General features: G+C 64.8%; 58 protein-coding genes and 1 pseudogene (1 of these 59 cut by a window edge). 23 read left to right on the forward strand and 36 right to left on the reverse strand.

Annotated elements, in window-relative coordinates; translation table 11 throughout:
• From AC2A04_RS04870 to AC2A04_RS04890, 5 genes are all read left to right on the forward strand, one after another.
• Positions 1–28 carry the end of an FGGY-family carbohydrate kinase gene (locus AC2A04_RS04870; RefSeq protein ID WP_484211183.1) on the forward strand. Its footprint begins 1,412 nt before the window's first position, so only the last 28 of its 1,440 coding nucleotides appear in the window; its start codon lies off the left edge, out of view; it ends in the stop codon at positions 26–28.
• The gene (gene lldD / locus AC2A04_RS04875; protein WP_484211184.1) at positions 25–1,170 is read left to right on the forward strand and encodes an FMN-dependent L-lactate dehydrogenase LldD; all 1,146 of its coding nucleotides are present in this window, start codon (positions 25–27) and stop codon (positions 1,168–1,170) included. The genes AC2A04_RS04870 and lldD overlap by 4 nt, the downstream gene beginning before the upstream one ends.
• Positions 1,171–1,192: 22 nt before the next feature.
• Positions 1,193–2,266: an L-rhamnose/proton symporter RhaT gene (gene rhaT, locus AC2A04_RS04880; RefSeq protein ID WP_484211185.1), complete on the forward strand. Its 1,074-nt coding sequence runs from the start codon at positions 1,193–1,195 to the stop codon at positions 2,264–2,266.
• A gap of 64 nt (positions 2,267–2,330) precedes the next feature.
• Complete coding sequence (locus AC2A04_RS04885; RefSeq protein WP_484211186.1) at positions 2,331–3,104, forward strand: DeoR/GlpR family DNA-binding transcription regulator; 774 nt, start codon at positions 2,331–2,333, stop codon at positions 3,102–3,104.
• Between the two features lie 55 nt (positions 3,105–3,159).
• The gene (locus AC2A04_RS04890; protein ID WP_484211187.1) at positions 3,160–3,825 is read left to right on the forward strand and encodes a hypothetical protein; all 666 of its coding nucleotides are present in this window, start codon (positions 3,160–3,162) and stop codon (positions 3,823–3,825) included.
• Positions 3,826–3,830: 5 nt separating this feature from the next.
• On the opposite strand, the gene AC2A04_RS04895 is transcribed toward AC2A04_RS04890, so the two are convergent.
• The 6 genes from AC2A04_RS04895 to AC2A04_RS04920 are packed head-to-tail and all read right to left on the reverse strand — an operon-like array spanning position 3,831 to position 9,445.
• Positions 3,831–4,292 (reverse strand): low molecular weight protein-tyrosine-phosphatase, encoded by a 462-nt coding sequence (locus AC2A04_RS04895; protein ID WP_484211188.1) that lies wholly within the window; start codon positions 4,290–4,292, stop codon positions 3,831–3,833.
• Positions 4,289–5,302, reverse strand: a complete 1,014-nt coding sequence (locus AC2A04_RS04900) for an ACP S-malonyltransferase (protein WP_484211189.1) — start codon at positions 5,300–5,302, stop codon at positions 4,289–4,291. Before AC2A04_RS04900 ends, AC2A04_RS04895 begins: the two co-directional genes overlap by 4 nt.
• Positions 5,295–7,499 carry a dehydrogenase E1 component subunit alpha/beta gene (locus tag AC2A04_RS04905; RefSeq protein WP_484211190.1) on the reverse strand — a complete coding sequence of 735 codons (2,205 nt, stop codon included), beginning with the start codon at positions 7,497–7,499 and terminating at the stop codon, positions 5,295–5,297. The genes AC2A04_RS04900 and AC2A04_RS04905 overlap by 8 nt, the downstream gene beginning before the upstream one ends.
• Before the next feature lie 46 nt (positions 7,500–7,545).
• Complete coding sequence (locus tag AC2A04_RS04910) at positions 7,546–8,442, reverse strand: carbon-nitrogen hydrolase family protein (RefSeq protein ID WP_484211191.1); 897 nt, start codon at positions 8,440–8,442, stop codon at positions 7,546–7,548.
• Positions 8,436–9,023, reverse strand: coding sequence for a GNAT family N-acetyltransferase (locus AC2A04_RS04915; protein ID WP_484211192.1), 588 nt, complete (start codon positions 9,021–9,023; stop codon positions 8,436–8,438). The genes AC2A04_RS04910 and AC2A04_RS04915 overlap by 7 nt, the downstream gene beginning before the upstream one ends.
• The gene (locus AC2A04_RS04920) at positions 9,023–9,445 is read right to left on the reverse strand and encodes a ketosteroid isomerase-related protein (RefSeq protein WP_484211193.1); all 423 of its coding nucleotides are present in this window, start codon (positions 9,443–9,445) and stop codon (positions 9,023–9,025) included. The genes AC2A04_RS04915 and AC2A04_RS04920 overlap by 1 nt, the downstream gene beginning before the upstream one ends.
• A 227-nt stretch (positions 9,446–9,672) precedes the next feature.
• Here AC2A04_RS04920 and purC point away from each other — a divergent pair, with 227 nt between their 5' ends.
• Entirely contained in the window at positions 9,673–10,458 is a 786-nt protein-coding gene (gene purC / locus AC2A04_RS04925) for a phosphoribosylaminoimidazolesuccinocarboxamide synthase (protein ID WP_039332937.1), read from the forward strand.
• Between the two features lie 274 nt (positions 10,459–10,732).
• Positions 10,733–13,174 (forward strand): annotated as a pseudogene (locus AC2A04_RS04930) (M16 family metallopeptidase); the annotation flags it as partial.
• A 259-nt stretch (positions 13,175–13,433) separates the two neighbouring features.
• Here AC2A04_RS04930 and AC2A04_RS04935 read toward each other — a convergent pair.
• Genes AC2A04_RS04935 through AC2A04_RS04950 form a run of 4 tightly spaced genes read right to left on the reverse strand, consistent with a single transcriptional unit; the run spans position 13,434 to position 17,089 of the window.
• A complete protein-coding gene (locus tag AC2A04_RS04935; RefSeq protein ID WP_484211194.1) occupies positions 13,434–14,570 on the reverse strand; it encodes an ABC transporter permease in 1,137 nt (378 codons plus the stop codon).
• A complete protein-coding gene (locus AC2A04_RS04940) occupies positions 14,567–15,493 on the reverse strand; it encodes an ABC transporter ATP-binding protein (protein WP_484211195.1) in 927 nt (308 codons plus the stop codon). Before AC2A04_RS04940 ends, AC2A04_RS04935 begins: the two co-directional genes overlap by 4 nt.
• A 10-nt stretch (positions 15,494–15,503) precedes the next feature.
• The gene (locus tag AC2A04_RS04945; protein WP_484211196.1) at positions 15,504–16,478 is read right to left on the reverse strand and encodes an HlyD family secretion protein; all 975 of its coding nucleotides are present in this window, start codon (positions 16,476–16,478) and stop codon (positions 15,504–15,506) included.
• Positions 16,475–17,089, reverse strand: a complete 615-nt coding sequence (locus AC2A04_RS04950; protein WP_484211197.1) for a TetR/AcrR family transcriptional regulator — start codon at positions 17,087–17,089, stop codon at positions 16,475–16,477. The genes AC2A04_RS04945 and AC2A04_RS04950 overlap by 4 nt, the downstream gene beginning before the upstream one ends.
• A 387-nt stretch (positions 17,090–17,476) precedes the next feature.
• Between AC2A04_RS04950 and purS the strand changes: the two genes are divergently transcribed.
• Together purS and purQ are read left to right on the forward strand one after the other, a co-directional pair.
• Entirely contained in the window at positions 17,477–17,710 is a 234-nt protein-coding gene (gene purS / locus AC2A04_RS04955; RefSeq protein WP_484211198.1) for a phosphoribosylformylglycinamidine synthase subunit PurS, read from the forward strand.
• 15 nt (positions 17,711–17,725) lie between these two features.
• Positions 17,726–18,403: a phosphoribosylformylglycinamidine synthase subunit PurQ gene (purQ, locus tag AC2A04_RS04960; RefSeq protein ID WP_484211199.1), complete on the forward strand. Its 678-nt coding sequence runs from the start codon at positions 17,726–17,728 to the stop codon at positions 18,401–18,403.
• Here purQ and AC2A04_RS04965 read toward each other — a convergent pair.
• The 3 genes from AC2A04_RS04965 to AC2A04_RS04975 all read right to left on the reverse strand — a co-directional run bounded on the left by AC2A04_RS04965 (position 18,400) and on the right by AC2A04_RS04975 (position 22,724).
• Positions 18,400–20,712 (reverse strand): putative bifunctional diguanylate cyclase/phosphodiesterase, encoded by a 2,313-nt coding sequence (locus tag AC2A04_RS04965; protein ID WP_484211200.1) that lies wholly within the window; start codon positions 20,710–20,712, stop codon positions 18,400–18,402. The genes purQ and AC2A04_RS04965 overlap by 4 nt on opposite strands.
• 205 nt (positions 20,713–20,917) lie before the next feature.
• Positions 20,918–21,076, reverse strand: a complete 159-nt coding sequence (locus AC2A04_RS04970) for a hypothetical protein (RefSeq protein ID WP_311507937.1) — start codon at positions 21,074–21,076, stop codon at positions 20,918–20,920.
• Between the two features lie 52 nt (positions 21,077–21,128).
• Positions 21,129–22,724, reverse strand: a complete 1,596-nt coding sequence (locus tag AC2A04_RS04975; protein ID WP_484211201.1) for an isocitrate lyase — start codon at positions 22,722–22,724, stop codon at positions 21,129–21,131.
• 146 nt (positions 22,725–22,870) lie between these two features.
• Here AC2A04_RS04975 and AC2A04_RS04980 point away from each other — a divergent pair, with 146 nt between their 5' ends.
• A complete protein-coding gene (locus AC2A04_RS04980; protein WP_484211202.1) occupies positions 22,871–24,265 on the forward strand; it encodes a helix-turn-helix domain-containing protein in 1,395 nt (464 codons plus the stop codon).
• Here AC2A04_RS04980 and AC2A04_RS04985 read toward each other — a convergent pair.
• The 3 genes from AC2A04_RS04985 to AC2A04_RS04995 are packed head-to-tail and all read right to left on the reverse strand — an operon-like array spanning position 24,246 to position 26,813.
• Positions 24,246–24,407: a DUF2474 domain-containing protein gene (locus tag AC2A04_RS04985; RefSeq protein ID WP_484211203.1), complete on the reverse strand. Its 162-nt coding sequence runs from the start codon at positions 24,405–24,407 to the stop codon at positions 24,246–24,248. The two genes, AC2A04_RS04980 and AC2A04_RS04985, sit on opposite strands and share 20 nt — an antisense overlap.
• Positions 24,394–25,392 carry a cytochrome d ubiquinol oxidase subunit II gene (gene cydB, locus AC2A04_RS04990; RefSeq protein WP_484211204.1) on the reverse strand — a complete coding sequence of 333 codons (999 nt, stop codon included), beginning with the start codon at positions 25,390–25,392 and terminating at the stop codon, positions 24,394–24,396. Before cydB ends, AC2A04_RS04985 begins: the two co-directional genes overlap by 14 nt.
• Positions 25,392–26,813: a cytochrome ubiquinol oxidase subunit I gene (locus AC2A04_RS04995; RefSeq protein WP_484211685.1), complete on the reverse strand. Its 1,422-nt coding sequence runs from the start codon at positions 26,811–26,813 to the stop codon at positions 25,392–25,394. Before AC2A04_RS04995 ends, cydB begins: the two co-directional genes overlap by 1 nt.
• A 261-nt stretch (positions 26,814–27,074) precedes the next feature.
• On the opposite strand from AC2A04_RS04995, the gene AC2A04_RS05000 reads away from it, so the two are divergent.
• From AC2A04_RS05000 to AC2A04_RS05015, 4 genes are read left to right on the forward strand one after another with little or no spacing between them, the layout of a single operon-like run.
• Positions 27,075–27,584, forward strand: coding sequence for a GNAT family N-acetyltransferase (locus AC2A04_RS05000; RefSeq protein WP_484211205.1), 510 nt, complete (start codon positions 27,075–27,077; stop codon positions 27,582–27,584).
• 37 nt (positions 27,585–27,621) lie between these two features.
• Positions 27,622–28,191: a DUF1285 domain-containing protein gene (locus tag AC2A04_RS05005; protein WP_484211686.1), complete on the forward strand. Its 570-nt coding sequence runs from the start codon at positions 27,622–27,624 to the stop codon at positions 28,189–28,191.
• Positions 28,188–28,790: an NUDIX hydrolase gene (locus tag AC2A04_RS05010; RefSeq protein WP_484211206.1), complete on the forward strand. Its 603-nt coding sequence runs from the start codon at positions 28,188–28,190 to the stop codon at positions 28,788–28,790. The genes AC2A04_RS05005 and AC2A04_RS05010 overlap by 4 nt, the downstream gene beginning before the upstream one ends.
• Before the next feature lie 4 nt (positions 28,791–28,794).
• Positions 28,795–29,997, forward strand: coding sequence for a CCA tRNA nucleotidyltransferase (locus AC2A04_RS05015; protein ID WP_484211687.1), 1,203 nt, complete (start codon positions 28,795–28,797; stop codon positions 29,995–29,997).
• Here AC2A04_RS05015 and AC2A04_RS05020 read toward each other — a convergent pair.
• From AC2A04_RS05020 to hisB, 16 genes are all read right to left on the reverse strand, one after another.
• The gene (locus AC2A04_RS05020; protein WP_484211207.1) at positions 29,915–30,802 is read right to left on the reverse strand and encodes a phytanoyl-CoA dioxygenase family protein; all 888 of its coding nucleotides are present in this window, start codon (positions 30,800–30,802) and stop codon (positions 29,915–29,917) included. The two genes, AC2A04_RS05015 and AC2A04_RS05020, sit on opposite strands and share 83 nt — an antisense overlap.
• Before the next feature lies 1 nt (position 30,803).
• Positions 30,804–31,337: a J domain-containing protein gene (locus AC2A04_RS05025; RefSeq protein ID WP_484211208.1), complete on the reverse strand. Its 534-nt coding sequence runs from the start codon at positions 31,335–31,337 to the stop codon at positions 30,804–30,806.
• A 110-nt stretch (positions 31,338–31,447) separates the two neighbouring features.
• Positions 31,448–31,951 (reverse strand): peptidoglycan-associated lipoprotein Pal, encoded by a 504-nt coding sequence (pal, locus tag AC2A04_RS05030; protein WP_484211209.1) that lies wholly within the window; start codon positions 31,949–31,951, stop codon positions 31,448–31,450.
• A 100-nt stretch (positions 31,952–32,051) separates the two neighbouring features.
• Complete coding sequence (gene tolB, locus AC2A04_RS05035) at positions 32,052–33,434, reverse strand: Tol-Pal system beta propeller repeat protein TolB (protein WP_484211210.1); 1,383 nt, start codon at positions 33,432–33,434, stop codon at positions 32,052–32,054.
• Entirely contained in the window at positions 33,431–34,345 is a 915-nt protein-coding gene (locus tag AC2A04_RS05040) for a hypothetical protein (RefSeq protein WP_484211211.1), read from the reverse strand. Before AC2A04_RS05040 ends, tolB begins: the two co-directional genes overlap by 4 nt.
• A 23-nt stretch (positions 34,346–34,368) precedes the next feature.
• The gene (locus tag AC2A04_RS05045) at positions 34,369–34,827 is read right to left on the reverse strand and encodes an ExbD/TolR family protein (protein WP_484211212.1); all 459 of its coding nucleotides are present in this window, start codon (positions 34,825–34,827) and stop codon (positions 34,369–34,371) included.
• A 3-nt stretch (positions 34,828–34,830) separates the two neighbouring features.
• Positions 34,831–35,532 (reverse strand): protein TolQ, encoded by a 702-nt coding sequence (gene tolQ, locus AC2A04_RS05050; RefSeq protein WP_484211213.1) that lies wholly within the window; start codon positions 35,530–35,532, stop codon positions 34,831–34,833.
• Complete coding sequence (locus AC2A04_RS05055; protein ID WP_484211214.1) at positions 35,529–35,993, reverse strand: YbgC/FadM family acyl-CoA thioesterase; 465 nt, start codon at positions 35,991–35,993, stop codon at positions 35,529–35,531. Before AC2A04_RS05055 ends, tolQ begins: the two co-directional genes overlap by 4 nt.
• Before the next feature lie 75 nt (positions 35,994–36,068).
• Positions 36,069–36,446 (reverse strand): histidine triad nucleotide-binding protein, encoded by a 378-nt coding sequence (locus AC2A04_RS05060; protein WP_484211215.1) that lies wholly within the window; start codon positions 36,444–36,446, stop codon positions 36,069–36,071.
• 2 nt (positions 36,447–36,448) lie between these two features.
• Positions 36,449–36,772, reverse strand: a complete 324-nt coding sequence (locus AC2A04_RS05065; protein WP_484211216.1) for a phosphoribosyl-ATP diphosphatase — start codon at positions 36,770–36,772, stop codon at positions 36,449–36,451.
• A 58-nt stretch (positions 36,773–36,830) separates the two neighbouring features.
• Positions 36,831–37,037: a hypothetical protein gene (locus AC2A04_RS05070; protein ID WP_484211217.1), complete on the reverse strand. Its 207-nt coding sequence runs from the start codon at positions 37,035–37,037 to the stop codon at positions 36,831–36,833.
• 74 nt (positions 37,038–37,111) lie between these two features.
• A complete protein-coding gene (hisF, locus tag AC2A04_RS05075) occupies positions 37,112–37,873 on the reverse strand; it encodes an imidazole glycerol phosphate synthase subunit HisF (RefSeq protein WP_484211218.1) in 762 nt (253 codons plus the stop codon).
• Between the two features lie 123 nt (positions 37,874–37,996).
• A complete protein-coding gene (hisA, locus tag AC2A04_RS05080; RefSeq protein ID WP_484211219.1) occupies positions 37,997–38,722 on the reverse strand; it encodes a 1-(5-phosphoribosyl)-5-[(5-phosphoribosylamino)methylideneamino]imidazole-4-carboxamide isomerase in 726 nt (241 codons plus the stop codon).
• A gap of 22 nt (positions 38,723–38,744) precedes the next feature.
• Positions 38,745–39,884: a glycoside hydrolase family 130 protein gene (locus AC2A04_RS05085; RefSeq protein ID WP_484211220.1), complete on the reverse strand. Its 1,140-nt coding sequence runs from the start codon at positions 39,882–39,884 to the stop codon at positions 38,745–38,747.
• Positions 39,885–39,952: 68 nt separating this feature from the next.
• Entirely contained in the window at positions 39,953–40,612 is a 660-nt protein-coding gene (gene hisH / locus AC2A04_RS05090; protein WP_484211221.1) for an imidazole glycerol phosphate synthase subunit HisH, read from the reverse strand.
• The gene (gene hisB, locus AC2A04_RS05095) at positions 40,575–41,168 is read right to left on the reverse strand and encodes an imidazoleglycerol-phosphate dehydratase HisB (protein ID WP_484211222.1); all 594 of its coding nucleotides are present in this window, start codon (positions 41,166–41,168) and stop codon (positions 40,575–40,577) included. The genes hisH and hisB overlap by 38 nt, the downstream gene beginning before the upstream one ends.
• Before the next feature lie 86 nt (positions 41,169–41,254).
• Here hisB and AC2A04_RS05100 point away from each other — a divergent pair, with 86 nt between their 5' ends.
• The 3 genes from AC2A04_RS05100 to gmk are packed head-to-tail and all read left to right on the forward strand — an operon-like array spanning position 41,255 to position 42,885.
• Positions 41,255–41,752: an SspB family protein gene (locus AC2A04_RS05100; RefSeq protein WP_484211223.1), complete on the forward strand. Its 498-nt coding sequence runs from the start codon at positions 41,255–41,257 to the stop codon at positions 41,750–41,752.
• A gap of 37 nt (positions 41,753–41,789) precedes the next feature.
• Positions 41,790–42,182: a hypothetical protein gene (locus tag AC2A04_RS05105; protein ID WP_484211224.1), complete on the forward strand. Its 393-nt coding sequence runs from the start codon at positions 41,790–41,792 to the stop codon at positions 42,180–42,182.
• 52 nt (positions 42,183–42,234) lie between these two features.
• Complete coding sequence (gene gmk / locus AC2A04_RS05110) at positions 42,235–42,885, forward strand: guanylate kinase (protein ID WP_484211225.1); 651 nt, start codon at positions 42,235–42,237, stop codon at positions 42,883–42,885.
• Positions 42,886–42,972: 87 nt separating this feature from the next.
• On the opposite strand, the gene AC2A04_RS05115 is transcribed toward gmk, so the two are convergent.
• The 3 genes from AC2A04_RS05115 to AC2A04_RS05125 all read right to left on the reverse strand — a co-directional run bounded on the left by AC2A04_RS05115 (position 42,973) and on the right by AC2A04_RS05125 (position 46,235).
• Positions 42,973–43,776 carry an SDR family oxidoreductase gene (locus AC2A04_RS05115; RefSeq protein ID WP_484211226.1) on the reverse strand — a complete coding sequence of 268 codons (804 nt, stop codon included), beginning with the start codon at positions 43,774–43,776 and terminating at the stop codon, positions 42,973–42,975.
• A 155-nt stretch (positions 43,777–43,931) separates the two neighbouring features.
• Positions 43,932–45,071, reverse strand: a complete 1,140-nt coding sequence (locus tag AC2A04_RS05120) for an acyl-CoA dehydrogenase family protein (protein WP_484211227.1) — start codon at positions 45,069–45,071, stop codon at positions 43,932–43,934.
• A 3-nt stretch (positions 45,072–45,074) separates the two neighbouring features.
• Entirely contained in the window at positions 45,075–46,235 is a 1,161-nt protein-coding gene (locus AC2A04_RS05125) for an acyl-CoA dehydrogenase family protein (RefSeq protein WP_484211688.1), read from the reverse strand.
• A 183-nt stretch (positions 46,236–46,418) separates the two neighbouring features.
• Here AC2A04_RS05125 and AC2A04_RS05130 point away from each other — a divergent pair, with 183 nt between their 5' ends.
• From AC2A04_RS05130 to AC2A04_RS05155, 6 genes are all read left to right on the forward strand, one after another.
• On the forward strand, positions 46,419–47,267 hold the full coding sequence (locus tag AC2A04_RS05130) for an SDR family NAD(P)-dependent oxidoreductase (protein ID WP_484211228.1): 849 nt from the start codon (positions 46,419–46,421) through the stop codon (positions 47,265–47,267).
• Positions 47,264–48,691: an MFS transporter gene (locus tag AC2A04_RS05135; RefSeq protein ID WP_484211229.1), complete on the forward strand. Its 1,428-nt coding sequence runs from the start codon at positions 47,264–47,266 to the stop codon at positions 48,689–48,691. The genes AC2A04_RS05130 and AC2A04_RS05135 overlap by 4 nt, the downstream gene beginning before the upstream one ends.
• A gap of 112 nt (positions 48,692–48,803) precedes the next feature.
• The gene (locus AC2A04_RS05140) at positions 48,804–50,096 is read left to right on the forward strand and encodes an acyl-CoA dehydrogenase family protein (protein ID WP_484211230.1); all 1,293 of its coding nucleotides are present in this window, start codon (positions 48,804–48,806) and stop codon (positions 50,094–50,096) included.
• A 21-nt stretch (positions 50,097–50,117) separates the two neighbouring features.
• Positions 50,118–51,206 (forward strand): Zn-dependent alcohol dehydrogenase, encoded by a 1,089-nt coding sequence (locus tag AC2A04_RS05145; RefSeq protein WP_484211231.1) that lies wholly within the window; start codon positions 50,118–50,120, stop codon positions 51,204–51,206.
• Positions 51,203–52,279 carry a phosphotransferase family protein gene (locus tag AC2A04_RS05150; protein WP_484211232.1) on the forward strand — a complete coding sequence of 359 codons (1,077 nt, stop codon included), beginning with the start codon at positions 51,203–51,205 and terminating at the stop codon, positions 52,277–52,279. Before AC2A04_RS05145 ends, AC2A04_RS05150 begins: the two co-directional genes overlap by 4 nt.
• Before the next feature lie 9 nt (positions 52,280–52,288).
• The gene (locus tag AC2A04_RS05155) at positions 52,289–52,672 is read left to right on the forward strand and encodes a reverse transcriptase-like protein (protein ID WP_484211233.1); all 384 of its coding nucleotides are present in this window, start codon (positions 52,289–52,291) and stop codon (positions 52,670–52,672) included.
• Positions 52,673–52,737: 65 nt separating this feature from the next.
• Here the strand turns inward: AC2A04_RS05155 and AC2A04_RS05160 are convergent, their stop codons facing one another.
• Positions 52,738–54,111, reverse strand: a complete 1,374-nt coding sequence (locus AC2A04_RS05160) for a class II 3-deoxy-7-phosphoheptulonate synthase (protein ID WP_484211234.1) — start codon at positions 54,109–54,111, stop codon at positions 52,738–52,740.
• Between the last annotated feature and the right edge of the window lie 28 nt (positions 54,112–54,139).

A 54,139-nucleotide genomic window follows, 5' to 3' on the forward strand; every position in this document is an offset into this window, starting at 1 on the left:
GAGTTGCCGTGTGAGTACTGCCGCATGATCGCCGCCTCGATCGCCGATTTCCGTGAACTTGCCCGACGTCGGCTGCCGCACTTCCTGTTCGAGTACATCGACGGCGGCTCCTATGCCGAGACGACGCTCAAGCGGAACGTCGATGACTTGCGCGACATTGCCCTGCGCCAGCGCGTGCTGCGCGATGTCTCCGGGCTCGACCTTTCGACCGAGCTGTTCGGCCAGAAGCTTGCCCTTCCGGTCGCGCTCGCCCCGATCGGCCTTGCCGGAATGAACGCGCGGCGCGGCGAATGCCAGGCCGTGCGCGCCGCCGAGGCAGCAGGCATTCCCTTCACGCTTTCCACCGTCTCGGCCTGCTCGCTGGCCGAAGTCGCCAAGGCCGCAACCCGCCCCTTCTGGTTCCAGCTCTACATGACGCGCGACCGCGGCTTCATGCGCGAACTGTTGCAGGAAGCGGTGGAACTCCAGTGCTCCACCCTGGTGTTCACGGTCGACATGCCCGTGCCCGGAAGCCGCTACCGCGACGTCCATTCGGGTCTTGCGGGAGCCTCAGGGCTTGGCGGCGCGCTTCGCCGCACGCTTCAGGGCGCGATGAAGCCAGCCTGGGCGTGGGACGTCGGCATCAGGGGGCGTCCGCACGGCCTCGGAAACATCGCGCGCAAGCTTGAGGGCAAGACCGGGATCGAGGACTTCTTTGCCTGGATGCGCGGCAATTTCGACAGTTCCATCTCTTGGCGCGATCTCGATTTCATCCGCTCGGAATGGAAAGGTCCTCTTGTCATCAAGGGCCTGCTCGATCCCGAAGACGCGATCGAGGCGGCAAACCTCGGCGCTGACGGCGTTGTCGTCTCGAACCACGGCGGCCGCCAGCTCGACGGCGTGCTGTCGTCCGCCCGCGCCCTGCCCGCCATTGCCGATGCCGTGGGCGACCGGTTGACCGTCCTGGCCGATGGCGGCGTGCGCTCGGGGCTCGATGTCGTGCGCCTGCTTGCGCTGGGCGCCAAGGGCGTGCTGCTCGGCCGGGCCTGGGTTTTTGCGCTTGCCGCGCAGGGTCAGGCCGGTGTCGAACACATGCTGCGCCTGATCGAGGCGGAGATGCGCGTTGCGATGACGCTCACCGGAGTCAGCACCATATCCGGGATCGACCGCTCGATCCTTGCCAACCGATAAGACAAAAAAAGGGACAGGACCGATGGGCGCAAACCCCGCACTGGGCGTAATCTTTCACTGGCTTGGCGGATTTTCCTCAGCCAGTTTCTATGTGCCGTACAAGCGCATCAGGCTGTGGTCGTGGGAAGTGTTCTGGCTCGCCGGAGGCCTGTTCTCATGGGCCATCGCGCCGTGGCTTTTTGCCTCGCTGCGCACCAACGACCTGCTCGGCGTGCTCTCGGCAACGCCATCCGACACGCTGTTATGGTGCTGGTTCTGGGGCGCGATGTGGGGCTTTGGCGGGCTGACTTTCGGCCTGACCATGCGCTACCTCGGCCTCTCGCTCGGCATGGCTGTCGCCTTGGGTCTCACGACCGTGATCGGTACGATGGGCCCGCCCATATTCGACGGCACGCTCGGGCAGATCGCCGCCTCGACCAGCGGCAAGCTGACCCTGCTCGGCATCGTCATCACGCTTGTCGGCATCATAGTCGTGGCCCGCGCCGGCAGCGCGAAGGAAGCCGAACTCGGCGGGGAAAAGTCCGAAGGCGTGGCCGAATTCAATTTGCGCAAGGGCCTGCTGATCGCGGTGTTCTCGGGCATCATGTCGGGCTGCTTTGCCTGGGGCCTTGCCGCAGGCCAGCCGATCCGCGACCTGACGCTGGCCGCCGGTACCGACCCGCTGTCACAGGGCCTGCCGGTGCTGTGCGTCGTGCTTGCAGGCGGCCTCACCACCAATGCATTGTGGTGCGCGTGGCTGATCGTCCGCAATCGCAGCTTCGGCCAGTTCTTCGGCGCGGCGCCGGCCGATGCGCAGGCGGGTGAACGCCCCAACCTCCTTGCCAACTGGCTGCTCGCCGCACTCGGCGGGACGCTGTGGTACGGCCAGTTCTTCTTCTACACGATGGGCGAAAGCCAGATGGGCGAATACGGCTTCTCATCGTGGACGCTCCACATGGCCTCGATCATCCTGTTCTCCACGCTCTGGGGCTTCGCGCTCAAGGAATGGAAGGGCGCCTCGGCCCGCACCCGCACGCTGGTATGGACCGGCATCGGGTTGCTCGTCGGCTCCACCGTCGTGATCGGCCTTGGCAACATGCTGAACGCCGCGGCCTGAAAAAGGTCATCGATTTCGCACATCTGCCGGTGCATAAGCAGGTTCAAGGGGAACCAGAACACCAATGCACGCGGCAGAACGGGAACGGCGGATATTCGAGGCGCTCAAGCCCACCGGGTTCGTCAGCTATCGCGAACTCGAAGCGCAGCTCGACGCCTCGCCCGCCACAATCCGGCGCGACCTGACGCGGCTTGAGGAAAGCGGCCAGATCGTCCGCGTTCACGGCGGTGCCAAGCTGCCCGAGGACGCCGATCCTTCGGGCCCGCACCTGCTGGGTACCCCGTTCGACCAGTCGATCACGCTGAACCTTGTCGCCAAACAGGCCATCGGCAAGGCCGCGGCCGCGCTGTGCACGACCGGTGAGGGCGTGATGATCGATGGCGGCAGCACCACGCTGCAGATGTGCCCGCACCTCGATGGCCTCGGCCTTCAGGTGCTGACGAACTCCCTCCACATCGTCACCGCGCTCCTGCCACAGCCGACCACGCGCATTCTCGTGCCGTCAGGCTCGGTGTTTCGCGAACAGAACATCATCCTTGCCGCCGCGGGCGAGGAATCCATGCCCCGCTTCCACGCCCCCCGCCTGTTCATGGGCGCTGCCGCCGTGGGCCCACAAGGCGTCATGCAGGCAGACGTCGTCCTCGTCGCCGCCGAACGCCGCCTGATCGACCGCGCCGAGGAAGTCATTCTCCTCGTGGACAGCACAAAGTTCCGCACCCAGTCCGGCACGATCGTCTGCGGGTTGGAAGAGATCGACACGATCATCACCGACAGCGGCATTTCGCCCGAGACGGCGCAGGGCCTGAGGGATGCAGGGGTAAAGCTGGTGGTTGTTTGAGGAGCGAGCGAGAACTCACGTTTTCACCAGTAAGGCTGCGGGGCGCGGTTGGGCCTTGCTCATCGACGAAGTACAATATCTCTCCACGGATGAACTGGGTGCTCTGATTGTAGCAATTCATCGGATCAATCAGAAAGCCCTGCCTGTCCTGCTCTTCGGAGCTGGCTTGCCTGCAATTGCTGCTCTTTCAGGCGATGCAAAGTCATACGCTGAAAGACTTTTCATTTTTCCCAAGGTCGATGCCCTTTCAGCCGTCGATGCCGCGAACGCTATTCGTCAGCCTGTCGAGGAAGAAGGCGAGGCAATCGATGAGGGGCTGCTTGGAACTATCGTCGCGTCCACGAAGGGCTATCCCTATTTTCTGCAGGAATGGGGGTACCAGGTCTGGAACGCTGCCCAGCAATCTCCGATCGCGCACGACTGCATGGAAATCGCAGAGAAGGAAGCCCTGAGGCGCCTCGACGAAGGCTTTTTCAAGGTTCGGATCGACCGGCTTACTCCGAAGGAAAAGGAGTATGTCATCGCAATGGCTCGGCTTGGGGCTGGCCCTTACCGGTCATCCGATGTTGCCGAACGATTGGGCGAAAAACTGACCACTCTCGGACCAAGGCGTGCACAGATCATTGCAAAAGGTATGATCTACAGCCCCGCACATGGAGACATTGCCTTTACGGTACCTATGTTCGATGAATACCTGAAACGCCACTGGATCGTCGACTGACCAACCTACAGATACCGCCGCACCAACGCTTCCGCCGCTGCGTCCACATCGGCCCAGGCCTGTTCGAAGTCATCCTCGTCGCCATAGTAGGGGTCGATCACGGCGGTGCCCTTGCGACCAGGGACGAGGTCCATCAGCAGGCGTAGTTCCGCGATATGGCGCGAAGGTTCTATGCGGTGCAGGTCCTTGAGGTTCTGCTGGTCGAGCGCGAAGATGTGGCCGAAGCGGTGAAAGTCCTCCGGCGTCACTGCGCGGGCGCGGTAGCTCGATATGTCCAGTCCGTGGACCAGCGCGGTAGCCTGCGCGCGCGGGTCGGGCGGGCGGCCTGTGTGCCAGTCGCCGGTCCCGGCCGAATCGATGGTCATGGCAACGCCTGCCTCCACCGCGCGTTTGCGCAGCGCCGCCTCGGCAAGAGGCGAACGGCAGATATTTCCAAGACAGACGAACAGAATTGACGGCTGACTCACGGGATCACGATACCTCGCTGGCTGGGTCTCCCCATGCCAATCAGGAACGCATCCTCACCCTGTCGCTCAGAGAATACACTGCGCGACGATATGTCCAGCCATTTCAGTGCGACCAGCACCTGCCCGATCGCGCCGCCTAGCGTCTCGCCAGGGCCGAGCAGCACGATCCGGTCGGGTGCAAACTCGCGGATGCCCACGCTCATCGCGGCGGTGAAGTCGTAAGGCTCAAGAATCTGGTGTCCGAAGGTGTAGTGCCACAGATCCTCCGCAGTGCTCTCGAACCGCCGCCAAACCTTTCCCTGCCCGTCGATCAGCGGCACCTGAGGCTTGCCGAACCAGTCCGCCGGAAATTGCGCGAGCGCCGCATCGCTGCTGGCCTGCATCAGGGGCGTATGGAACGGCCCATGCCCCGCCAGCCGCATCGGCGGCCGCGACAGCGCGGGCAGGTCGCGCTCCAGCGCATCGAGCGCGGCATTCTCGCCCGCCACCACCAGCATCCCGCCCAGCCGGATCGACAGGCGCACGCCATGGCGCGCCATGGCGTCTTCTACGCCACGCAGCAGCGCCGGATCGACCGTCCAGTCCTCGCCCGCCAGGAGCAGAACCGCCTGCCCGCCGGGCAAATGCTTCTGCGAATTTACCCCCATGCCATCGGCAATCGCAAAGCCATGCTCGGGCGAAACTGCCCCTGCGCAGGCAAGCGCTGTGTACCACCCCATCGAATTGCCGGTCACCGCCACCACTTCGAACCGTTCGCGGTCCAGGGCCAGGAAATCGAGCCACGCGCAGGCATGGATCAGCGGCGCGGCATTATCCCCCCGCAACAGCGACGGCGAGAATTTTGCCGCACTGTCCAGCGCGGAAAGCGGCTCCTTGCCCGCTTCCACGCGCATGGCATCGAACCGCGACAGCCACGGCGAGCCGCCATGATGCCGCGCCAGATACCCCAGTTCGGGGGCGTTGTAGGTGCCCCGCCCCGGGCAGACGACGAGGACGGTCTCCTTAGCCACGCACCATCTCCAGCACCTTGGCGACAATCCCGTCGCAGCTCGGAAGGGTATGCGTTGCCGCGCGGGCGAGCGGAATGAAGCTGTCGGTCGCCGCCATGCGCGCAATCGCCTTGTCGGCTGCGCGTTCGGAGAGCAGCGCCATCAGCGCCTCGTTCTGTCCACCAGTGATGCGGCATTCGTCCACTACCAGCACCCGCGAGCATGGTGCCACCGACGCGATCACCGCGTTGTCGTTCACCGGCCCCAGCCAGCGCAGATCGATCACGCGCACGTTCACGCCCTGCTCCGCCAGCAGCTTCTGTGCCTGAAGCGAAAGGTAGAAGCCATTGCCATAGGTGACGATGGCAAGGTCGGTCCCGTCGCCCGTCACCCCGATCTCGCCAAAGCCGATCGCCCCCTCGCCCGGCGGCTGATAGACGCTCGACCACAGCCCATCGCCCGGCTCGTGCAGGTCGCGCGTCATGTAGAGCGCAATCGGCTCAACGAAGACGACCACGCGGCCTTCCTCATGCGCCAGCCGAACGCATTCGCGCAGCATGGCCACCGCATCGCGCCCGTTCGAAGGCACCGCCAGCACCACGCCCGGAATATCGCGAAACACGGCCAGCGAATTGTCGTTGTGGAAGTGCCCGCCGAAGCCCTTCTGGTAAGGCAGCCCCGCGATCCGCACGACCATCGGGTTGGTGAACTGCCCGTTCGAGAAGAACGAAAGCGTCGCCGCCTCGCCCCGGATCTGGTCCTCGGCGTTGTGGACATAGGCAAGGAACTGGATCTCCGGCAGCGGCAGCAGCCCGTTGTGCGCCGCGCCGATCGCCAGCCCGAGAATGGCCTGCTCATCCAGCAGCGTGTTGATCACCCGCGCCGATCCGAACCGCGCATGCAGCTTCTGCGTGGCGGCATAGACTCCGCCCTTGGGACCAACGTCCTCGCCGCAGACCACGGCGTTGGGGTATTGCAGCAGCAGGTCAGCCAGCGCCCAGCTGATGAGCTTGGCCATGTGTTGCGGCTTGTCCATCGCGGCCGCATCATCGGCAAACACCGCCTTGCGCGCGTCCGCCGATGCCAGCGGACGCGCCACGCCTTCGCGCCTTGGCGGCACGATGCTTGCCATTACCGCCGCGGCATCGGGCAGCTTTGGCCGCGCGATCGCGAGTTCCACCTGCCGCCCCAGCGCGGCCTCGATGGCATCGTACTCTGCGCGCACATCGGCGGCGCTCATCACCCCTTCCTCGATCAGCAGCGCCGCGCTTGCCAGCAAAGGATCGCGCTCTTCCTCGGCACGCACCTCGTCCTTGGTGCGGTACGAAAGCTGCACGTCGTTCCCGGCATGGCCGTAGAGCCGCACTGTTTTCATGTGCAGGAAGACCGGCTTGCGCTGGCGCCGCGCCACGGCCTCGGCCTCTTTCACCGCGCGCATCGTGTCGATCAGGTCGGACCCGTCACACGAGATGTAATGCAGACCGGCGCGCGTCGAAAAATTCGCCTCGATCCACCCCGGCGGCGTGCGCGTGGAAATGCCGATGCCGTTGTCTTCGCACAGGAAGATGATCGGCATGGGCGTGCCCTGAAACGCTGCCCAGCACGCGGTATTGATCGCCCCAAGCGCGGTCGAGTGGTTCGCGCTCGCATCGCCGAAGCTGCACAGCACCACGCCATCCTTCGACAGCACGGTATCGCCAAACCCCATCTTGCGCGCGATCCCGATGGAAAACGCGGTGCCCACCGCCTTGGGCACGTGGCTGGCGATCGTCGAAGTCTGCGGCGGAATGAACAGCCGCTTCGATCCCAGCACCTTGTGCCGCCCGCCCGAGATCGGGTCCTCCATGCTCGCGGTGAACGAAAGCAGCATGTCCCACGCCGGGTTTTCGCCCGGAACGCGGTGCGCGCGGTGTATCTGGAATGCAGCATCGCGGTAATGCAGGAACGCCATGTCGTCGGTCCGCAGCACTTCGGCCAGTACCGCATTGCCCTCGTGGCCCGAAGACCCGATGGTATAGAACCCCTCGCCCCGCGCCTGCAGCTTGCGGCTCAACCGGTCGAGCTGCCGCGAAAGCGCCTGCGAGCGGAACAATGCCGCCGCGCGCTCGGGCGCAAGCCCCACATCGTTGAGCCCAAGGTTGGACCGCCTGCGGACTGTCCCCTTTTCCAGCGCGTCAAGGAACTGCCGGTGAACCTGCTCGGCGGCATCAAGCGACATGCGTTTTGGTTTCCCTCGTAACGATCACCGCCTGATAGCCGCGCCCCTAGCGCAAGTCCACGACCTCAACCGCCGGAAGCACCGCGGCGCCGGGCTGCTCCACCCAGTGCCGCGCATTGAGCACGCCGCCATCGGCGCGCAGATCAGCCACGCGCGCGGTGTCGATCCTGGCAAAGACCCACTGCGCTGCGCCCTCCTCGCCCAACGCCAGCACGCCATCTTCGGGCATCCCGCGATCGGGCGGCCCATAGACGGCTGCCGCCCCGCGATTGACGTCCACGGCCGGAGACCACGCCGCCTCGCCCACCGTGGGCGAATGGACCGCGTAGAATTGCCCCTCGAGCGCGCGGGCCTGCGCGCCGATCCGCACGCGCCAATAGCCGTGCAGGGTGTCGGTGCACGACGGCACGAGCAGCACGTCGGCCCCCGCCTCCACGCAGGCGCGCGCCAGAAGCGGGAACTCGCTGTCGTAACAGATGCTTATCGCGATCTTCCCCAGCGCCGTCTCGAACAGGCGCAGGTACTTGCCCGGCGCAATGTCCCATTCCTCGCGCTCGAACCGGGTCATCACCAGCTTGTCCTGCACGCCCTCGCTTCCGTTCGGCGCAAACAGCCGCGCCGCGTTGCGAAAACGTCCGTCCGCATCCTTGCGCGGCGCAGAGGCGGCAAGGATGTGCATGCCCGTCCGCAGAGCCAGATCGGCGTGCAGTGCATCGACTTGCGGCAGCAGCGCCGAAACCGTCTCGATCGAGCCCGCCAGATCACCCATCGTCGCCGGATCGAGGCTTGCCAGTTCCATTGCCCCGTATTCGGGGAAGACTGCAAGCGCCGCGCCGGCCGCTGCCGCCTCGTCCACCCAGCGCGTCAGCTTGGCGGCATAGGCGCCCCACGAGCTGAGCCGATCTATCGGGTACTGCGCGGTAGCGACCGTGAAGCTTACCATTGCTTGAGCCAGTATTGCATCAGGTTGTCCCGCTCCGCCTCATCCCCATGTTCCTTCCACGCCAGCGTCGTGGTCAGTCCCGGCACCACGGCATAGCCCCGCCGCGTCCAGAACGCGTCGAGCGGCGTGTAGCCCTCGGGCCGGGCCGGGTGATCGTCGGCGCGCACCACGGCGGCAAAACACGCCGCGTTGGCTCCGCAGGCCCGCGCCTGCGCCTCGCGCTGATCGAAGAAGGCATGCCCGATCCCGCTCCCGCGATATTCGGGCAACAGCACGCTCTCGCCGAAATAGAACAGCCGCGCCACGTCCAGCCCGCGTGCCTCGAACGGCGCGCGAAACCCGGCCTTCTGGTGCATCATCGGGGCGGCCGTCGCCGCTCCCACGATCCGCGCTCCATCGAACGCTGCCACCAGCACGGCGTCGGGCGCAGCGGCATATTCGGCAAGGTATTCCGCCTCATAGGCCGGATCGCCATCGTAAAGGTACGGATACGCTGCAAAGACCGCGATCCGCAGCGCCGCCAGATCATCGAGCGCCGCCGCAATTTCGCGTCCTGTCAACGGCCTGACAGCGATGCCCATCAGCCGACGACCTGTTTCGTCCAGTCATTCAGATTGTAGTACATCGTCAGCCGCGTGATCTTTCCGCCCTCTAATGCAAGGAAGGCGCCTGCGGGCAGGACGTACGTCTGCCCGGTCGCCTCGGGCAGCCCCTCGTCGGTCGCCAGATATGCCCCGTGCACCACGAACTCGGCCGAAGCGCGGCGTCCGTCCTCGCTCGCCATCAGCACCAGGTCGTCGAGCCGTTCCTTGTAGCAGCGCTCCATGTGGGCAAGGAACTGCGCAAAGGCGGCTTTGCCGGTCACCCGCTCGCCTTGGTTTACGTCGTGCGCCACGTCCTCGCTCAGGCAGTCCAGCATACCCTGCCAATCACCGGCGTTGAATGCCGAGTAATATCGCGCAAGCACGGCGATCGCATCGGTACGGGCAGCAGGACTGGTCATGGGCAAATCTCCTTGTCCCGCCCATGTAACCGGTTGCCTGCACGCGTTCCAGCACTGCCCGTCGCAAGGCAGCGTTGCACCGTTGCATCCAATTGCACTTTTGCGCCCCATCGCCTATGGGCGGCAAGAACGCCCCGGCCGCAGCGATGGAGTCGCCTCCACGTGATGCCGGGGTTTCTTATTCCGGCCGGGTGGCGAATCCCCGGCGCCGTTCAGGAAGCAAGATGATGTCTCGTCGCCGCCAGATCTACGAAGGCAAGGCCAAGATCCTCTACGAAGGCCCCGAACCGGGCACGATCATCCAGTATTTCAAGGATGATGCCACTGCGTTCAACGCGCAGAAGCGCGGGACGATCAACGGCAAGGGCGTGATCAACAACCGCATCAGCGAGTACGTCTTCACGCGCCTCGCCCACATCGGCATCCCCACCCACTTCATCCGCCGCCTCAACATGCGCGAACAGCTGGTGCGCCAGGCAGAGATCATCCCGATCGAAGTGGTCGTGCGCAACATCGCCGCCGGCTCCATCTCCAAGCGCCTCGGCATCGAAGAGGGTGAGCCGCTGCCGCACACCCTGATCGAATACTACTACAAGGACGATGCGCTGGGCGATCCGATGATCGCCGAAGAACACATCGCCTGCTTCGGCTGGGCATCGAACGAGGAAATGCAGGACATCTCCTCGATGGCCATCCGCGTGAACGATTTCCTTTGCGGGATGTTCGCGGCGATCAACATCAGCCTGGTCGATTTCAAGCTCGAATTCGGCCGCATTTGGGACGGCGATTACAGCCGCGTGATCCTGGCTGACGAAATCAGCCCCGACGGCTGCCGCCTGTGGGACATGACCACCGGCGAAAAGCTCGACAAGGACCGCTTCCGCCGCGACCTTGGCGGCGAAGAAGAAGCCTATCAGGAAGTCGCCCGCCGCTTGGGCCTGCTCGAAAACGACGGCGGCCCGAGCGAAGTCTTCGACCTCGGCGCACACCGCAAGCTGCGCGGGAAGAAGTAACCGCTTCAGCCCCCGGCTGAAACACAAGACCCCCTTCGGAAACGGAGGGGGTTTTTGTTTGAACTCATCTCGTCATTGCGTGTTTGTCCCTGTCCGGGCAAACCCCACTGCAATGATCCTGCGCCGCCTGCTTCCCCTCGCCGCTGCCCTGTCTCTCGCCGCCTGCGCCGCGCAGCCTGCGCCAATCGCCAGCGCCCCAAAACCCACCTGGGCGTTCCAGCAGAGCGATCTCCCCGCTGACCCCGCCTTCCGCTACGGCCAGCTGCCCAACGGCATGCGCTTCATCATCCGCCGCAACGCCACGCCCGCGGGCACGGCGCAAGTGCGCATGGATGTCGCCACCGGCTCGCTTGACGAGCGCGAGGCCGAACGCGGCTATGCCCATTTCGTCGAGCACATGGCCTTCAACGGCTCCACCCGCGTGCCCGAAGGCGAGATGATCAGGCTGCTCGAGCGCAACGGCCTGTCGTTCGGCGCGGATACCAACGCGCAGACCTCATTCGAGCAGACGCTCTACATGCTCGACCTGCCCCGCGCGGACCCCAAGCTGCTGGACACCGCGCTGATGCTGATGCGCGAAACCGCCAGCGAACTCACCATCGCGCCCGAAGCGGTCCAGCGCGAACGCGGCGTCGTGCTGTCCGAACTGCGCGACGGCCAAGGCTGGCAGCGCACCAATCTCGAAGACCAGCTCGCGTTTTTCTACCCCTCCGCCACTTATCCCAGGCGCCTGCCGATAGGCACGGCCGAGGCTCTTAACGCCGCCACCGCCGAAACGCTCAAAGCCTTCTGGCAACGCGAGTACGTGCCCGCGAAAACCACGGTGATCGTCGTCGGCGATTTCGATCCCGATGCGGTCGAAACCGCCATCCGCGCCCGCTTCGCCGATTGGCAGGCCCGGCCCGAAACCCCGCGCCCCGATGCGGGCAAGGTCGATCCCAAGCAAAAGGATGCGGTCGACATCCACCTCGATCCCTCGCTGTCCGAACGCGTCACCGCCTCACGCCACGCACGATGGCTCGACGAGCCCGACACCGTGGCCAACCGACGCCGCAACCTGCTGCGCCAGATCGGCTACGGCGTGGTCAACCGCCGGTTCCAGCGCATGAGCCGCGTGATCGACCCGCCGTTTCGCGGCGCGGGCCTTGGCACCAGCGAGGTGTTCAAGATCGGCCGCACCACCAACCTGATCGTCGACACCACCGACGGCGGCTGGCAACGCGGCCTTGCTGCTGCCGCCTCCACCTATGCCCGCGCGATGGCCGATGGCTTCACGCAGAGCGAGATCGACGAACAGCTCGCCAATATCCGCACGGGGATCGAGAACGCCGCCGCCGGGGCCGCAACGCGCCCGCACGGCGCTCTGGTCGGCGCAGCGCTTGCCCTTGTGCGCGACGAGCAGGTCCCGACCACGCCCGAATCCGGCCTTGCCCGCTTCAACCAGTTTGCCCCCACGATCACGCCGCGCACGGTGATGGAAGCGCTCCGTCAGGAGGCGGTGCCGCTCAAGTCCCCGCTCATCCGTTGGCAGGGCCGCACGCCCCCGCAGGGCGGCGAGAAGGCGATCCGCCAGACCTGGGACAAGGCGACCCGCTCCAGCGCCATGGCCAGCGATGCAGGCGGCCTCCCCGCCTTTGCCTACACATCGTTCGGCACGCCGGGCACGATCGCAGCAGACAGCACCGAGCCGCTGTTCGGCATCCGCACCATCCGCTTTGCCAACAACGTGCGCCTCAATCTCAAACGCACCGACCTTGCGCGGGACCGCGTCGAAGTCAGCCTCAATCTCGATGGCGGCGAAATGCTCGACACCCGCTCCAGCCCGCTTGCCACAGAGATGACAGGCGTCCTTGCGCGGGGCGGCCTTGGCAAGCACAGCGAGGACGAACTCCAGACCCTGCTCGCAGGCCGCTCGGTGGCGATGGGCCTTGGATCAAGCGGCGACACCTTCGACAGCAACATTACCACCACGCCGCGCGACCTTGCGCTGCAGTTGCAGCTCATGGCCGCGCTCGTCACCGATCCCGGATATCGGCCGGAAGGCGAGGTTTTGTATCGCCAGAACATCGCCAACTTCTTCGCGCGCCTGCGCTCCAGCCCGGGCGCTGCCCTGTCGAACGCCATCGGCGGCATCCTGTCCGACAACGACCCGCGCTTCACCCTGCAGCCGCAGGCCGCATACGCCGCGCTTGGCTACGACAAGCTCCGCGCCGCCATCGCCGACCGCCTTGCCCACGGCGCCCTTGAAATCGCCATCGTCGGCGACATCGACGAAACCGCCGCCATCGCCGCCGTGGCACAGACCTTCGGCGCATTACCCCCGCGAGAGGCCGATTTCCGGGCATATACCGCCGAGCGCCAGCGTGGCTTCACTGCAAGACGCGGCCTCACCGTCGTCCGCCATACCGGCGAGGCCAATCAGGCCATTGTCCGAATGGTCTGGCCCACGCGCGACGATCGCGATCCGCGCGAGGCAATGGCGCTCGCGCTGCTGGCCGAAGTGGCCCAGATCGAAGTGCTCGATACCGTGCGCGAGCGGCTCGGCAAGGCCTACTCACCCGGCGCATCGAGCAGCCTGAGCCGCGTCTGGCCGGGCTATGGCACTTTCGCCGTCGCGGCCTCGGTCGACCTTGCGGACGTTGCGCCCACGCGCGCCGCGCTGGTCGAGACAATGCGCAGCCTCGCCACCGCCCCGGTCGATGCCGACATCCTGCAACGCGCCCGCGCGCCGATGCTCGAACGCATCGACAATGCGCTCAAGACCAATGGCGGCTGGATGAATCTTGCCGAGCGCGCGCAAACCGAACCCGATCGCCTGACGCGGGCCAGATCCGCCCGCGCGCGCCTCGAAAGCCTGACCGCCGCCGACATTCAGGCCATGGCAGCGCGTTATCTCGGCCCTGAGCAAGCCGTCGAAGTGCTCGTCCTGCCCGAAGGCGCCGCGGCGCCCACCAGATAATGCCCTGCCAGCCCGCTTACCCCACCGTATCCTGATACCGCCGCACCGCCACGGTCCCCAGCACCACCAGCATCAAGGCGAGAACGCCAAGCTGGCCGAGCGCATCGCTCAGGCCCCAGCCCTTGAGCATGATGCCGCGCACCAGCCGGATGTAGTGCGTGGTCGGCAGAATCTCGGCCAGCCACTGCGCCCAGACCGGCATACCCCTGAAGGGAAAGGCAAAACCCGAAAGCAGGATCGATGGCAGCATGTAGAAGAAGCTCATCTGCATCGCCTGCAACTGGCTCGTGGCAATGGTCGAGAGCATGAAGCCCAGCGCAAGGCTGGTCACCATGAAAAGAAGGGTCGAAACCAGGGTCAGCCACACGGCACCTTCGAACGGCACCTGAAACACGATCTGCGCGGCGGCGAGGATCACGCACATCTGGACCAGCCCGATGCCGAGGTAGGGCACGATCTTGCCCACCATCACCTCGAACGGGCGCAGCGGCGTTGCCAGCAGGTTCTCCATCGTCCCCTGCTCCACTTCGCGCGTCACCGAAAGCGCGGTCAGCATCACCATCGTCATGGACAGCACGATCGCCAGCAGCCCCGGCACGGTGTTGTGGCTGGTGATGCCTTCGGGGTTGTAGCTGCGGTGGATCACCAGCTCGACCGGCGAGGCCGCTTGCGCCCGCACCGAAAGCGGCCCGATCAGGTCGTGCGCCAGCGCGCCCTGCACTGCCTGATCGATGGCCGAGAGCGCGTTGCCGGTCGAGGCGGGATCGGTCGAATCCGCAGTTACCAGCAGTTGCGGCCGCTCGCCGCGCACCAGATTGCGTCCGAAGTCTACCGGCACAGTGACCACGAACTGGACCACGCCATCCTTGAGCAACTTCTCCCCTTCGCCCGGCGCGGAGACAACATGCGTCACCCGGAAGTATGTCGTGTTGCGCAAGGCCGAGTCTATGCTGCGCGCAAACTGCGATGCGTCGTTGATCTCGAGCGCCAACGGCAACCCGCGCGGATCGTTGTTGATCGCAAAACCGAAGATCGTGAGCTGAACGATCGGGATCATCAGCATCATGCCGATCGTGCCGGGATCGCGCAGCATCTGGCGCAATTCCTTGAACACCATCGCGGCGATGCGGTGCAGGCTCTCACGCCAGATCATGCTACCACCGCCGAATTGTCTTCGGCCCGGCGCATCAGGTGGATGAACACGTCCTCAAGACTTGGCCTTGCCTCGCGCCATTCAACGCTGTTGAACTCGGCCACGGCGGCCCGAAGCGCGGCGATATCCGGCCCGCAGACATGGATCGAGGTCCCGAATGGCGCGGCCATGGCAACGCCCGGTCGCCCCTCGATCCGCGCGGCCAGCCGGTCGGCCCCCGGTCCTTCGCCCGCCAAGGCCTTGAGACCCGATCCTGCCACGACTTGCGCGATCGTGCCTCTCGCCAGCATCCGGCCATAGGCGATATAGGCAATCTCGTGGCAGCGCTCGGCCTCGTCCATGTAATGGGTCGATACCAGAACGGTCATGCCGCCTTGGGCAAGGTCGTGGATCTGGTCCCAGAACTCGCGCCGCGCCTGCGGATCGACACCTGCCGTCGGCTCGTCAAGCAGCAGGATTTCAGGCTCGTGCAGCACGGCTGCCGCCAGTGCCAGTCGCTGCTTCCAGCCGCCCGAAAGCTTGCCCGCCAGCTGGTCGGACCGGGTCGCAAGGCCAAGCCCTTCAAGCGCCTCGGCCACGCGTTCGCGTCGCCGGTCAAGGCCATGCACGCGCGCGAAGAACTCGAGATTTTCGGCGATCGTCAGATCGGAAAACAGCCCGAACTTCTGCGTCATGTAGCCGACGCGCCCCTTGATTGCCGCGCGATGGTGGCGCAAGTCGAGCCCCAGCACTTCGCCTTCTCCGGCATCGGGAATGAGCAACCCGCAGATCATGCGCAGCGTGGTCGTCTTGCCCGATCCATTGGGCCCCAGAAACCCGCAGATCGACCCGCGCCGCACCTGCAGATCCACGTCATCGACAACGGTGCGCCCGCCAAACCGCTTGGTCAGTCCGCGCACGTCGATGACCATGTCGCTGGTCACTGGTCACCGGTCATTGGGGCACAACTGCCACGGGCAGTCCCAAGGGCAATGGCCGATCTCCGGGCAGCGCCGCCTCGACCATGAACACCAGCTTGGCGCGCGCATGCTCGGAATAGATCACCGGCGGCGTGAACTCGGCCCGGGGCGCGATGTAACTGACTTTCGCCTCGTGCCGGCCCGGTCCGCAACCATCGCAGGTAAAGCGTACTTTGGCACCGATGTTCAGGGCCGCCACCCGATCCTGCGGCACGAAGAAGCGCAGCTTTCGCTGATCGTCGGGCAGCACGGCCAGCACCGGCTGGTTGGCCGGCACCCACTCGCCGGGATCGTAGAAGGTCTGCTCGATCACGCCCTTTACCCTGGCGCGCGGTGCGATTTCCTGCCGCCTGCGGTCCTGCGCGCGCTGGGCCGCTTCTGCCGCGCTTACGCTTGCGGTTGCGGCGACCTGCTGTTCGGGCCTGCCTGCCGAGAGCGCTCCGCTGGCGATCTGCGCGCGCGCCTGTCGCACGGCGGCGCTGGCCGAATCACGCGCGGCCCGCGCGGCGTCGAGCTGCGTCCGGCTGGCAAAGCCCTTGCCCGCCAGGGCGGCCATGCGCGCAAAGTCAGCTTCGGCGCGAACGGCCTGAGCCTGTGCCGAAGCCAGCGCTGCGCTTGCTGCGGCCTGTTCGGGCGCACGGTTGCGGCCCTGGCTGAGGTCCGCTGCCTGCGCGCGCGCCGCAGCTGCCTGCGCCGAGAGTTGTGCGGCCTCGGCATCGGCGGTCTGTGGATCGAGCGTGAACAGCGCAGCGCCGGGCGTGACCGCCTGTCCGCGCGAAACCGGTCGCGATGCCAGTGTGCCCGCAACCGGCGCAGCAATCATCAGCCGCTCACCCTCGACATAGCCAAGCCAGCGCTCGCCCTCGTCTGGGGGTGCAAAGAACCAGTAGGCCAGTCCTCCTGCAGCGAGCAGTCCCACCACGACGACCGGCTTCGGCAATGCCTTCATGCCCCGCTCCCCTTGCCCAGACCCGCCAGGATCAACCCGGCATGGTTCTCTGCCATCCATTCGATGTCGAGCGGCTCTGCCCCCACCGGCTCGAACACGTTGCGCCAAAGCGCCGCGAAGATGATTCCACCCGCGACGCTGCGTGCGGCCATCTTCGGGTCGGTACAGGCAAACTCCCCCCGTCCGATGCCGTGGATGATCAGTCGCTCGACCGCGCCGAGCACGCAGATCAGCGCGGTTTCGTGATAGAACCGCGCCAGTTCCGGAAAATTGCGTCCTTCGCCCACGATCAGGCGTGGCAGGAATGCCATCTCGGGGCTCGCCATGCGGGCCATCGCGTTCTTGATGAAGCCCCGCAGCAGCGCGGCCGCAGGTAACTGGCCATAGTCGCTCGGCAGCAGCGTCGGCATGATTTCGGTGATGACGCCAGAGACCAGCGCCCGGAACAGCGCCTCCTTGCTGTCGAAGGCAAGGTAGAGCGCCGCACGGCTGATGCCGACCCGCCGGGCAACGTCTTCCATCCGGCTGGCGGCAAAGCCGCGCTGGGCAAACTCCTCGCGCGCGGCATCGAGGATGCGTTCGCGACGATCGGCGGGAGTGACTCTCGGCATGGATCGATAATAACTGACGCGTGCGTCAAGTAAATCGAAAAAAAGGCGGCGACGATGGCGACCGGTCGCGTGGGGTGCGATGGTGGATCGAGCCGCGCGCTCGTCGCCGCACGGCAGAAAAAGGTATTCTGCGGTCTTGGCAGGATAGACGGACACGCTCGGGTTTGCGTGCCGTTTTCCTACTTACGCATTTGGCGCTATGCCGCCCCGAGGCCGACCACCCGATGCGTTCCCCAAGTGCGACACGGAGGGCGGGTTTTGCTTCCCTGGACAGTGTAAACCTGTGTCAACCTTGCCCGGCCTGCACTCGCGCCTTGCCCTTCGCGCCAAGCGGTTGCATAGGCCCGCGCAAGATTCTCCACTTTCATAAGTCCGAAAGGCCCGTCGATGAAGGTTCGCGTCCTGGTCACCCTCAAGAACGGCGTGCTCGATCCGCAGGGCCGCGCCATCCATCATGCGCTCGAAGGTCTCGGCTTCGAAGGCGTCAATGATGTCCGCGCCGGTCGCGTGATCGAACTCGACGTGGCCGACAGCACCACCGACGAAGCGCTTGACGAGATGTGCCGGAAGCTTCTTGCCAACATGGTGATCGAGAACTTCCGCATCGAAAAGGCTGCCTGAGCAGGAGCGCAAGACATGGCCTTCACCTCCGCCGTCATCACCTTCCCCGGCTCGAACTGCGATCGCGACATGGCCGTGGCGATCGAACAGGTCTGCGGCGGCACCGTCCACCGCGTCTGGCACGGCGATGCCGACCTGCCCGAAGGACTCGATTTCATCGCCCTGCCCGGTGGCTTCTCGTACGGCGACTATCTGCGCTCGGGCGCGATGGCCGCACGTTCGCCGGTGATGCAGGCCGTGGTCCGCGCCGCAGAGCGCGGTGTCACGGTGCTGGGCGTCTGCAACGGCTTCCAGGTCCTGACCGAGGCCGGCCTGCTTCCGGGCGCGTTGATGCGCAATGCCGGCATCCGGTTCGTCTGCCGCGACGTGAAGCTCAAGGTCGAGAACAACCAGTCGCTGTTCACCGCAGGCTACGACGCAGGTCAGCAGATCACGATCCCCGTGGCGCACCATGACGGCAACTACTTCGCAGACGATGCCACGCTCGACCGGATCGAAGGCGAAGGCCGCGTCGCGTTCCGCTATGCCGATGCGGTCAACGGATCGGCTCGTAACATTGCGGGCGTGCTGAACGATCGCGGCAACGTGCTGGGCATGATGCCGCATCCCGAACGCATGATCGAAGCGGCGCATGGCGGCACCGATGGCCGCGCGCTGTTCGAAAGCGTCGTCCGCGGACTGGTCGAAGCCTAACCCGCCGCGCGTTCGCGGAAGCGCGTCTGACCGAACAGGGCCAGCGCGTCGACCGTGTTCATCGGGCGGCCAAAGTAGTAGCCCTGGATTTTCTTGCAGCCGAGCTTGCGGATCATATCCAGCTCCGCCTCGGTCTCCACGCCTTCGGCGGTCGTGGACATCTCGAGGCTGTCGGCCATGGCCACGACCGCACGCACGATGGCGAGGCTCTCCGGGTTGTCCTTGGCCGCGCCCTGCACGAAGCTGCGATCGACCTTGATCGTCGAGAAGCGCATGCGGCGCAGGTAGCCGAGCGAGGAATAACCGGTTCCGAAATCATCCAGCGCCACGCCGCAACCGATCCCCATCAGGTTCTCGAGCGTCATTTGCGCAGTCGTGCCATCGCGCACGAAAATGCTTTCGGTCACTTCGATCTCGAGCCGGTGCGGCGGCAGGCCGGTCGATGCCAGGGCCCCTACGACCGTCTCTGCAAAGTAGGGATCGAGCAGCTGCTCGCCCGAAACGTTGACCGCGATCTTCACGTGCGGCGGCCAGTTCATCGCCTCCTGGCATGCCGTGCGCAGGACCCATTCGCCGATCGGCACGATCAGGCGGGTGTCCTCGGCCAGCGGAATGAACTTCACCGGGCTGACGAAGCCATGCTCCGTACTGTTCCAGCGGATCAGCGCCTCGAAGCTGACGACCTGCTCGCTCATCGCATCGACGACCGGCTGATACATCAGCGAGAATTCGTTGCGCTCCAGCGCGTGGCGCAGCGAGAACTCGAGTTTGCGCCGCTCTTCGGCATGGGCGTGCAGCGAAGGCTCGTAAAGGCAGTGACGTCCACCGCCCTCGTCCTTGGCGCGGTAGAGCGCAAGGTCGGCATTGCGCAGCAGCGTTTCGACGGTGGCCCCATCGCGCGGACCGATGGCCGAGCCGACGCTGGCGCCGACGTAGAGCGTATGGTGATCGACTTCATAGGGCCGTGACAGGGTCGAGATGATTGCCTGCGAAAGCTCGTCGATGCGGGTGACATCGGCAGCATCGCGCATGACCACGCCGAATTCGTCGCCGCCAAGCCGGCCACAGACCTCGCCGTCGCGCGTGATCAGGCGCAGGCGCTCTGAAACCATGGCCAGCAATTGGTCGCCCACGAGGTGGCCGAGCGTATCGTTGACCGCCTTGAACCGATCGAGATCGATCATCAGGAAGGCGCATTGTGTGCGCCACTTCTCGGCATAGCTCATTGCATCGCCGACAGCCTCGGTCAGCATGAGGCGATTGGGCAAGCCGGTCAGGGTATCGTAGCGCGCAAGATAGGCGATCTTCTCGGCGCTCTCGCGCTGCTCGGTCACGTCCGAACCGACGCCGCGGAAGCCAACGAACGTGCCGTTCTCGTCGACCTTCGGCGAGGCCGACAGCTCCCACCAGCGATGACTGCCGTGCAGCGTCACGCGAACGAGAAGGTTGGAGAAGCTTTCACGGCGCTTCAGGCGTTCGGCCAGATCGTGCAGGCTCGAATGGAAATGCCCGCTCTCCCACGAGGGCCCGGCAATGAGCTGGATCAGCGGCTTGCCATCCGCATCCTCGGGATCCTCGCCCAGTGCGAAGGCGAAACGGGGGCTGACAGAACGCACGCGGCGATTGGCATCGACCTGCCACAGCCAGTCGGCATCGCCTTCCTCGAATTCGCGCAGCAGCAGGGAAACGACCTCGCTCTTTTCCGCCATGCCCGCTTCGGCAACACGCGCGCCAAGGAATGTGCGCGCTGCTTCGACAGCGCCGACAGAAACAATCGCGACGAAGGCCGCGGCAACAGCCGCTGCTGTCAGTTCGCCTTCGAACAGGAACACGCCCAGCGCCGAGACGCCGACGATGACCGAGAACAGCACCGTGGCCATGGGCATGGCCGCAAACGAGACCGCCATCCCGGTCATCAGCATGGCCAGCACGGTCCACAGCGTCATGCGCTCCGCCGGACTGCCAAACGGGCCGAACACGAGCATCGGCACGGCCCAGACGAGCGCCACGAACAGCGAGCTGAGTGTCTGGCGATGCATTTCCTGACGACTTATGCGCCTGCGATCGGCATCGATTAGTGATCGATCGAATCGCGCCCCCGAAATCAGGACGCCGACAAGCAGCGCCATCCAGCCAACGAGCAGGACCGGATGGATGCGCGTGCTGTAGGTCTGCAGGACCAGCAGCGCAGCCAGTGCGTGGCCGAGCAGACGGGCAAAGGTCAGGCGGGCAAGGCTGGAATACTGCAGACCGCGCAGACGGCCCCAGTCCCCATCTGCCGGATCGCGCAGGCCAATCACTGCGAGCATCGGCAGCCGCGCCGGACCGGATTCATTCGAGGGTGTTTGCGAGTAAGTCACATCGGGACAAATACATGTGATTCATTAGCCAATCGTAAGCGACAAAGCGTTGTGCAAGCTTCTCACGCTGCACACAAAATGGCCCGCCGCACCCCTGAAAGGTGCGACGGGCCGGACTTTCCTCCCCAGGAAAGGTCCATTCAGGCAGCGGGGATCAACGCCCCATGGCGCTGCCAAGCCGGTGGTAGAGGTGCGAGAACTTCACCGATTCGGGCTGGTCCTCGATCGCCTTGAGATAGTGCAGTACGGCCTCGCGGATCAGCTTGAAGTCCTCGGTAGAGAGGACCGCGCGGGCACGAGCAGGTTCAGCCATTGTCAGTCTCCTTGGATCTTCGTGGCATGATTGCCGCGAACTTTGCCTGCCGTCAGGCAGCAAACTGGTTCATCGTGTTGGCAGCGCCGCCAGCCTTCAGGGCAGCCTCGCCGGCGAAGTATTCCTTGTGATCGTCGCCGATGTCCGAACCCGACATGTTCTGGTGCTTCACGCAGGCGATGCCCTGGCGGATTTCTTGGCGTTGGACGCCCTTGACGTAGCCCAGCATGCCCTGTTCGCCGAAGTACTCCCTGGCGAGATTGTCGGTGCTCAGCGCAGCCGTGTGATAGGTCGGCAGCGTGATCAGGTGGTGGAAGATGCCCGCCTGCGCCGCAGCATCGCGCTGGAAGGTGCGAATGCGTTCGTCGGCTTCGTCGGCAAGTTCGGTGCCGTCATAATCCACGCTCATCAGCTTGGTGCGATCGTAGGCACTGACATCCTTGCCGGCTTCCACCCACGCATCATAGACTTGCTGGCGGAAGTTCAGCGTCCAGTTGAAGCTGGGCGAGTTGTTGTAGACCAGCTTGGCATTGGGGATGACCTCGCGAATGCGGCTGACCATGCCGCCGATCTGACCGATGTGCGGCTTCTCGGTTTCGATCCACAGCAGGTCAGCGCCGTTCTGCAGCGAAGCAATGCTGTCCATCACGCAACGGTCCTCGCCGGTTCCGGGGCGGAACTGGAACAGGTTGGAAGGCAGGCGCTTGGGGCGCATCAGCTTTCCGTCGCGGGCGATCAGAACATCGCCGTGGCTCAGGTTCGCGGGATCGACTTCGTCACAGTCGAGGAAGGCGTTGTATTGATCGGCAAGGTCGCCCGCTTCACGGGTGTAGGCGATCTGCTTGGTCAGCCCTGCGCCGAGCGAGTCGGTGCGGGCAACGATCACCCCATCGTCGACGCCGAGTTCCATGAAGGCGTAGCGGACTGCACGGATCTTCGCGAGAAAGTCTTCGTGCGGAACGGTCACCTTGCCGTCCTGGTGGCCGCACTGCTTTTCGTCCGAGACCTGGTTCTCGATCTGGATGCAGCACGCGCCGGCTTCGATGAACTTCTTGGCAAGCAGGTAGGTCGCCTCGGCATTGCCGAAGCCTGCGTCGATGTCGGCGATGATCGGAACGACGTGCGTTTCGAAGTCGTCGATCTTGTGCAGTAGCCGGTGCGTGTTGACCGCATCGCCCGCAGCCTTGGCAGCGTCGAGTTCGCGGAACAGCCCGCCCAGTTCACGGGCATCGGCCTGCTTGAGGAAGGTGTAGAGTTCGGCGATCAGATCCGAAACGCTGGTCTTTTCGTGCATCGACTGGTCAGGCAGCGGGCCGAACTCGCTGCGCAACGCCGCGACCATCCAGCCCGACAGGTAGAGGTAGCGGCCCTTTGTGGTGCCGAAGTGCTTCTTGATGGCGATCATCTTCTGCTGGCCGATGAACCCGTGCCAGCAGCCGAGCGACTGGGTGTACTTTGCGGGATCGGCGTCATAGGCAGCCATGTCGCGGCGCATGATCTTGGCGGTGTAACGCGCAATGTCGATGCCGGTCAGGAAGCGGTTCTGCAAGCGCATGCGTGCAACCGATGCCGCTTCGATGCCATCCCAGGTCTGGTCGAATGGTGCGATGGCCTTGCGCGCCTCGGCGATGGTCTGCTGGTAGGTCATGGTCCCGATTCCCTTGTTCGGCAAAATGTTCGTCTGAAGCGGGGATAGGCCCGATGCTGCGGTGCGGGAATGACCATCGCAGTCTTGTTGTCAAACTTTACAGAATATGCTTGTAAATTTGTGCAGCACACACAGGAACCTATGGCATGGCTCTACGACCGCTTTATCTTGGCCCGCGCCTGAAGCGGTTGCGCCGCGAACTGGGCCTGACCCAGCAAGCCATGGCCGACGAACTGGGCATATCGCCAAGCTACATCGCTCTGATCGAGCGTAACCAGCGTCCGCTTACGGCCGATCTGCTGCTGCGATTGGCGCGTGCCTACAAACTCGACATGGCCGACCTTGCTGCCGATGATCGCGACGACTATGCGCGCCGCCTTTCCGATGCCTTGCGCGATCCGATCTTTGCCGACATCGACCTGCCCGCGCTGGAGGTGGCCGACGTGGCCGCGAGCTTTCCCGCGGTAACCGAGGCGATGCTCCGTCTTTACGGAGCATGGCAGCGCGAACAGCAGGCCTTGGCCGAGCAGCGCCAGGCCGTGCCCGGCAGCAGCGCGAGCGATCCGGTGGGCGAGGCCCGGCGTTTCGTGGCGGGGCGGCGCAACTACTTCCCCACCATCGATTCGCGCGCAGAAGAGCTTTCGGTCGAGATCGACAAGGCGGGCGGGCCGCACGAATGGCTGCGCGCGCAAGGGGTGCGCGTGCGTTTCCTGCCGCCCGACGTGATGATGGATGCGATCCGGCGTTATGACCGCCACAACGAACAGCTGCTGGTCGACGACACGCTATCAGCGTCGAGCCGCACCTGGCAACTCGTCCAGCACATTGCCTATACCGCGCTGCGACCGGAAATCGCGGCGATCGTGCGCGGAGAGAGTTTTGCGAGTCTGACGGCTGCCAACCTCGTCCGCCGCGCTCTGGCGGGCTATGCGGCGGCTGCGCTGCTCATGCCCTATGATCGCTTCGCCCGAGCCGTCGATGCGCGCCGATATGATATCGAGGCGCTGGCCGGCCTGTTCGGCACAAGCTTCGAACAGGTTGCGCACCGGCTGACAACGCTCAACCGGACGGGACAGGAGCGCGTGCCGTTCTTCTTCATTCGCGTCGATGCGGCGGGCAACGTCTCGAAGCGGCTGGACGGCGCGGGCTTTCCTTTCGCGGCGCACGGCGGGGGTTGCCCGCTATGGAACGCGCACGACGCCTTCCGCACGCCCGGACAGATCGTGACGCAATGGCTCGAACTGCCCGATGGGCAGCGCTTCTTCTCGCTCGCGCGGACGGTGTCATCGGGGGGTGGCGGCTACGACCGCCCGGTCACCACGCGCGCCATCGCCCTTGCCTGCGCGGCCGAACATGCACCAAAGCTGATCTATGCGGCCGGAGCAGATCCCAGAACCATGGCCGCAACGCCGATCGGCGTGACCTGCCGTCTGTGCCACCGCGCGCAGTGCACAGCGCGGGCCGAACCACCGATCGGGCGCGAGATCCTGCCCGACGACTACCGCCGCGCGGCCGAGCCCTTCAGCTTTGCGGAGAGCTGAGCCAGTATCGGATGACCATGGCCACGATGCCTAGCGCGAGGACGCTGCCAAGCCAGATCGCCGCCATCCAGCCCATGCGTTGCCACAACGGGCGCGCCTCGGCCTCGTCGGCCCCTTCGAGACGCGGATCAATGATAGCCATGGCTGCCGACCTTTCCGCGAAACACCCAGTAGGCCCAGCCGGTGTAGATCAGGATCAGCGGCATGATCACCGCAACTCCGACGAGCATGAAGACCTGAGAGCGATGTGGTGCCGCGGCATCCCAGATCGAGATCGTCTGCGGCACGACCCACGGCCACATCGATGCGCCCAGGCCGATCATGCCGAGCAGGAACAGCGCAAGCGTCAGCACGAACGGCAGCCAGGCGTGCCGCTTGCCTAGCGAGCGCAACAACGTGATCGCGACCACACCCGTGACCAGCGGCACCGGGGCCAGCCAGAAGATCATCGGTTGCGCGAACCAGCGCTGAAAATACTGCCCGGCAAGGAACGGCGTGGCGAGGCTGACCAATGCCATCAGGCCGAGCGTGGACCACGCGGCCTTTCGCGCTAAGCCGAAAGCCTTGTCCTCGGCGGTGCCCTCCACCTTGAGCGCGAGCCAGCACGAGCCAAGAAGCGCGTAGCCGGCAACCACGCCGATGCCGGTCAGCAGCGAATAGGGCGATAGCCAGTCGAGCCAGCCACCGGCATAGGCCCGGCCTTCCACGTGGATGCCTTGAAGCAACGCGCCCAGAATGATGCCCTGCGACAGCGCAGCGACCAGCGAACCTGAGAAAAACGCCATGTCCCAGAATGCGCGGTGGCGCGGGTCGCGCCAGCGGAACTCGAAGGCCACTCCGCGGAACACGAGGCCCAGCATCATCGCGATTATCAGCGGGTAGGTTGCCGGCAGGATGATCGCATAGGCGAGCGGGAATGCAGCCAGCAGCCCGCCCCCGCCCAGCACCAGCCAGGTCTCGTTGCCATCCCATACCGGCGCAATGGCGTTCATCGCCTGGTCGCGCTCCTCGCCCGGCGCGAAGGCCGGGAACAGGATGCCGATGCCGAGGTCGAAACCGTCCATGACCACGTACATGAACACGGCAAAGGCGATGATGACTGCCCAGATCACGGCAAGATCGAACATCACACCGCTCCTTCGTTCTGCTGGGCGGGCGTGATGCCTGCCGAGCGGATGGGCGCGCGTTCGTCCTGCTCAGGCCCCTCCTCATGCGGATGGGGCGGATCACGCATCAGACGCAGGAGATACCATGTGCCGGTGCCGAACACCGCGAAATAGACAATCACGAACGCCAACAGCGAGGCTGCCACAGCAGGTGCGGCGATCGGGCTGACGGAGTCAGACGTGCGCAGCAGGCTATAGACCGTGAACGGCTGGCGGCCGACTTCGGTCGTCACCCAGCCTGCGATCACCGCGACGAACCCGGATGGCCCCATGACGATTGCGGCGCGGTAGAGCGCGGGCCAGTCATAGAGTTTTTTGCGCGCGCGCGCGATCAGGCTCCACAGCCCGAGGCCGAGCATCGCGAACCCGAGGCCCACCATGATGCGGAACGACCAGAACACGATCCACACCGGCGGACGGTTTTCAGGCGCAATGGTATCGAGGCCGGCGAGCGGCGCATCAAGATCGTGCTTGAGTATCAGGCTCGATGCCTTGGGAATGCCCAGCGCGTAACGCAGGGTCTGCGCCTTGTCGTCGGGGATGCCGAAGAGATAGAGCGGCGCGCCCTCTGCGTGGCTATGGTAGTGCCCTTCCATCGCCATGACCTTGGCGGGCTGATGCTCGAGCGTATTGAGCCCGTGCATGTCGCCTGCAAGGATCTGGATCGGCGCGACGATCGCCGCCATCCACATCGCCATCGAGAACATCTTGCGCGCGTGAAGGTTGGCGCGATCCTTGAGCAGGTGCCACCCACCCACGGCGCCGACGACGAAGGCAGTCGTGAGATACGCTGCGATCACCGTGTGAACGAGGCGATAGGGGAAACTGGGATTGAAGATGATCGCGAGCCAGCTCGGGCCGGGCAAGAATTCGCCGTGCGCGCCGATCTCGAAGCCGGTGGGGGTCTGCATCCACGAATTGACCGAGAGGATCCAGAAGGCCGAGATGAACGTGCCCACTGCCACCATCAGCGTGGCCGCAAAGTGAAGGCCCTTGCCGACGCGCTTCATGCCGAACAGCATCACGCCAAGGAATCCGGCCTCAAGGAAAAACGCGGTCAGCACCTCGTAGGCCATGAGCGGCCCGATCACGCCCCCGACCTTGTCCGAAAACACCGACCAGTTGGTGCCGAACTGATAGGACATCACCAGCCCCGAGACGACGCCCATCGCGAAGGCGACCGAGAAGATCTTCAGCCAGTAGCGGAACAGGTCGAGATAGAGCGCCTTGCCGGTCTTCAGCCACAGCGCTTCCAGCACCGCAAGATAGCTGGCGAGGCCGATCGAGAACGCCGGGAAGATGAAATGAAAGCTTACCGTGAAAGCAAATTGCATCCGCGCCAGAACAAGCGCGGTGCCGTGCGGATCGAGTCCTGCAAACATTGTCATTTCCCCCGCCATGTCGGCCACTTCGGGATCGGCGTCTTCTGACGGCGCCTTGGGTCGCTGCGTTAGGCCTGCATGAGCAGATGCTAAAGTGATTTTGTTGCGTGACGCTTGCAGTTTTCGCAAGCCACTACCCCCCATCGGGCTCATGCGTTCCAGCAAACTTGCAGCCACGGGCCTTGGCGGCTATCGGCGCCGCTCTTCCCTTCCCGTCTTGCCCGCGCGCGATGAAACCGACGCGCTTGAAGGAACCGGCTTTTGTCCAAGATCATCCCGATTGCCGACGTCGATGCCGCGCTGGTCGAGCAGGTGCTCGATCAGGCGTTCGAACCGGAACGGCATCAGCGAACCGCCTACAAGGTGCGCGAGGGGACAGAGGCGCTCGGTAACCTGTCGTTCGCAGCGCTCGACGATGACGACATGCTGGCGGGCACGATCCAGTGCTGGCCGGTGGGCCTGACCGACCCGCAGGGGCGCTGCCACCCGATGATCATGGTCGGGCCCGTGGCGGTCCTGCCGCATCTGCAGGGCCACGGCTTCGGCAAAGCGCTGATGACCGCGGCACTCACCGCGATCGACCCCCGCGCGCCACTTCCACAAGTGCTGATCGGCGATCCCGAATATTACGGGAGGTTCTTCGGCTTTTCCAATGCGCAGACGGGGCAGTGGCAGCTTCCCGGCCCGTTCGAGCAGCATCGCCTGCTCTGCCGCACCGCCAATCCCGCCGTCCTGCCGCAAGAGGGCACGTTGGGCCCTTGGCGGCGCTGACCTGATCTGGCATCGGCCCAAGTGAAACGAGATGCCGATGCCATATTGCCCGCCCCCCGAACTCGCATCCCTGAGCCTTGCCGAACTGGCGAGCCAGGTTGCCGCACGAAAGCTGCCGCCGCTCGACCAGTGGAGCCCGCAGTCGACCGGCGACAGCGAGATGCGCATCGCAGCCGACGGCCGCTGGTATCATCAGGGCGGCGAAATTCGTCGGCCTGCGATGGTCAGGGCCTTCTCTTCGCTGCTGATGCGCGATGACGCCGGTCAGCACTGGCTGGTCACACCGTTCGAACGCCTGTCGATCGCGGTGGAGGACGCAGCGTTCATCGCCACCGACATGCTGGCGATGAGCGACGACGAAGGCCGCCCCGCCCTCGCCTTTCGTCTCAATACCGATGATCTGGTGGTCTGCGGGCCCGAACACGTCCTGCGCGTTGGCGGCACTGTCGACGTTCCGTCGTTCTACATCTCCGTCCGCCACGGCACGGAAGCCCGCCTCAACCGCAGCACTTATGGCCAACTGATCGACCATGCGATCGCGCGGGGCGGCGACGAGCTCGCGGTGGAAAGCATGGGCCTGCGCTTCGCGCTGGTGCCGCCGGCATGAGCCTGCTCGACCGACTCACCCGGCTTTACGAGTTGGGCCACCGCGAGCCCGCCCGCGACCTTTACGAGGACTGGCGCCCGCTTCCCGACGATCCCCTGCGCCCCGCCGCCGTGCTGATCGCGGTGACCGACCGTGGCGATCACCCTGATGGCCCCGGCGTGCTGCTGATTCATCGCCCCTCGCACATGCGCGCGCACCCGGGACAGGCGGCGTTTCCGGGCGGCAAGATTGATCCCGGCGAGACCCCGCGCGAAGCCGCGCTGCGCGAGGCGCACGAAGAACTCGGGCTCCGTCCCGAAGACGTGACCGTAATCGGCGAAACCGACCGCTTCCGGACCGGCACAGGCTACGACATCACGCCCGTCCTCGCGATGATCCCGCCCGACCTTGCGCTCGTGCCTAACCCCGCCGAAGTCGCGGACTGGTTCGAGCCCCCGCTCGGCTTCGTGCTGGACAGCGGGCGGCATGAATGGAAATCTGCCGACTGGAACGGTCGCACGGGCCGCTATATCGAGATCATGTGGAACCAGCATCGCATCTGGGGTGTGACGGCCGCGATCATATCCAACCTGTCGAAGCGGATCGCCTGGCATGACTGAACGCATGATTGAGCGCCTGCCCGCAGCAGAATGGACCGCGCGCGAGGATCTCGCCGCGCTAGTCGCCGCGCTCGACCCGCAGGCCGAAGGCAATTGCCGCTGGGTTGGCGGCGTGGTGCGCGACACGATCCTCGGGACCGCGCCCAAGGATATCGACATGGCGACGACGCTCGTGCCCGAGGAAACAATGCGCCGCCTCGGTGCCGCGGGCATCAAGGCCGTACCTACCGGAATCGCGCATGGCACAGTGACCGCCGTACTCGGCAGCGGGACGGTCGAGATAACCACCCTGCGCCGCGACGTTTCGACCGATGGCCGACACGCCACGGTCGCTTTCTCGACCAACTGGCGCGACGATGCCGCACGGCGCGATTTCACGATCAACGCGCTCTATGCCGACCCGCGCAGCCTTGCGCTGTTCGACTATCACGATGGCCTGTCCGACCTTGCCGCGCGCCACGTGCGCTTCATCGGCGATGCGCGCGAACGCATTCGCGAAGACTACTTGCGCATTCTGCGCTACTTCCGCTTTCAGGCGCGGTTCGGGTCGATCCCGGCCGATGCCGAGGCCGAGAGTGCTGTTTCCGAACTGGCGCCCGGCATGAAAGGCCTCTCGCGCGAACGCGTGGGCTGGGAACTGATGAACCTGCTAGGCCTGCCTTCGCCTGCATCCACTGTGCAGCGCATGGCGGAGCTTGGCGTTCTGGCACAAGTCCTGCCCGAGGCGGGCGAAGCCGGCCTACGCCAATTGGCCGCGCTTGAAAGAGTCGAGCTGGCCGAAGCCGTCGAGGGCACAGCGGTGCGCAGGCTGGCCGCGCTTCTTCCTGCTGATCCTGCCGTGGCCGAACTGGTCGCGGCGCGGCTTCGTCTGTCGCTTGCACAGCGCAAGCGTCTGGCATCGGCCGCTGGGCGCGACGAGCTGCCACGCGATCCCCGGGGCCTCGCCTATCGCATCGGCATCGAGGAGGCGCGCGATCGGCTGCTGTTGGCAGGTGCCGGTATCCGGCCGCTGGCTGGCTGGACGGTACCGGTCTTTCCCCTTAAAGGTGGCGAGATCGTGGCGCGCGGTATCACGGCTGGACCGATGGTCGCTCGAACGCTGCGTCAAGTCGAAGAGCTCTGGATCACAGAGGGTTTTCCGGACGCCGCGCGAGTCTCCGCACTGCTCGATGAAGTCCTGGCGCATACCAGCGCACAAGGCGATTGAGGGTCTTCACAGCCGTGCGGGCACCGGGCATCGGCTTCGCCCTGACGAAATGGCGCAGTCTGTCTTCCGAAACCCGCGCCAGAGCATCACGCCCGAGCACCAGCTTGCGCGCATCGGGAACAAAGTTGGACGAATCCTGCCAGAACGATCGACAGGCAGTTGCGTAAAGCATCGGTCGTGGCGCGTCGCTGCTGTTGGCTTGCCCGCGATGCCGAACAAGATAATTCCAGATCATGCAGTCGCCGCGCGCAACCTCGCGCGTGACGGCGCCATCGCCAGTTGGCGGCGCTTCGGCCAAGTGATGCGATCCCAAGAGAAACTCGGTCGATCCGTTGTGCTCGTTGACATCGACCAGCGGTATCGAAATCGTCAACGCGAATGGCGGAAGTTTGCCCGCAAACGGGGTGTCTGCGTAAAGGTTCGGATTGTCCGAGTGCAATTGCTGCAATGTCGCCCCCGGAAACGACGTGATTATACCGAAGGATTCATAAACCCAGCTTTCGCCAAGGACTTGATCGAGCAGCGTGAGCAAGGCCGGATGCTGCAGCAGATCGACACAATCACGCATAGCTCCGGCGATCGGAACCAATCCGTTTAATCGGCGCGTGCCCACGATCCAGACATCCTCCGGACGGGGAGCCTCCATGTCGAACGCTCCGGGCAGGACCTTGCGCAAGCTCTGGCGCAAATCATCGATTTGCGAGGCAGGCCACAGCCGCTCCAGCCCGACCACACCATCACGCAAGAGCGCCTCGGCCGCCTCCACTGCAGCTTCCGAGCCGTAATGCGCGATTGGATCGCTCATCTCATCCCTTCCATTCACGCCGATCCTCGGCGGCGCGCAGCACTTCGTACGAAACCTGAAGCTTCTGGAACTGCTCTGCGGCGGCTTTGTCGCCGGGCCTCACATCGGGGTGGACCTCCTTGGCCTTGGTCCGCCATGCCTTCTTCACCGCATCGAAATCGGCATCGGGATCGAGTCCGAGCACTTCGAGCGCGCGCAGTTCGTCACGGCTCCGCGTCCCGTCGCCCGAGCCACCCCACTCGGCCCAGGCAGACTGGCGGAAACCGGCAGCTTCGCCGCGTTCCTCGGCTTCGCGCTGCTCGGCCTCTTCCTTGTCGAGGCCTTCGAAGTAGTTCCAGCCCTGATTGTATTCGGCCGCGTGGCGTGGGCAGAAATACCAGCGATCCGGGTTGTTGGGCGATTTGGGTGCGGGGCAATCGCCCTTTTCGTCGCAGCCTGCGCGATCGCACAGGCGCACCGGCGCAGCCTCGCGCGCGCCTTCGTAGCCGCGCCAGCGAGGAAAGCCCCAGTCAGAAGATCGCCCGTGTCGCGCCATAGGTCTCGTCAAAGCCGCACATTGCAGGAAAGGTCAAGATGGGAAGGCGGCCCGTCCAATGCAAAGGCCCGGACGGACCCCGCCCGGGCCTTCAGATCGAGCCATTCGGATCAGTTGACGGTGACGGTCACCGCGCGACGGTTGCGCGCCCACGAATCCTCGTCGGAGCCGATGGCGAGCGGGCGTTCCTTGCCATAGCTTACGGTTGTCACCCGGCCCGGATCGATCCCGAGGCTGACGAGATAGTTCTTGGCGGCATTGGCGCGGCGCTCACCCAGCGCGATGTTGTAATCGCGGGTGCCGCGCTCGTCGCAGTGGCCTTCGATGGTGATCGACTTGGACGGATAGCGTGCCAGCCACTGGGCCTGGCTCTGCAGGACGCCTTGGTCGGCGGCATCGATGTTGTAGCGGTCGGTATCGAAATTGACCGTGTCCGACATGACCGAGGCGATGAAATCGGCCTGGCTGCCGGGGACAGGGCCGGTCGGTTGCATCGGCTGCGGCGTGGTCTGCGTGGTGCCCGGCTCGGGCGGCAGGGTCTTGGGCTTGGATGCGCAGGCGCCAAGACTCAGGGTGACGGCGGCCAGACCGGCGATCATCAGCGGACGGGACATAAGGGGCTCCTTTCGGATGGGGACGAAGAGGGACAACGCATGGTGATGTTTGCACCGCACAATGACAAGTGACTCAATTCACCTTTGCGGCTTTGCAGATTCAGGGGAGAACCGGGCCCCAGGCAGGATCAGAACCATCGACGGGCGTGTTCAGTTTCCGTTCGTTGCGCCCGGTGAGATCGACTTGCCAGATACCGGTCTTGCCGCTGCCGCGCTCGGTCCGGAAGAACTGGACGATGCGACCATTGGGCGACCATGTCGGCGCTTCATCCTGCCAACTGTCTGTCAGGAAACGCATATCTCCGCCCGAGGGCGAGGTCACCGCGATGCGGAAATTGCCTGCGATGTTGGTGAAGGCGATCTGGTCACCGCGCGGGCTCCACTCTGGCGTGGCGGCGCGGCCCCCGAAGAAACTGATGCGCTTCTGGTTCGAGCCATCGGAGTTCATCACATATATCTGCTGACCGCCCGAGCGATCGCTCTCGAACACGATCTTGCTCCCGTCGGGTGAATAGGACCCACCGACATCGAGCCCCGGCGAATCGGTCAGACGCGTCGAGGGGCCGCCGTTGACCGAAACCCGGTAGATGTCGGTGTTCCCGGCAATCGCCATCGAATAGAGAATCCACTTGCCATCGGGCGACCAGCGCGGCGCGAAGGTGGGATTGGTGCTCGACGTGACCAGCTTCTGCTGTCCGGTGCCGATATTGTAGATGTAGATGCGCGGCGCGCCGTTGAGATAGCTCAGGTAGACGATCTGGCTGTAGTCGGGCGAATAGCGCGGGGTCAACGCGGTGGCCTGCCCGTTGGTGATGAAGCGATGGTTGGCGCCATCGGAATCCATGATCGCCAGCTGCTTGCGGCGGCGATCCTTGGGGCCGGTCTCGGCGATATAGGCGATCTTGCTGTCGAAGAACGGGCTTTCACCGGAGAGACGCGAATAGACCATGTCGGCGCACTTGTGCGCGGCGCGGCGCCATTCCTCGGGCTTAACGACATACCCCTGGCGCGCGAGCTCGCTGCCAAGCGCAACGTCATAGAGATAGCAGCCCACGGTAAGCCTGCCATCGCCATTGGCCTTGACGAAACCCTGCACCAGCATCTCTGCCGAGCGCCCGCGCCAGCCATCGAAGGCAGGCGCGGCAACTTGCGGGAAATCGATGGCCGGCAACGCGTCCGGGCCGACCGGCTTGAACAGCCCGTTGTTGCGCAAATCGTTGAACACCACGCGCGCAACGTTGCGCCCGAGCGCTTCGGTATTGCCGCCCTCGGCAGCAGTGGACACGCTCTCGTTGGTGGGGAATGCGGGGATGGCGATGCCGAGGTCCTGCCATTCGCTTTCGTCGGTGACCGAGCCTGTCAGGCCCTCCTCTTCGGGCGCAGCCTGAGGGGCCGACGAGGAAGGCAGCGCCGCCTGCTGCGCCCCAACCATCGCCGGAACGGTCAGCAGGGTGCCGGCCAGGATCAGATCACGAAGTTTCATTGGGACAGCCTCTTGTCGAACCGGAACGCCGAAATGCGCTTCCAGTTGCCGTAATATTCGTCTGGCAGGTCGAACGGGGCCGCGAGTTGGACCGCGCGAATGGCCAGTTCGACGTGCCGCTTGGCCTGTGCCTCGTTGGAAGGCGTGACGCCCGTCTGGCTGACGAGACGGGGCCTACCGGCAAGACTGCCGTCCGCGTTCAACTCCCACGCCAGCACGGTCACCAGCTTATCGACATCGACGCCTTGCGGACCGGTCCAGTGCGCCTTGATCTGGCGCGCGATGGCACTGGCGAGCGATGCCTTGACCTCTGGCCCGACGACCGCCGCGGCCGGTGTCTTGGCAGTGCCAGGCTTGGTTGTGCCGGGAATGCCCTTGAGAAAGTCGGTTCCGATCCGACTGCCACCCGACGGCGCGTCAGGACGGCGGCGCGGACTCGTGTCGGCAGGCTTTGCCGGAGCAGGCTTGGCGGGCGCGACCTTGGCCGGAGACGGCTTGGCCGGCGCGGGCTTCGGGGGTGCGGGCTTCGGAGGCGCTGGACGGGGCGGCGCAGGCTTTGGCGCCGGGGCAGGCCTTGGCGCAGGCCTTGGCGGTACCGGCTTGGGTGGTGCCGGCCTCGGTGGTGCGGGCTGGGGTGGGGCAGGCTGGGGCGGCGCAGGCTCGATCACCGGTTCGGGCTCGGGCTGCGGCTCACCCAGCTGCGGCGCGACATCGGGTGCTGCCTGCGCCATCGGATCGGGCGAAGTTGACTGGTCGGCGATCTCGTCGGAGAAAGTCACCTCCATCCGTTCAGGCGGCGGCTTGACCGTTTTTCCCGGCGGCGAAAGCGAGAGGGCGACGAGCAGGGCCGCGTGGGCAGCGGCCGCAATGACCAGCCCTGCGCCTTCCTGCTTCGTGAGGCCTCCTGCCATGGGATCTCGCATCGCGTCCGGGCCTATTGCGGTGCGGCTGAACTGTTGGTGACCAGCGAGATCGATTTGAGACCCGCAGCGTTAAGCTCGCCCATCACCGCTGCCACCCGGCCCCAGTCGAGCACGCGATCGGCGCGCAAGGTGACGAGCGGCGGCTTGGGCCCCTTGTCGAGCCCCGCCAGACGGTCGGTGAGTTCGCCCGGCGCAAGCTGTTCGTCATCGAGGAACACGGTCCCCTGCGCATCGATGCTGACGGTGATCTGGTCCTGCTGCTGGTCGAGCGGATCGGCCTTGCTGTCGGGCAGATCGACCGGCACGCCTGCTGCCAGCATCGGCGCGGTCACCATGAAGATGATCAGCAGCACGAGCATGACGTCTACCAGCGGCGTCACGTTGATCTCGCTCATCGCCGCGCGGCCGCCCCGGCCCCGACGCCTGCGGCCACCACCACCGCCACCGCCACCGCCAAGAGACATCGCCATGACTCAGGCCTCCAGTTCGCGGCTCAGCGAGGCGTGGAAGCGATCGGCAAAGCGGTAGAGCCGCGTCTCGAAGCGGTTCACGCGGTGCGAGAAGCGGTTGTAGGCGATGACCGCCGGAATCGCCGCGAACAGGCCGATGGCGGTCGCGAACAGCGCTTCCGAAATGCCGGGTGCGACGACGGCGAGCGACGAATTCTGCTGCGCACCGATGTTGAAGAAGCTGTCCATGATGCCCCAGACGGTGCCGAACAGGCCGACGAAGGGCGCAACAGAGCCGACCGTGGCAAGGAAATTCAGCCGGCTTGCCAGCGCGTCGGTCTCGGTCACCACCGCGCCATCGAGCGCCGTGGTCAAGCGCTGGCGCGTTCCTTCGCGGTCGATCGCCTTGCCCGAAGTCGAGCGCCGCCATTCGGCAAGCGCGGCGTTGACCACCCTTGCCGAGGGCAGGTCGCGCCCCTTGTTGTCCTTCTGGAACTGGTCGATGTCGCGCGCCTCCCAGAATTCGCGCTCGTACTTGTCGCAATTGCGCTGGAGTCCGCCCATCCGCAACGAAAAGCCGATGATGATCATCCAGGTCCACACGCTCGCCAGCACCAGTCCCGCCATCACTGCCTGCACGACATAGTCGGCATCGAGGAACAGCTGCACCGGGTTGAGCGATGTCGGCGCAAAGGAAACGCCCTGGCCAAGCAACTCGAACGTCATGCGGATGGTAGTCCTTCAGCTTGCGAAACAACGGTCTGGAATGCGGCAACCCATGCCGCCGGCTGGCGGCGCGGACGGCCCGATGGAGCGACGAACGCCACGCGAACCGAGGCCTCGCACAGGAGCGTGTCATCCCTGAACGCACGCTGCACGATCCGGCACGAGGCGGGTGAAAGTTCGGAAACATGGCTGCGGACGAGCACGGCATCGTCCAGCTTTGCCGGACGCAGGAAGCGCAAGTCCATCGCGCTCACCGCATAGGCGCCCTCGCCCGCCTCGTGCGCGGCGCGCTGGTCGATGCCGAGCACGCGTAGCATGTCGGACCGGGCCCGCTCGAACCAGCGCAAGTAGTTGGCATGATAGACCACACCCGACAGGTCCGTGTCCTCGAAGTAGACGCGGACCGGAAACAGGTGCTCGTTGCCGTCGAAGCGGCCGGAAGTCGGCTGGGGAATGGTCATTCGCTGCCAACCCTACCCTTGCGACGAGTCGAAGGGCAAGAGGTGGTTAACGCCCTGCCCCCACCTTATGCCGTTTCAGCGCATGAGCATCGGGCCGAGCGGCATTCCGGCAAAGAGATGGACGTGCAGGTGCGGCACTTCCTGATGGCTGTCTGTGCCGGTGTTGGCGAGCAACCGGTAGCCCGGCGCGACCAGCCCCAGATCGCGCGCGACCTTGCCCACGGCGCGGACGAAACCGGCAATCTCCGCTTCGGATGCCTTGGCCGAGAAATCATCCCAGCTGACGTACGCCCCTTTCGGGATCACCAGCACGTGCGTTGGTGCCTGCGGATTGATATCGTGAAAGGCGAGCGCGTAATCGTTCTCGTACACCGTCCGGTTGGGGATTTCCCCGCGCAGGATTTTCGCGAACACGTTCTGGTCGTCGTAGGGCAGGGTCGCATCAACGGCCATGATCAGTTGCTCCGGCTGGCTTTTTCGACAATCCCCGAGGTGCCCTCGCGGCGCTGAAGCTCTGCCAGCACATCGGCCAGCGGCACCTGCTTTGCGCCGAGCAGGACCATGAGGTGGAAAATGAGATCGGCAGCCTCGCCCACAAGCTCCTCGGTGCTCCCGGCGAGCGCGGCGATGACCGTCTCGGTGCCCTCCTCGCCCACTTTCTGGGCAATCTTGGCAAGGCCCCTGGCATTGAGCTTGGCAACATAGCTGGCCGAAGGATCGCCCTGCAGGCGCTGCGCAATCGTGGCTTCCAGCCGGGCTAGGATATCGCTGTGTTCCATCGGCCTCGCATGGAGCGGAGGCGCGCGGCGGTCAAGGCTCTGCCGCCGCGGGCGCGGACTACTTCCGCCGCTTGGCGACCTGTCGGCCGACGATCAACCCCACGATGCCCATGGCGAACAGCGCGCCATCGGTCGGCTCGGGTACGGATATTCCGCCCGACTGCGCCAAGGCAGGGGCGACGGTCGCAAGTGCGGCGATCAGGCTGAGGACTACGCGAAGCACTGGTGGGGTGACCTGTTTACCGAAGAACCTCATTTGGTTCACCGGCCGGTCCTGCCAGACGCCGCGATTCGGTATAACCCCTTATGTAGGCTACCTAATGCCCCATTCCGGGACGATCATGAACGCGCCGGAAGACCGGCGACGCGAAGCGCTGCGTGTGCTTCTGCAATCGAGTGCGTGCCGAAGTGGAAGATCGACGCCGCCAGCACCGCGCTGGCATGGCCCTGCGTCACGCCTGCCACAAGGTGATCAAGCGTGCCGACACCGCCACTGGCGATCACAGGAACCGGCACCGCATCGGCAATTGCGCGGGTCAATTCAAGGTCATAGCCCTTCTGCGTGCCATCGCCGTCCATCGACGTGACCAGCAGCTCCCCCGCGCCCAGTTCGGCCAGCTTGACCGCATGGGCCAGCGCGTCGATCCCGGTGCCCTTGCGCCCGCCGTGGGTAAAGATTTCCCACTTGCCGGGCGATACGCGCCGCGCATCGACCGATCCGACCACGCATTGCGCGCCGAACTTTTCGGCAATGTCGCGCACCAGTTCGGGCCGGGCAACGGCGGCGGAATTGACCGCGACCTTGTCCGCCCCGGCCAGCAGCAGCGCGCGGGCGTCCTCGACCGCGCGGACGCCGCCGCCGACGGTCAGCGGCATGAAGCAGACTTCGGCGGTGCGCGCGACGACGTCGAGCAGCGTACCGCGCCCTTCGTGCGTGGCGGAAATGTCGAGGAAGCACAGTTCGTCGGCCCCGGCTTTGTCATAGGCCCGGGCCTGCTCGACCGGATCGCCCGCATCGCGCAAGTCGACGAAGTTCACGCCCTTGACCACGCGGCCATCGCGAACGTCGAGACAGGGGATGACGCGGACGCGGACGGTCATGAAACTTGCTCCGGGCGGTAGTGCGCATCCTTCGACCAGCTCAGGATGAACGGAACTTCAAACTATCACAAAACCCCGTTCGTGCTGAGCTTTGTCGAAGCACACGCACGGTACTTGTCGATTTCAGGCCTCAGCCATCGCAATCGCAGCGGCCAGATCAAGACGCCCTTCGAACAGCGCGCGGCCGGTAATCACGCCCTCGATGCCATCGACTTCGTGGATCTTGAGCATGCGGATATCGTCGAGGCCCTTCACGCCGCCGCTGGCGATCACCGGTATATCCACGCGACGCGCCAGTTCCACGGTCGCTTCGATGTTCACGCCCTTGAGCAAGCCGTCGCGGCCAATGTCGGTGAACAGCAGGCTGGCAACGCCTGCATCCTCGAACCGGCGGGCGAGATCTACCACTTCGACGTCGGACACATCGGCCCAGCCTTCGGTGGCGACCATGCCGTCACGCGCGTCAACCGCAACGACGATACCGCCGGGGAACTCCTTCGCCATGTCCTTGACGAACTGCGGGTCCTTCAGCGCTGCGGTGCCCATGACCACGCGCGACACGCCAAGATCGAACCAGCCCGAGACCGCCTCGCGCGTGCGGATGCCGCCGCCAAGCTGGACATGGCCATCGAATGCCTTGAGAATGCCTTCCACCGCGCTGCGATTTTCCGCCCGGCCGGCGAACGAGCCGTCAAGATCGACCACGTGAAGGAACTGCGATCCGGCCTCGGCAAACAGCGCGGCCTGCTGCGCGGGATCGTCGCCGTAAACGGTCGCGCGATCCATATCTCCTTCGGCGAGGCGGACGACCTGGCCAGCTTTCAGGTCAATGGCGGGAAAGACGATCATGGCCCGCGCGCCTAGCAGCGGTTTAAGCCAAACGGAAGGCTTCCTTGGGCACATGTGTCAGGCGACAGGCCAGGTCGGCCTCGCCCGAAGCGACGATGAAGCGCTCGCCTGCGTCGACAATGCCTGTCGTGAACACCACATCGCGCAGGTAGAGGAGGTCCTCCAGCGGGCGCGTCAGGTCGGCGTCGGGTTCGAGCAGCGGCGTGTGACTGCCCGCGATCACCTCCGATGGGTCTTCTTCGTCCAGCAACGACCAGTAAGTGCGATAGATGCCGACGATTTCCTTGGGCTCGACGCCATGCCACAGGCTCAGCCATCCCCGCCTGCCATTCAGTTCGGTCAGGATAGGTGGCGTGCCCCCGCCCATCCGCGCCGTGGCAGCAGTGCCCGCATGCGGCCGGATACCGGGCTTGATATAGGGGCGCCAGTGCAGCGCATCGGGCGAAATCGCGAGGTTGATCGAAGGCCCGGCGCGCCACTCGCTGCCCGGTGGATAGGCAAAGTAGAGATCGCCCAAGGGACGCGTCTGGGCCCAGTATTCGCCATGGACGAGCCCCTCGAAAATCAGCATGTCCTTGTTCTGGTGATCGAGCACGATGCCTTCGAAGTGCCAGTCCAGACCGTTCTCGGACGAATAGAGCGTGGTCGAATGGCGCTCCGGACTGACCGAGCAGGTCGTCATCAGGTAGGCACCCTCGCCCATCCGCGAGATGCGCGCATCCTCGATGCCGTAGCACTGGTAGGTCCCTTGCGGCGCAATTGCCTTGTCATGGTGGACCGCGATCACATCGAGCCCGTCAGGCGACATCTCGACCGGCAGCAACCACGACAGCGAGGTCAGCGCCATGACCTTCCACCCGCCGCCATGCAGCGTGAACTTGCGCGGATCGGCGGTATCGGCAAGCTCCAGCGGCCAGCCATCGAGCACGTAGCCGCCATCGTGCCAGCGGATGGCGTGGACCTTGCCGTCCCTGATCGGGTGGCGCAGCGCCTCGGCAATGCGGACCATCAACAGGATATTGCCGTTGGGCAAGACGGTCATGCCGGGGTTGAACGTCCCCAACACATAGGTCTCCGCGCCGAAATGCCCCGCGAGCGGAGAACGGTCGAGATCGACCATGAACGGCGTGAAGACGAGTCGGTCGAACGGGAACGTGGTCATCGGGCTTCGGCCTCCTTGGTCAGGAGGACAAGCGGTCACCGGCGCTTACGTTCCATCAGTCTACCCCGTCAGGGCTTCCATTCAAGGAAGCGCGAAAGCAGCGAAAGCCCATAGGACTGGCTCTTCTCGGGGTGGAACTGCACGCCAAGGATGTTGTCGCGCGCAACCGCCGCCACGATCCCGCCGCCGTGATCGCTCATCGCGGCGATGTCGTGCCCATCCTCGGGCACGAAGTGATAGGAGTGGAGAAAGTAGGCCTCGCCCGGTTCGAGCAGTTCGGCCCCGCCGCTGTGCGGCATGGGTGCAACGTCGTTCCAGCCCATGTGCGGCACCTTGATCGAAGGGTCCGCCGGTTCGATCACGCGAACCTCGCCGCCGATCCAGCCGAGCCCTTCGGTCGTGCCGAATTCGATCCCGCGATCGGCCAGAAGCTGCATGCCGACACAGATGCCGAGGAACGGTGCTCCGCCAACCTGTACCCGCTCTTCCATCGCCTCGACGAGGCCCGGCACGGCAAACAGCGATTCGATGCACGAACGGAATGCGCCCACGCCGGGCAGGACGATCCGTTCAGCCGTGCGCACGACATTGGGATCGGCCGTGACCACGACGTTCTCGGCGCCCGCTGCCTTCAACGCATTGGCGACCGAACGCAGGTTGCCCGCGCCGTAATCGACCAGTGCCAGCTTATCAGCCACCCAGAATGCCCTTGGTCGAAGGCACGGCATCGGCCTTGCGCGGATCGATGGCAATGGCCTGCCGCATGGCGCGCGCAAAGCCCTTGTAGATGCCTTCGACGATGTGGTGGTTGTTCGAGCCGTAGAGGCTTTCGATGTGCAGCGTGATCCCGGCTGCCTGCGAGATCGACGCGAACCAGTGTTCGAACAGCTCGGTGTCCATCTCGCCAAGGCGCGGCTGCGTGAACGCAGCCTTCCATACCAGCACCGGGCGGCCCGAAATGTCGAGCGCGACGCGGCACAGCGCCTCGTCCATCGGCGAATAGGTGTGGCCGTAGCGGGTGATGCCCTTCTTGTCGCCCAGCGCCTGCGCGATCGCCTGACCCAGCGCGATCGCGCTGTCTTCGGTCGTGTGGTGCTGGTCGACGTGGAGATCGCCCTTCACCCGGCATTCGATATCGATCAGCGAGTGACGGCTGAACTGCTCGATCATGTGATCGAGGAAGCCGATCCCGGTTTCCACCTTGTAGGTGCCAGTGCCATCGAGATTGACCGACACGGCAATGTCGGTTTCCTCGGTCTTTCGGGTGATCGATCCGGTGCGCATGGGAATGGGCCTATACGCCCCTCTTCTTGAGAATCAATCACCGTGGGCACTTGACCCGCGCGCCCCTCGAGGCCAGTTGTGACGCCATGAGCGATGCACCCGACAGCCTGATCCCCTACGACGAAATCGTGCAGGAGGCCCTGCGCGCTGTTGTCGGCCGGGTGCTTGGCCAGGTGGCCGCAGGCGGCGGCATGCTTCCGGGCACCCATCACTTCTACATCACGTTCAAGACCGGCGCTCCTGGAGTCGACATCCCCCAGCGCCTGCGCGAACGCTTCCCTGACGAGATGACCATCGTCCTCCAGAACAAGTTCTGGGACCTCAAGGTCGAGGAAGACCACTTCAGCGTCGGTCTTTCGTTCAACCAGATTCCGTCGACGCTGGTGATCCCGTTCTCCGCCATCACGGCGTTTGTCGATCCCGCCGTGGACTTCGGCCTGCAGTTCCAGGCCGTGGTCGACGACGAGGCCGAACCCGTCGAACCTGCCGAGAACGATTCGCCGGAACAAGCCGAGAAGCCCGCCGTTGAAGGTGCCGACGACGGCTCGAACGTCGTTACCGTCGATTTCGGCAAGAAGAAGTAGGGCTTCCCAGCGCCCTCAACATTCAAGAGGCAAGGGCATGGCAGGCAAGCGAAGCAAGGCAATGAACGCGGCAAAGGGCGCGATCGACAAGGTGCCTGCTCCCAGCCCCAATCCGATGACCAACCTGATTCTTGCCGACGTTGCCCTGCGTGCCGGTGGCGCGCTGCTCCGGCGCGGCGTCGAAAAGGGTCTTGTCGGCAGCAAGGTCGGGGCGAAGAAGGCCGGCCGGATCATCAAGGGCCGCACCATGATGCAGACGCTGGTCGGCACGGCGATCGCCCGGATCGCCACACGGTCGGTCCCCGGCGCGATCATCGTGGGTGGCGGAATGCTGGCCAAGACGCTCTACGATCGGAGGCGCACGCGCGAAGCCGAGGTCGAGGGTGCCGATGCGCTCGATGCGCAGGCCGAGCGCGGCAAGAAGGCCTGATCGGAGATCATCTGCACTTGACCCGCCGGGAACCCATGCGCCACTAGCGCACATGGTTCACGAGTCCCACGACGACACCCTGCACCGCCGGGGCCTGATGTTCATCCTGTCCTCCCCCTCGGGCGCGGGCAAGACCACGATCGCGCGCAAGCTGCTGGCTGAGGATGCTGAGATCGCGATGTCGGTCTCGGTCACTACCCGGCCGATGCGGCCTGGCGAAGTGGACGGGAAAGACTATTTCTTCGTGGATGCGGCCGAGTTCGACCGCATGGTCGAGGCCGGCGAGTTCTACGAATGGGCGACCGTTTTCGGCAACTGCTATGGCACCCCCAAGGCTCATATCCGTGACCGGCTGAAAGCCGGCGGCGACGTATTGTTCGACATCGACTGGCAGGGCACGCAGCAGTTGCACCAGAAGGCCCAGGCCGACGTCGTGCGCGTGTTCATCCTGCCGCCGAGCCTCGACGAACTGGCCCGCCGCCTGACCGGGCGAGGCACCGACGCTCCCGAAGTAATCGCCGCGCGCATGGCCCGCGCCCAAGCCGAAATCAGCCACTGGGACGGTTATGACTACGTCGTGATCAACGACGATGTCGACGCGTGCTTCGAAAAGGTGCGCGAGATTCTGGCGGCCGAGCGCATGAAGCGCACTCGCCAGACCGGTTTGATCGATTTCGTGCGCGGACTGATGCGCGGAGGCTAGAGCGACGTGCGGTATGCCAGAATCACGAAGCAGGTGCAGATATTCGGCAATCTGCTCTAGCCACCTCCTGCAATCGGTTCGGTATCCTCAATGGCCGCTCGGATCGATCGCGTTTTCGGGAATCCATGCGTTGACGATGCCGCCGTCGATCGGCAGCGGCGTGCCGACCACATAGTCACCCGCGCGGCTCGCAAGATAGATCGCGCCTCCTGCCATATCCTCGGTCGTGCCGATCCGCTTCGACGGGATGCCCCTTGCCGAGGCTTCCGGATTGCGCGCCGCCGCCTTGTTCATTTCCGACGGGAAGGCGCCGGGGCAGATGCAGCTTACCACGATGTTGTCGCGGATCAGACGCGCGGCCATGCGCTTGGTCAGGTGAACGACTGCGGCTTTTGATGCCTGATAGCTATAGGTCTCCCACGGATTGATCCGCAGACCATCGATCGAGGCGATGTTGATGACCTTGGCAGGCCTGCCGCCGCCTGCGGCCGCCTTGAGCAGACCGTGGAGCTTCTGAGTCAGGAAGAACGGGGTCTTGACGTTGAGGTTCATGACCTTGTCCCAGCCCGCCTCGGGAAAGTCCTCGAAGTCCGCGCCCCAGGCCACGCCCGCATTGTTGACGAGGATGTCGATGCTTTCCTCGCGCTCGGCAAGATCGGCGGCCAGTTGTTCGATTCCCGCCACGGTCGAGATGTCGCCGGGCAGCGCGATGCACTTGCTCCCCAGCCTTGCGGCTGTCTCCTCCACGACCGCAGCCTTGCGCGCGGTTATGTACACGCGGGCGCAGCCTGCCGCGATGAAGCCCTCGGCGATCATCTCGCCGATCCCGCGCGACCCGCCGGTAACCACGGCAACGCGGCCTTGCAGGCTGAAAAGTTTCGAGAAATCCATTGATATACTCCTGCCTGCTTAAGCAATTCCGCTTCGTCACCTTGGACTTGTTTCAGGGTCCATTTTTCCAATCGCACGGCGGTGCGTGTTGCAAGATGGATGCTGAAACAAGTTCAGCATGACGGAGGATGGCGCTTGAGGGAGCCGCCCTCAGGTCAATATCCGCTCAACTGCGCCACGCGCTCGGCATGGTAATACTGATCGCCCATGAACTCGGCGAGCGAACGGTCGCGCTTCATGTAGAGGCCGATGTCGTATTCATCGGTCATGCCGACGCCGCCATGCATCTGCACGCCTTCGCGCACCGCGAGGTTGCAGGTGCGCGCGGCCTTGGCCTTGGCAACCGAGACCATCAGCTCGGCCCGTTCCGAACCGCCATCCAGCAGTTGCTGCGCCTTGATCACCGCAGCCTCGGCAATCTCGAGTTCCGAATAGAGATGGGCGGCGCGGTGCTGGAGCGCCTGGAACTCGCCGATCAGCTTCCCGAACTGCTTGCGCGTCTTGAGATAGGCGGTGGTGATGTCGAACGCGCCCTGCCCTACGCCGGTAAGCTCCGCCGCCGCGCCGATGCGTCCGGCGTTCAGCACCTTGTTCAACAGGCTCCGCCCGCCGTCGACCTCTCCGATCACGCAATCACCGTCGAGTTCGACATTGTCGAAGCGGATGTTGCTGGCCATCGCGCTGTCGACCAGCCGCAGGTTCTCGTGCGAAATTCCCGCAGAGTCCTTGGGAACGGCGAACAGCGTGATGCCGTCATCGTCGCTGTCGCTGCCCGACGTGCGCGCGGCGACGATGATCGCATCGGCCGATGCGCCCTGCACCACGAACGCCTTGCTGCCCGAAAGCCGAAAGCCGTTGCCAGCCTTTTCGGCGCGGCATGCGATCCGCTCGGGCCGGTGCCTGGGACCTTCATCGACCGCCACCGCGAGCACACTGTCGCCCGCCAGAACGCCCGGAAGCCAGCGCCCGCGCAAGTCATCCGATCCGCCTGACAGCGCCGTCACGCCCATGACCGAAGTGGTCAGGAACGGCGACGGGGTCAGGTTGCGGCCGATTTCCCTGAGCACGATGCCTGCTTCGACATGGCCCATCGCAAGACCGCCATCGGCTTCAGCGGCGAGCATGCCCGTCAGCCCCATCTCGGCAAACTGCTTCCACAGCGCATGGCCGAAGCCGTCCTTGCAACCCATGTCGCGATAGTGGCGCAGCTGCTGCCTTATACCGCCTTCGTCGGCCATGAAGCCCGTGACGGTATCGGCCAGCATTACCTGGTCGTCGGTATGATAGAGAGGCATCGATCAGGCTCCCGGCAGGTCGAGAATGCGTTTGGCGACGACATTGAGCATGACCTCACTGGTCCCGCCCTCGATCGAATTGGCCTTCGTGCGCAGCCACGAACGCGCCGGCGTTCCGCCATTGGTCCGCTCGCTGTCCCATTCGAGCGCGGTTGCCCCGCCCGCCGACATCAGCAGTTCGTGGCGGCGCTTGTTCAGCTCGGTGCCCGAATACTTCATCATGTTGGGCTGCGCGGGATGCGCCTTGCCGACCTTGGCTTCGTCGAGGAACTTCTCGCCCATGCAGGCAAAGGCAAGCGCATCGACATCGAACATCGCGAGTTCCGCACGCAGGATCGGGTCTTCCAGACCGTTTCGCGCCACGACCGCGCCAATGGCATTGAGCCGCTCGCCCCCACCAGCGCCCGAGATCATCTCGCGCTCGTGCCCGAGCAGGTACTTGGCCACGTCCCAGCCACGGTTGAGTTCGCCCACGATCTGGTTCTTGGGGACTTTCACGTTGTCGAAGAAGGTTTCGCAGAACGGAGAGTTGCCGCTGATGAGCTTGATCGGCTTGGTCGTGACACCGGGCGACATCATGTCGAACAACAGGAAGCTGATGCCCTGGTACTTGTTCGCCTTGTCGGTGCGGACGAGGCAGAAGATCCAGTCGGCCTTATCGGCATAGGAGGTCCAGATCTTCTGGCCGTTGACGACCCAGTGATCGCCCATATCCTCGCCATAAGTCTGCAGGGACACGAGGTCAGAACCCGAGCCCGGCTCGGAATAGCCCTGGCACCAGCGGATTTCGCCACGCGCGATCTCGCCGAGGTAGTGGACCTTCTGCTCCTCGGTCCCGAACTTGAGCAGCGCGGGGCCTAGCATCCAGATGCCGAAGCTCGACAGCGGCGGACGCGCGCCGATCCGGGCGCATTCCTCGCGCCAGATCTTGGCTTGCGCCGGAGACATGCCTGCGCCGCCATAGGCTTCTGGCCAGTCGGGCACGGTGTAGCCCCTGGCCACGCAGGCATCGAGCCATGCCTTCTGAGCCGGGTTCTTGAACTGGAAGTTGCGACCGCCCCAGCAGACATCGCCCTCATCGCGAACAGGCTCGCGCATTTCCGGCGGGCAGTTCGCCGCCAGCCAATCGCGGATTTCCTCGCGGAAACTCTCCAGGTCAGACATGGTCATTGCTCCTCTCTTAATCGCAAGGTTAAGGCGAGTCGCGAGGCTCTGGCAAGCCCGGATTTCCGTGACTTAAGGCAAGCCCTGCATGCCGTAGCGTCAACCGCATGGCCATTGACGGCGGGTCTTTCGCGCCTAAGCTGACGTAAACGTAAAATGACAGATCGGCCCTGGGAGAGAGCCATGCGATTCAACGGAAAGACGGTCGTCGTCACCGGTGCGGCATCGGGCATCGGGCGCGCCACGACGCTCGCTTTCGCCGCAGAGGGTGCCACGGTCCATGCCGCGGACATCGACGAGGAGGGGCTGGACCAACTCGCCGGATCATCGAACGGCGCCATCGTCGCCGCACGCTGCGACGTCAGGCGTACCGAGGAGATCAAGGCGCTGATGGACCGCGCCGCCGCCGGGACCGGTGGCATAGACTGCGTGTTCAACAACGCTGGCGCGGGCGGGGATCGCGCGCCCATCGACGAGATCGAGCCCGAAGGCTGGGACCGGACGATGGACCTGCTGCTGCGTTCGGTCGCTTTCGGAATTCGCTATGCCGTGCCGCACATGATCGGCCGGAAGGGTGCGTCGTTCATCAACACCTCGAGCGTGGCCGCCGTCGGCCCTGGCTATTCGCCCACGGCCTATGCCGTGGCCAAGGCCGGGGTGCTTCACCTGACCAAGACTGCCGCTGCCGATCTTGCCAGGCACCAGATCAGGGTGAACGCGGTCCAGCCGGGCTTCATCAACACCAGCATCTTCACCAGTTCGCTCGACATGAGCGCCGAGCTTGAGGCGCAGGCCAAGGGCGCGATTGCCGCGATGTCGCAGGCCGCACAGCCCGTTGCACGCGGGGGACAGCCAGACGACATCGCCCAGGCCGTGCTGTTCCTTGCCAGCGATGCCGCAAGCTTTGTCACCGGCACGTCGCTGATCGTCGATGGCGGCATCACCATCGGCCCGCGCCACAGCTGGGACCCGAACATTCCGGGCCTGTTCGACGCGCTTCAGCAGATGGCGCAAGGCGGACAGTCGAAATGACCCCGATCGAGGGCCGCGTGCCGGCACGACTGGCGCTCGCAAACGGTCTTGGCAGCGTGGCCTACGGGATCAAGGACAACGGCTTCGCCACGTTCCTGCTGCTGTTCTACAATCAGGTTCTGGGCATGGACGCGCGGCTGGTCAGCCTTGCCCTCCTGATTGCGTTGCTGTTCGACGGATTGATCGATCCGATCGTCGGCCATGTTTCGGATCGCACGCGCTCGCGCTTCGGCCGACGCCTGCCCTTCCTCTACCTGGCCGCCGTCCCGCTGGGGCTTGCCTGGGCATTCCTGTGGTCGCCGATCGGCACACCGAGCTTTGCCATGCTGCTTGGCTCGGCAATCCTCGTGCGCGCACTGGTCGCGATGTGCGAAGTGCCGTCCGCCGCGCTCGTCGCCGAAATTTCGCGCGATTATGACGAGCGCACGCGCCTCACCCGCTTCCGCTTCCTTTTTGCCTGGGGCGGAGGGCTGCTCATGCTGCTGCTCGCCTATGGCGTATTCCTGCCCGATGCCATGCTGGCGCGCGATGGCTACCGCAACTTCGGCCTGTTCGGCGCAGGCCTGATGGTCACCTGCGTGCTCGTCTCGGCCTTCGGCCAGCATCGCGCCGTGGCGGGATGGCCGCCTGAGCGCCCCGCATCCGACAAGGGTATGTTCGCTTCGCTGGGCGAGATCCGTGAAAGCTTCTCGCACCCGGCCTGTCTCGTTGTCATGGCCGGAATTGCCGGGGCCCTTACCGCGCAGGGCATCACCTTCGCGCTGTCGAACTACCTCTATCTCTACGTCTGGAAGTTCACGCCCACAGCGCTCCAGGCCTTTCCGTTCCTCCTGTTTGCCAGCGTGGTCGGCGCGTCGCTAATCGTGGGCCGGGCTCAGGCGCGCTGGGGCAAGGCGGGTACGGTCATGCGAATGGCTCCCCTGGGCATGATCTTCTGGGCAGGACCGCTGCTCCTGCGTTGGATGGGCCTGTGGGCGGCTGACGGCTCCACCCTTGCCATCGTAACGATGTTCGCCGCCACGCTGCTGTCCAACACCTTCACCGTTACCGGCACGATGACGCTGTGGTCGATGGTCGCGGACGTGGTTGAGGCATCGGAGGAGGAGACCGGGCGACGGTCGGAAGGCACGCTGTCGGCGGGCGCGTTCCTTGCCTCGAAATGCGCTGGCGGTCTCGGCATATTCATCACCGGCATGCTCCTGAGCTATGCAGGCCTCGAAGCCAACACGCCGCCCGAGGCGGTCCTGCCGGAGGTGACCGACCGGCTGAGCCTTGCCTATGTTGCATGCATTGCGATTCTGGCACTCCTCACCGCGTTCGTCGTGCGCCGCTTTCCGATCGATCGCGCCAACCATGCGGCACGGGTCGCACGGCTCGACCAGATCGCCCGAAGCGATCCCGACGCCGCCGGGCTGCACCCATGATCCAGATCAACGACACCCGCTTAATCGTACGCTTAATTTTAGCTTGAAAAGACCCTTCGCCCGTTGAACATTGCCGCCAAGCAAAGTTCGGGCGTGTCCCAAGGAGAGCCTCATGGATTTCGAACCCACCGATCGCCAGAAGTACTGGCGCGACCGCGTCCGCCAGTTCATCGAGGATCACGTCCGCCCGCGCGACAAGGATTACAAGGCGGAACAGGCAACCGGCGATCGCTGGAAAGTCATCCAGACGATCGAGGAGGAAAAGTCCCGCGCCAAAGGACAGGGCATCTGGAACCTGTTCATGCCGCCGCGCAACAGCGGCCATCACCATGTCGAGGAAAGCTTCGCGTTCGACGGTCCCGGGCTGACCAATCTCGAATACGCGCTCTGTGCCGAGGAAATGGGCCGGATGGGCTGGGCCAGCGAGGTGTTCAACTGCTCCGCGCCCGATACCGGCAACATGGAAGTGTTCCACCGCTATGGCACGCTCGATCAGAAGGAACGGTGGCTCCGGCCATTGATGAATGGCGAGATCCGCTCGGCGTTCCTGATGACCGAACCTCAGGTCGCCTCGTCCGATGCCACCAACATCGAAACCTCCATCCGGCGCGATGGTGATGAATACGTCATCAATGGCCGCAAGTGGTGGTCGTCAGGCGCAGGCGATCCGCGTTGCAAGATCGCAATCGTCATGGGCAAGACCGATTTCGAGGCCAAGCGCCACCAGCAGCAGTCGATGGTCCTCATGCCGCTCGATGCACCGGGCGTTACCATCCTGCGCCACCTGCCGGTGTTCGGCTATGACGATGCGCCGCATGGTCACATGGAAATCGAGATGAAGGATGTGCGCATCCCCGCCTCGAACATCCTGCTCGGCGAAGGGCGCGGGTTCGAGATCGCGCAGGGGCGGCTCGGGCCGGGCCGCATCCACCACTGCATGCGCACGATCGGCGTGGCTGAAGAGGCGCTGTCGAAGATGGCCCGCCGCTTGCAGTCCCGCGTCGCCTTCGGCAAGCGCGTGTCCGAACAATCGGTCTGGGAAGAGCGAATCGCGCGTGCCCGCATTGATATCGACATGACCCGCCTGCTCTGCCTCAAAGCGGCGGACATGATGGACAAGGTGGGCAACAAGGCCGCCGCGCTCGAGATCGCGATGATCAAGGTCCAGGCGCCGAACATGGCGCTGCGCATCATCGACGATGCGATCCAGGCCCATGGCGGCGGTGGTGTGTCCGAGGACTTCGGTCTGGCACAGGCCTATGCCCATATGCGCACGCTGCGCCTTGCCGATGGTCCGGATGAGGTCCACGCCCGCGCCATCGCACGCATCGAATTCGCACGCCATTCCGACATGCCGGGCAGCGACCGGAGCTTCAGCTCTGGTGACGTCGGCGTGGCCCGCTGACACGAAGCTGGAGGAAAGCCCATGAAAGCAGCCGTTCTTGTCCAGCCTGGCCAGCCTCTGGAAATCCATGACCTGACCGTGTCAAAGCCGGGCCCGCACGAGGTGCTGATCCGCACTGCCGCCTGCGGGCTGTGCCATTCGGACCTGCACTTCATCGACGGTGCCTATCCGCACCCCCTCCCCGCGGTTCCGGGGCACGAGGCGGCGGGCATCGTCGAGGCGGTCGGTTCGGAGGTCCGCACGGTCAAGGTGGGCGACGCCGTCGTCACCTGCCTTTCGGCATTTTGCGGCCATTGCGAATTCTGCGTGACCGGGCGCATGTCGCTGTGCCTGGGGGCCGAGACGCGGCGCGGTCCGGGCGAGGCTCCGCGCCTCACCCGCAGCGACGATGGCAGTACCGTCAACCAGATGCTCAATCTTTCGGCCTTTGCCGAACAGATGCTGGTGCACGAACACGCCTGCGTGGCGATCAACCCCGAAATGCCGCTCGATCGTGCCGCGGTGATCGGTTGCGCGGTCACCACCGGGGCGGGCGCGGTGTTCAATGCCGCCAAGCTCACCCCAGGCGAGACGGTGTGCGTGGTCGGCTGCGGCGGAGTCGGGCTGGCAACGGTCAATGCCGCGAAGATTGCGGGCGCCGGCCGGATCATCGCGGTCGATCCCATGCCGGAAAAGCGCGCGCTTGCGATCAAGCTCGGCGCGACCGACGCTCTGGACGCTGGCCCGGAAACCGCCGGCCAGATCGTGGAGATGACCAAGGGCGGCGTTCACCACGCGATCGAGGCCGTCGGTCGCCCCGCCTCGGGCGATCTTGCCGTGGCCTCGCTGCGGCGCGGCGGCACGGCGACGATCCTCGGGATGATGCCGCTTGCGCACAAGGTCGGCCTTTCGGCAATGGACCTGCTGTCCGACAAGAAACTGCAGGGCGCGATCATGGGCCGCAACCACTTCCCGGTGGACCTGCCGCGCCTTGTCGATTTCTACATGCGCGGCCTTCTTGATCTCGACACGATCATTGCCGAGCGGATCCCGCTTTCGGGAATCAACGAGGGGTTCGAGAAGATGAAGCAGGGCCACTCCGCCCGCTCGGTCATCGTCTTCGATTCATGACCGAACAGCTCGACGCACAGGCAGCTTTCACCGGCACGGTCGCTCCGCAAGGGGCTGACCGGCTGGACGAAGCGGCGCTGACCCGCTGGTTCGAAACCAATGTGGAGGGCTTCACTGGGCCGCTCGCCATCTCGAAGTTCAAGGGTGGCCAGTCGAACCCGACCTACCGCGTCGACAGCCCATCGGCCCCCTATGTCCTGCGTCGCAAGCCTTTCGGCAAGCTGCTGCCCTCGGCCCACGCCGTGGACCGCGAGTACAAGGTGCAGGCCGGCCTTCACGGCACCGGCTTTCCGGTTGCACGCCAATATGGCCTCTGCACCGACGATACGGTGATCGGATCGTGGTTCTACGTGATGGGCTGCGTCGATGGCCGCACGATCTGGGATGGTGCAATGCCGGGGGCAACGCCGCAGTTCCGCCGCGACACCTACTTCGCGATGGTCGATACGCTTGCGCAGTTGCATTCGGTCGATGTCGAGGCTGCCGGACTTGCTGATTACGGCAAGCCGGGCAACTACTTCGGACGGCAGGTCGATCGCTGGAGCAAACAGTATCGCCTCGCCGAGACCGAGACGATGCCCGAAATGGAAAGCCTGATCGCATGGCTTCCCGCTACCCTGCCCGAGCAGGACCGGACGAGCGTGGTCCATGGCGATTACCGCATCGACAACATGATCTTCGCAGCCGATGAGCCCCGCGTCGTGGCCGTGCTCGATTGGGAGCTCTCGACGCTGGGCGATCCTCTCGCGGATTTCACGTATCTGTGCATGGCCTGGGTTACCGACAATGCCGGGCGGTCGGGCGTACAGGACCTTGATCGCAAGGTTCTGGGCATACCCGAACTCGACGAAATCGTTGCGCGCTATTGCGAAAAGACCGGGCGCACCGGCATTCCCGACATCAACTGGTATCTTGCGTTCAATTTCTTCCGCCTTGCCGGCATCGTGCAGGGCATCAAGAAGCGGGTGATCGACGGCACCGCTTCGAGCGCGCACGCGAAGGCGACGTCAGAGCGCGTCTATCCCCTGGCCGAAGCGGCGTGGTCCTTTGCCCGCAAGGCTGGCGCGCGCTAGAGGATATCAATGTCGCGCAGGCTGAAAGTCTATTTCGACGGCGGCTGCCGCCCCAATCCGGGTCCGATCGAAGTTGCCGCCGTGGTGCGAGGTGTGGCGCATGTCCGCGGTGATCTCGGCGCCGGGTCGAGCGGCGATGCCGAATGGCTCGCGCTGATCCACGCGCTGGAGATCGCACTTTCGAGCGGCGAGCGCGATTTCGAATTGGTAGGGGACAGCCGCAACGTGATCGCGCAGGCAACCGGCGCCATGCCCAGCCGCTCGGCAAATGACCGGGCGCACCTTGCGCGTTTTACCGCGCTCACGGCTCAGCGCCCTCCGGTGCGCGTGCGGTGGATCAAGCGTGCGCAGAACCTTGCCGGCATAGCGTTGGCAGCGCGGCACGGACGATAGGAAAAACGCCGGGAGACACGAAGTCGCCCGGCGTCATTCAAATTCCGATCGAACCGGAATTTTTGTCAGGCCGCTTCCGCCTTGGCTCCGGCCCGTTCTGCGTTGAGCGCTTCGGCAAGCAGGAACGCCAGTTCGATCGACTGCGCGGCGTTCAGGCGGGGATCGCAGTGCGTGTGATAGCGGTCCACAAGACCTTCCTGCGTGATCGCGATGGCGCCACCAGTGCATTCGGTCACGTCCTGCCCGGTCATCTCGATGTGGATGCCGCCAGCATGTGTGCCCTCGGCGCGGTGGACTGCAAAGAAGCCCTTCACTTCGGACAGGATGCGGTCGAACGGGCGCGTCTTGTAGCCGTTGTCAGCCTTGATCACGTTGCCGTGCATCGGATCGCACGACCACACTACCGGATGTCCTTCGCGCTTCACCGCGCGGACCAGCGGGGCGAGCCCTGCTTCGACCTTGTCATGCCCGAAGCGGCTGATCAGGGTGATGCGGCCCGCCTCGCGGCCGGGATTGAGCGTGTCCAGCATCTTCAGAAGCGCGTCGGGCGTCAGGCTCGGCCCGCACTTCATGCCGATCGGATTGCCGACGCCGCGCAGGTATTCGACGTGCGCCGAACCTTCAAAGCGCGTGCGATCGCCGATCCACAGCATGTGCGCGCTGGTATCGTACCAGTCGCCCGTCAGCGAATCCTGCCGCGTCATCGCCTCTTCATAGGGCAACAGCAGCGCCTCGTGGCTGGTGTAAAAGCTCGTGCCCTGCAACTGCGGCACGGTGCGCGGGTCGACTCCGCAGGCTTCCATGAAGTCGAGCGCCTCGCCGATCTTGTCGGCGGTCTCGGCAAACTTGGTGGCCCAGGGGCTCTTGCCGATATGGTCGAGCGTCCACTGGTGGACCTGCCGCAGGTTGGCGTAGCCGCCGGTCGAGAACGCGCGCAGCAGGTTCAGCGTCGCCGCCGCCTGGCTATAGGCGCGCAGCATGCGCTCGGGGTCGGGGATGCGCGATTCCGGAGTGAAATCGATCCCGTTGATGTTGTCGCCAAGATAGCTTGGCAGTTCGACACCCCCGATGGACTCCACTGGCGAGGAGCGTGGCTTGGCGAACTGGCCCGCCATGCGCCCGACCTTCACCACCGGCTGCTTGCTGGCAAAAGTCAGCACGACCGCCATCTGCAGCAGAACGCGGAAGGTGTCGCGAATGTTGTTGGGATGGAACTCGGCAAAGCTTTCGGCGCAATCCCCGCCCTGAAGCAGGAAGCCCTTGCCCGCTGCCACTTGCGCCAGATCGGCCTTCAGTGCGCGCGCTTCCCCGGCAAAGACCAGCGGCGGAAAGCTCGTCAGGGTCTTCTCGACCTCGTTCAGCTTTTCGGCATTCGGATAGGTCGGCAAATGCCGTCCTTCAAATCCGCGCCATGAATCCGCAGTCCAGTTCTGTGCCACTTGCATGTCCTTTCAAGAGGCGGGGCCA

The organism is Novosphingobium sp. HNCC26DJ243 (genome assembly GCF_057180545.1).

Excerpts from the sequence above, each read along its gene's own strand:
- AC2A04_RS05155 (WP_484211233.1), top strand. The coding sequence starts at position 52,289 with ATGTCGCGCAGGCTGAAAGTCTATTTCGACGGCGGCTGCCGCCCCAAT.
- hisF (WP_484211218.1), bottom strand. The coding sequence starts at position 37,873 with ATGACCGTCCGCGTCCGCGTCATCCCCTGTCTCGACGTTCGCGATGGC.
- AC2A04_RS04995 (WP_484211685.1), bottom strand. The coding sequence starts at position 26,813 with ATGTTTGCAGGACTCGATCCGCACGGCACCGCGCTTGTTCTGGCGCGG.
- hisB (WP_484211222.1), bottom strand. The coding sequence starts at position 41,168 with ATGCGCACCGGATCGATCACCCGAAAGACCGAGGAAACCGACATTGCC.
- AC2A04_RS05025 (WP_484211208.1), bottom strand. The coding sequence starts at position 31,337 with ATGGCGCGACACGGGCGATCTTCTGACTGGGGCTTTCCTCGCTGGCGC.
- AC2A04_RS04935 (WP_484211194.1), bottom strand. The coding sequence starts at position 14,570 with ATGATCTGGCGTGAGAGCCTGCACCGCATCGCCGCGATGGTGTTCAAG.
- hisH (WP_484211221.1), bottom strand. The coding sequence starts at position 40,612 with ATGCCGTGCCTTCGACCAAGGGCATTCTGGGTGGCTGATAAGCTGGCA.
- AC2A04_RS04945 (WP_484211196.1), bottom strand. The coding sequence starts at position 16,478 with ATGAAGGCATTGCCGAAGCCGGTCGTCGTGGTGGGACTGCTCGCTGCA.
- AC2A04_RS05040 (WP_484211211.1), bottom strand. The coding sequence starts at position 34,345 with ATGGCAGGAGGCCTCACGAAGCAGGAAGGCGCAGGGCTGGTCATTGCG.
- AC2A04_RS04975 (WP_484211201.1), bottom strand. The coding sequence starts at position 22,724 with ATGACCTACCAGCAGACCATCGCCGAGGCGCGCAAGGCCATCGCACCA.
- AC2A04_RS04950 (WP_484211197.1), bottom strand. The coding sequence starts at position 17,089 with ATGCCGAGAGTCACTCCCGCCGATCGTCGCGAACGCATCCTCGATGCC.
- AC2A04_RS05130 (WP_484211228.1), top strand. The coding sequence starts at position 46,419 with ATGCGATTCAACGGAAAGACGGTCGTCGTCACCGGTGCGGCATCGGGC.
- AC2A04_RS05015 (WP_484211687.1), top strand. The coding sequence starts at position 28,795 with ATGATTGAGCGCCTGCCCGCAGCAGAATGGACCGCGCGCGAGGATCTC.
- purS (WP_484211198.1), top strand. The coding sequence starts at position 17,477 with ATGAAGGTTCGCGTCCTGGTCACCCTCAAGAACGGCGTGCTCGATCCG.
- AC2A04_RS05115 (WP_484211226.1), bottom strand. The coding sequence starts at position 43,776 with ATGGATTTCTCGAAACTTTTCAGCCTGCAAGGCCGCGTTGCCGTGGTT.
- AC2A04_RS05055 (WP_484211214.1), bottom strand. The coding sequence starts at position 35,993 with ATGACCATTCCCCAGCCGACTTCCGGCCGCTTCGACGGCAACGAGCAC.
- AC2A04_RS05005 (WP_484211686.1), top strand. The coding sequence starts at position 27,622 with ATGCCATATTGCCCGCCCCCCGAACTCGCATCCCTGAGCCTTGCCGAA.
- AC2A04_RS05120 (WP_484211227.1), bottom strand. The coding sequence starts at position 45,071 with ATGCCTCTCTATCATACCGACGACCAGGTAATGCTGGCCGATACCGTC.
- rhaT (WP_484211185.1), top strand. The coding sequence starts at position 1,193 with ATGGGCGCAAACCCCGCACTGGGCGTAATCTTTCACTGGCTTGGCGGA.
- AC2A04_RS05135 (WP_484211229.1), top strand. The coding sequence starts at position 47,264 with ATGACCCCGATCGAGGGCCGCGTGCCGGCACGACTGGCGCTCGCAAAC.
- AC2A04_RS05010 (WP_484211206.1), top strand. The coding sequence starts at position 28,188 with ATGAGCCTGCTCGACCGACTCACCCGGCTTTACGAGTTGGGCCACCGC.
- AC2A04_RS04910 (WP_484211191.1), bottom strand. The coding sequence starts at position 8,442 with ATGGTAAGCTTCACGGTCGCTACCGCGCAGTACCCGATAGATCGGCTC.
- tolQ (WP_484211213.1), bottom strand. The coding sequence starts at position 35,532 with ATGACGTTCGAGTTGCTTGGCCAGGGCGTTTCCTTTGCGCCGACATCG.
- cydB (WP_484211204.1), bottom strand. The coding sequence starts at position 25,392 with ATGTTCGATCTTGCCGTGATCTGGGCAGTCATCATCGCCTTTGCCGTG.
- AC2A04_RS04970 (WP_311507937.1), bottom strand. The coding sequence starts at position 21,076 with ATGGCTGAACCTGCTCGTGCCCGCGCGGTCCTCTCTACCGAGGACTTC.
- tolB (WP_484211210.1), bottom strand. The coding sequence starts at position 33,434 with ATGAAACTTCGTGATCTGATCCTGGCCGGCACCCTGCTGACCGTTCCG.
- AC2A04_RS05150 (WP_484211232.1), top strand. The coding sequence starts at position 51,203 with ATGACCGAACAGCTCGACGCACAGGCAGCTTTCACCGGCACGGTCGCT.
- gmk (WP_484211225.1), top strand. The coding sequence starts at position 42,235 with ATGGTTCACGAGTCCCACGACGACACCCTGCACCGCCGGGGCCTGATG.
- AC2A04_RS05060 (WP_484211215.1), bottom strand. The coding sequence starts at position 36,446 with ATGGCCGTTGATGCGACCCTGCCCTACGACGACCAGAACGTGTTCGCG.
- AC2A04_RS04980 (WP_484211202.1), top strand. The coding sequence starts at position 22,871 with ATGGCTCTACGACCGCTTTATCTTGGCCCGCGCCTGAAGCGGTTGCGC.
- AC2A04_RS05065 (WP_484211216.1), bottom strand. The coding sequence starts at position 36,772 with ATGGAACACAGCGATATCCTAGCCCGGCTGGAAGCCACGATTGCGCAG.
- purQ (WP_484211199.1), top strand. The coding sequence starts at position 17,726 with ATGGCCTTCACCTCCGCCGTCATCACCTTCCCCGGCTCGAACTGCGAT.
- AC2A04_RS04905 (WP_484211190.1), bottom strand. The coding sequence starts at position 7,499 with ATGTCGCTTGATGCCGCCGAGCAGGTTCACCGGCAGTTCCTTGACGCG.
- AC2A04_RS05085 (WP_484211220.1), bottom strand. The coding sequence starts at position 39,884 with ATGACCACGTTCCCGTTCGACCGACTCGTCTTCACGCCGTTCATGGTC.
- AC2A04_RS05140 (WP_484211230.1), top strand. The coding sequence starts at position 48,804 with ATGGATTTCGAACCCACCGATCGCCAGAAGTACTGGCGCGACCGCGTC.
- lldD (WP_484211184.1), top strand. The coding sequence starts at position 25 with ATGATCGCCGCCTCGATCGCCGATTTCCGTGAACTTGCCCGACGTCGG.
- pal (WP_484211209.1), bottom strand. The coding sequence starts at position 31,951 with ATGTCCCGTCCGCTGATGATCGCCGGTCTGGCCGCCGTCACCCTGAGT.
- AC2A04_RS05100 (WP_484211223.1), top strand. The coding sequence starts at position 41,255 with ATGAGCGATGCACCCGACAGCCTGATCCCCTACGACGAAATCGTGCAG.
- hisA (WP_484211219.1), bottom strand. The coding sequence starts at position 38,722 with ATGATCGTCTTTCCCGCCATTGACCTGAAAGCTGGCCAGGTCGTCCGC.
- AC2A04_RS05105 (WP_484211224.1), top strand. The coding sequence starts at position 41,790 with ATGGCAGGCAAGCGAAGCAAGGCAATGAACGCGGCAAAGGGCGCGATC.
- AC2A04_RS05045 (WP_484211212.1), bottom strand. The coding sequence starts at position 34,827 with ATGGCGATGTCTCTTGGCGGTGGCGGTGGCGGTGGTGGTGGCCGCAGG.
- AC2A04_RS04985 (WP_484211203.1), bottom strand. The coding sequence starts at position 24,407 with ATGGCTATCATTGATCCGCGTCTCGAAGGGGCCGACGAGGCCGAGGCG.
- AC2A04_RS05125 (WP_484211688.1), bottom strand. The coding sequence starts at position 46,235 with ATGTCTGACCTGGAGAGTTTCCGCGAGGAAATCCGCGATTGGCTGGCG.
- purC (WP_039332937.1), top strand. The coding sequence starts at position 9,673 with ATGTCTCGTCGCCGCCAGATCTACGAAGGCAAGGCCAAGATCCTCTAC.
- AC2A04_RS05020 (WP_484211207.1), bottom strand. The coding sequence starts at position 30,802 with ATGAGCGATCCAATCGCGCATTACGGCTCGGAAGCTGCAGTGGAGGCG.
- AC2A04_RS05145 (WP_484211231.1), top strand. The coding sequence starts at position 50,118 with ATGAAAGCAGCCGTTCTTGTCCAGCCTGGCCAGCCTCTGGAAATCCAT.
- AC2A04_RS04915 (WP_484211192.1), bottom strand. The coding sequence starts at position 9,023 with ATGGGCATCGCTGTCAGGCCGTTGACAGGACGCGAAATTGCGGCGGCG.
- AC2A04_RS04885 (WP_484211186.1), top strand. The coding sequence starts at position 2,331 with ATGCACGCGGCAGAACGGGAACGGCGGATATTCGAGGCGCTCAAGCCC.
- AC2A04_RS04965 (WP_484211200.1), bottom strand. The coding sequence starts at position 20,712 with ATGCTCGCAGTGATTGGCCTGCGCGATCCGGCAGATGGGGACTGGGGC.
- AC2A04_RS04920 (WP_484211193.1), bottom strand. The coding sequence starts at position 9,445 with ATGACCAGTCCTGCTGCCCGTACCGATGCGATCGCCGTGCTTGCGCGA.